This is a genomic window from Streptomyces sp. NPDC029138, from assembly GCF_055564375.1.
The window spans coordinates 1-55,223 of record NZ_JBVHWM010000066.1 but is presented as its reverse complement, the minus strand read 5'-3'; the positions used below and the strand labels follow the sequence as shown (position 1 = coordinate 55,223).

Annotated in this window: 54 protein-coding genes and 1 pseudogene; 35 read left to right on the top strand and 20 right to left on the bottom strand. The window is 73.4% G+C overall.

Annotation, left to right across the window (positions count from 1 at the left end; translation table 11 throughout):
- The first annotated feature begins 142 nt into the window (after positions 1–142).
- Entirely contained in the window at positions 143–724 is a 582-nt protein-coding gene (locus ACZ4WH_RS35415) for an adenylosuccinate lyase (RefSeq protein ID WP_468188577.1), read from the top strand.
- A 7-nt stretch (positions 725–731) separates the two neighbouring features.
- Here the strand turns inward: ACZ4WH_RS35415 and ACZ4WH_RS35410 are convergent, their stop codons facing one another.
- The 4 genes from ACZ4WH_RS35410 to ACZ4WH_RS35395 all read right to left on the bottom strand — a co-directional run bounded on the left by ACZ4WH_RS35410 (position 732) and on the right by ACZ4WH_RS35395 (position 4,553).
- The gene (locus ACZ4WH_RS35410) at positions 732–1,226 is read right to left on the bottom strand and encodes a GNAT family N-acetyltransferase (RefSeq protein ID WP_468188584.1); all 495 of its coding nucleotides are present in this window, start codon (positions 1,224–1,226) and stop codon (positions 732–734) included.
- A gap of 20 nt (positions 1,227–1,246) precedes the next feature.
- Positions 1,247–1,666 carry a RidA family protein gene (locus ACZ4WH_RS35405; protein ID WP_468188575.1) on the bottom strand — a complete coding sequence of 140 codons (420 nt, stop codon included), beginning with the start codon at positions 1,664–1,666 and terminating at the stop codon, positions 1,247–1,249.
- 134 nt (positions 1,667–1,800) lie between these two features.
- Positions 1,801–3,360, bottom strand: coding sequence for an alpha/beta hydrolase (locus tag ACZ4WH_RS35400; protein ID WP_468188573.1), 1,560 nt, complete (start codon positions 3,358–3,360; stop codon positions 1,801–1,803).
- Positions 3,361–3,509: 149 nt separating this feature from the next.
- The gene (locus ACZ4WH_RS35395; RefSeq protein ID WP_468188571.1) at positions 3,510–4,553 is read right to left on the bottom strand and encodes an Rv2578c family radical SAM protein; all 1,044 of its coding nucleotides are present in this window, start codon (positions 4,551–4,553) and stop codon (positions 3,510–3,512) included.
- Positions 4,554–4,687: 134 nt separating this feature from the next.
- Between ACZ4WH_RS35395 and ACZ4WH_RS35390 the strand changes: the two genes are divergently transcribed.
- The 9 genes from ACZ4WH_RS35390 to ACZ4WH_RS35350 all read left to right on the top strand — a co-directional run bounded on the left by ACZ4WH_RS35390 (position 4,688) and on the right by ACZ4WH_RS35350 (position 17,661).
- Positions 4,688–5,131, top strand: coding sequence for an SRPBCC family protein (locus tag ACZ4WH_RS35390; RefSeq protein WP_468188569.1), 444 nt, complete (start codon positions 4,688–4,690; stop codon positions 5,129–5,131).
- 147 nt (positions 5,132–5,278) lie between these two features.
- Positions 5,279–7,663: an MFS transporter gene (locus ACZ4WH_RS35385; RefSeq protein ID WP_468188567.1), complete on the top strand. Its 2,385-nt coding sequence runs from the start codon at positions 5,279–5,281 to the stop codon at positions 7,661–7,663.
- A gap of 142 nt (positions 7,664–7,805) precedes the next feature.
- Complete coding sequence (locus ACZ4WH_RS35380) at positions 7,806–10,256, top strand: ATP-binding SpoIIE family protein phosphatase (RefSeq protein ID WP_468188565.1); 2,451 nt, start codon at positions 7,806–7,808, stop codon at positions 10,254–10,256.
- 126 nt (positions 10,257–10,382) lie between these two features.
- On the top strand, positions 10,383–11,102 hold the full coding sequence (locus ACZ4WH_RS35375) for a class I SAM-dependent methyltransferase (protein WP_468188563.1): 720 nt from the start codon (positions 10,383–10,385) through the stop codon (positions 11,100–11,102).
- A 70-nt stretch (positions 11,103–11,172) separates the two neighbouring features.
- Positions 11,173–12,006 (top strand): M55 family metallopeptidase, encoded by an 834-nt coding sequence (locus ACZ4WH_RS35370; protein WP_468188561.1) that lies wholly within the window; start codon positions 11,173–11,175, stop codon positions 12,004–12,006.
- Positions 11,999–13,315, top strand: a complete 1,317-nt coding sequence (locus tag ACZ4WH_RS35365) for a M20/M25/M40 family metallo-hydrolase (RefSeq protein WP_468188559.1) — start codon at positions 11,999–12,001, stop codon at positions 13,313–13,315. The genes ACZ4WH_RS35370 and ACZ4WH_RS35365 overlap by 8 nt, the downstream gene beginning before the upstream one ends.
- 3 nt (positions 13,316–13,318) lie before the next feature.
- Positions 13,319–15,286, top strand: a complete 1,968-nt coding sequence (locus ACZ4WH_RS35360) for a S9 family peptidase (RefSeq protein WP_468188557.1) — start codon at positions 13,319–13,321, stop codon at positions 15,284–15,286.
- The gene (locus tag ACZ4WH_RS35355; protein WP_468188555.1) at positions 15,283–16,206 is read left to right on the top strand and encodes a S66 peptidase family protein; all 924 of its coding nucleotides are present in this window, start codon (positions 15,283–15,285) and stop codon (positions 16,204–16,206) included. The genes ACZ4WH_RS35360 and ACZ4WH_RS35355 overlap by 4 nt, the downstream gene beginning before the upstream one ends.
- 909 nt (positions 16,207–17,115) lie before the next feature.
- Positions 17,116–17,661 (top strand): GNAT family N-acetyltransferase, encoded by a 546-nt coding sequence (locus tag ACZ4WH_RS35350; protein ID WP_468188553.1) that lies wholly within the window; start codon positions 17,116–17,118, stop codon positions 17,659–17,661.
- A gap of 6 nt (positions 17,662–17,667) precedes the next feature.
- Here the strand turns inward: ACZ4WH_RS35350 and ACZ4WH_RS35345 are convergent, their stop codons facing one another.
- Positions 17,668–18,015 (bottom strand): VOC family protein, encoded by a 348-nt coding sequence (locus ACZ4WH_RS35345; protein WP_468188551.1) that lies wholly within the window; start codon positions 18,013–18,015, stop codon positions 17,668–17,670.
- 81 nt (positions 18,016–18,096) lie between these two features.
- Here ACZ4WH_RS35345 and ACZ4WH_RS35340 point away from each other — a divergent pair, with 81 nt between their 5' ends.
- Positions 18,097–18,513, top strand: coding sequence for a phage holin family protein (locus ACZ4WH_RS35340; RefSeq protein WP_468188549.1), 417 nt, complete (start codon positions 18,097–18,099; stop codon positions 18,511–18,513).
- Positions 18,514–18,558: 45 nt separating this feature from the next.
- Here ACZ4WH_RS35340 and ACZ4WH_RS35335 read toward each other — a convergent pair whose 3' ends face one another.
- Positions 18,559–19,515 carry an LLM class F420-dependent oxidoreductase gene (locus ACZ4WH_RS35335; RefSeq protein WP_468188547.1) on the bottom strand — a complete coding sequence of 319 codons (957 nt, stop codon included), beginning with the start codon at positions 19,513–19,515 and terminating at the stop codon, positions 18,559–18,561.
- Between the two features lie 267 nt (positions 19,516–19,782).
- Here ACZ4WH_RS35335 and ACZ4WH_RS35330 point away from each other — a divergent pair, with 267 nt between their 5' ends.
- The 13 genes from ACZ4WH_RS35330 to ACZ4WH_RS35270 all read left to right on the top strand — a co-directional run bounded on the left by ACZ4WH_RS35330 (position 19,783) and on the right by ACZ4WH_RS35270 (position 29,720).
- Positions 19,783–21,462, top strand: coding sequence for an NAD(P)/FAD-dependent oxidoreductase (locus tag ACZ4WH_RS35330; RefSeq protein WP_468188545.1), 1,680 nt, complete (start codon positions 19,783–19,785; stop codon positions 21,460–21,462).
- A 53-nt stretch (positions 21,463–21,515) separates the two neighbouring features.
- Entirely contained in the window at positions 21,516–23,363 is a 1,848-nt protein-coding gene (locus ACZ4WH_RS35325; protein WP_468188543.1) for a transketolase, read from the top strand.
- The gene (ligD, locus tag ACZ4WH_RS35320; protein ID WP_468188541.1) at positions 23,360–24,295 is read left to right on the top strand and encodes a non-homologous end-joining DNA ligase; all 936 of its coding nucleotides are present in this window, start codon (positions 23,360–23,362) and stop codon (positions 24,293–24,295) included. The genes ACZ4WH_RS35325 and ligD overlap by 4 nt, the downstream gene beginning before the upstream one ends.
- A gap of 45 nt (positions 24,296–24,340) precedes the next feature.
- Entirely contained in the window at positions 24,341–24,718 is a 378-nt protein-coding gene (locus ACZ4WH_RS35315; protein WP_468188539.1) for a gas vesicle protein GvpO, read from the top strand.
- A 79-nt stretch (positions 24,719–24,797) separates the two neighbouring features.
- On the top strand, positions 24,798–25,217 hold the full coding sequence (locus ACZ4WH_RS35310) for a gas vesicle structural protein GvpA (protein WP_468188537.1): 420 nt from the start codon (positions 24,798–24,800) through the stop codon (positions 25,215–25,217).
- A complete protein-coding gene (locus ACZ4WH_RS35305) occupies positions 25,214–25,984 on the top strand; it encodes a GvpL/GvpF family gas vesicle protein (RefSeq protein WP_468188535.1) in 771 nt (256 codons plus the stop codon). The genes ACZ4WH_RS35310 and ACZ4WH_RS35305 overlap by 4 nt, the downstream gene beginning before the upstream one ends.
- Positions 25,985–26,021: 37 nt before the next feature.
- Complete coding sequence (locus tag ACZ4WH_RS35300) at positions 26,022–26,279, top strand: gas vesicle protein GvpG (RefSeq protein WP_468188533.1); 258 nt, start codon at positions 26,022–26,024, stop codon at positions 26,277–26,279.
- Positions 26,280–26,281: 2 nt separating this feature from the next.
- A complete protein-coding gene (locus ACZ4WH_RS35295) occupies positions 26,282–26,953 on the top strand; it encodes a DNA primase (RefSeq protein ID WP_468188531.1) in 672 nt (223 codons plus the stop codon).
- Positions 26,950–28,062 (top strand): SRPBCC family protein, encoded by a 1,113-nt coding sequence (locus ACZ4WH_RS35290; protein ID WP_468188529.1) that lies wholly within the window; start codon positions 26,950–26,952, stop codon positions 28,060–28,062. The genes ACZ4WH_RS35295 and ACZ4WH_RS35290 overlap by 4 nt, the downstream gene beginning before the upstream one ends.
- Positions 28,059–28,394, top strand: a complete 336-nt coding sequence (locus tag ACZ4WH_RS35285; protein ID WP_468188527.1) for a gas vesicle protein — start codon at positions 28,059–28,061, stop codon at positions 28,392–28,394. The genes ACZ4WH_RS35290 and ACZ4WH_RS35285 overlap by 4 nt, the downstream gene beginning before the upstream one ends.
- Positions 28,391–29,242 (top strand): GvpL/GvpF family gas vesicle protein, encoded by an 852-nt coding sequence (locus ACZ4WH_RS35280; protein ID WP_468188525.1) that lies wholly within the window; start codon positions 28,391–28,393, stop codon positions 29,240–29,242. The genes ACZ4WH_RS35285 and ACZ4WH_RS35280 overlap by 4 nt, the downstream gene beginning before the upstream one ends.
- Positions 29,239–29,427, top strand: a complete 189-nt coding sequence (locus tag ACZ4WH_RS35275) for a gas vesicle protein (protein ID WP_468188523.1) — start codon at positions 29,239–29,241, stop codon at positions 29,425–29,427. The genes ACZ4WH_RS35280 and ACZ4WH_RS35275 overlap by 4 nt, the downstream gene beginning before the upstream one ends.
- Positions 29,424–29,720, top strand: coding sequence for a gas vesicle protein K (locus tag ACZ4WH_RS35270; RefSeq protein WP_365706918.1), 297 nt, complete (start codon positions 29,424–29,426; stop codon positions 29,718–29,720). Before ACZ4WH_RS35275 ends, ACZ4WH_RS35270 begins: the two co-directional genes overlap by 4 nt.
- A gap of 13 nt (positions 29,721–29,733) precedes the next feature.
- On the opposite strand, the gene ACZ4WH_RS35265 is transcribed toward ACZ4WH_RS35270, so the two are convergent.
- The 3 genes from ACZ4WH_RS35265 to ACZ4WH_RS35255 form a co-directional block, all read right to left on the bottom strand.
- The gene (locus ACZ4WH_RS35265; protein ID WP_468188521.1) at positions 29,734–29,904 is read right to left on the bottom strand and encodes a hydrophobic protein; all 171 of its coding nucleotides are present in this window, start codon (positions 29,902–29,904) and stop codon (positions 29,734–29,736) included.
- A gap of 42 nt (positions 29,905–29,946) precedes the next feature.
- On the bottom strand, positions 29,947–30,768 hold the full coding sequence (locus ACZ4WH_RS35260) for a class I SAM-dependent methyltransferase (protein ID WP_468188519.1): 822 nt from the start codon (positions 30,766–30,768) through the stop codon (positions 29,947–29,949).
- 143 nt (positions 30,769–30,911) lie between these two features.
- On the bottom strand, positions 30,912–32,408 hold the full coding sequence (locus ACZ4WH_RS35255; protein WP_468188517.1) for a phosphatase PAP2 family protein: 1,497 nt from the start codon (positions 32,406–32,408) through the stop codon (positions 30,912–30,914).
- A 76-nt stretch (positions 32,409–32,484) separates the two neighbouring features.
- Between ACZ4WH_RS35255 and ACZ4WH_RS35250 the strand changes: the two genes are divergently transcribed.
- Positions 32,485–33,141 carry a histidine phosphatase family protein gene (locus ACZ4WH_RS35250; RefSeq protein WP_468188515.1) on the top strand — a complete coding sequence of 219 codons (657 nt, stop codon included), beginning with the start codon at positions 32,485–32,487 and terminating at the stop codon, positions 33,139–33,141.
- An 88-nt stretch (positions 33,142–33,229) separates the two neighbouring features.
- Entirely contained in the window at positions 33,230–34,849 is a 1,620-nt protein-coding gene (locus ACZ4WH_RS35245; RefSeq protein ID WP_468188513.1) for an ATP-binding cassette domain-containing protein, read from the top strand.
- Positions 34,850–34,897: 48 nt separating this feature from the next.
- On the opposite strand, the gene ACZ4WH_RS35240 is transcribed toward ACZ4WH_RS35245, so the two are convergent.
- Positions 34,898–36,016: a baeRF2 domain-containing protein gene (locus ACZ4WH_RS35240; RefSeq protein ID WP_468188511.1), complete on the bottom strand. Its 1,119-nt coding sequence runs from the start codon at positions 36,014–36,016 to the stop codon at positions 34,898–34,900.
- Positions 36,017–36,073: 57 nt separating this feature from the next.
- Here ACZ4WH_RS35240 and ACZ4WH_RS35235 point away from each other — a divergent pair, with 57 nt between their 5' ends.
- Positions 36,074–36,361, top strand: coding sequence for a DUF6158 family protein (locus tag ACZ4WH_RS35235; RefSeq protein WP_103813381.1), 288 nt, complete (start codon positions 36,074–36,076; stop codon positions 36,359–36,361).
- Positions 36,362–36,480: 119 nt separating this feature from the next.
- On the opposite strand, the gene ACZ4WH_RS35230 is transcribed toward ACZ4WH_RS35235, so the two are convergent.
- From ACZ4WH_RS35230 to ACZ4WH_RS35215, 4 genes are all read right to left on the bottom strand, one after another.
- Positions 36,481–37,023: a type 1 glutamine amidotransferase domain-containing protein gene (locus ACZ4WH_RS35230; protein WP_468188509.1), complete on the bottom strand. Its 543-nt coding sequence runs from the start codon at positions 37,021–37,023 to the stop codon at positions 36,481–36,483.
- A gap of 5 nt (positions 37,024–37,028) precedes the next feature.
- Positions 37,029–37,682, bottom strand: a complete 654-nt coding sequence (locus ACZ4WH_RS35225) for a diguanylate cyclase (protein WP_468188507.1) — start codon at positions 37,680–37,682, stop codon at positions 37,029–37,031.
- Entirely contained in the window at positions 37,679–38,056 is a 378-nt protein-coding gene (locus ACZ4WH_RS35220) for a DUF2795 domain-containing protein (RefSeq protein WP_468188505.1), read from the bottom strand. The genes ACZ4WH_RS35225 and ACZ4WH_RS35220 overlap by 4 nt, the downstream gene beginning before the upstream one ends.
- Positions 38,057–38,143: 87 nt before the next feature.
- Complete coding sequence (locus ACZ4WH_RS35215; protein ID WP_468188504.1) at positions 38,144–39,940, bottom strand: thiamine pyrophosphate-requiring protein; 1,797 nt, start codon at positions 39,938–39,940, stop codon at positions 38,144–38,146.
- 390 nt (positions 39,941–40,330) lie between these two features.
- On the opposite strand from ACZ4WH_RS35215, the gene ACZ4WH_RS35210 reads away from it, so the two are divergent.
- From ACZ4WH_RS35210 to ACZ4WH_RS35200, 3 genes are all read left to right on the top strand, one after another.
- Complete coding sequence (locus ACZ4WH_RS35210) at positions 40,331–41,620, top strand: hypothetical protein (protein ID WP_468188502.1); 1,290 nt, start codon at positions 40,331–40,333, stop codon at positions 41,618–41,620.
- A 296-nt stretch (positions 41,621–41,916) separates the two neighbouring features.
- On the top strand, positions 41,917–43,176 hold the full coding sequence (locus ACZ4WH_RS35205; protein ID WP_468188500.1) for an aminotransferase class I/II-fold pyridoxal phosphate-dependent enzyme: 1,260 nt from the start codon (positions 41,917–41,919) through the stop codon (positions 43,174–43,176).
- Positions 43,173–44,234 carry an MBL fold metallo-hydrolase gene (locus ACZ4WH_RS35200; RefSeq protein WP_468188498.1) on the top strand — a complete coding sequence of 354 codons (1,062 nt, stop codon included), beginning with the start codon at positions 43,173–43,175 and terminating at the stop codon, positions 44,232–44,234. Before ACZ4WH_RS35205 ends, ACZ4WH_RS35200 begins: the two co-directional genes overlap by 4 nt.
- Positions 44,235–44,302: 68 nt before the next feature.
- Here ACZ4WH_RS35200 and ACZ4WH_RS35195 read toward each other — a convergent pair whose 3' ends face one another.
- Positions 44,303–44,923, bottom strand: coding sequence for a DedA family protein (locus ACZ4WH_RS35195; RefSeq protein WP_468188496.1), 621 nt, complete (start codon positions 44,921–44,923; stop codon positions 44,303–44,305).
- Positions 44,920–45,693 carry an MBL fold metallo-hydrolase gene (locus tag ACZ4WH_RS35190; protein WP_468188582.1) on the bottom strand — a complete coding sequence of 258 codons (774 nt, stop codon included), beginning with the start codon at positions 45,691–45,693 and terminating at the stop codon, positions 44,920–44,922. The genes ACZ4WH_RS35195 and ACZ4WH_RS35190 overlap by 4 nt, the downstream gene beginning before the upstream one ends.
- Positions 45,694–45,777: 84 nt before the next feature.
- On the opposite strand from ACZ4WH_RS35190, the gene ACZ4WH_RS35185 reads away from it, so the two are divergent.
- The 3 genes from ACZ4WH_RS35185 to ACZ4WH_RS35175 all read left to right on the top strand — a co-directional run bounded on the left by ACZ4WH_RS35185 (position 45,778) and on the right by ACZ4WH_RS35175 (position 49,068).
- Positions 45,778–46,209, top strand: coding sequence for a hypothetical protein (locus ACZ4WH_RS35185; protein WP_189305696.1), 432 nt, complete (start codon positions 45,778–45,780; stop codon positions 46,207–46,209).
- Between the two features lie 154 nt (positions 46,210–46,363).
- Complete coding sequence (locus ACZ4WH_RS35180) at positions 46,364–48,427, top strand: phage holin family protein (protein WP_468188494.1); 2,064 nt, start codon at positions 46,364–46,366, stop codon at positions 48,425–48,427.
- 215 nt (positions 48,428–48,642) lie between these two features.
- Positions 48,643–49,068, top strand: a complete 426-nt coding sequence (locus ACZ4WH_RS35175) for an OsmC family protein (protein ID WP_468188492.1) — start codon at positions 48,643–48,645, stop codon at positions 49,066–49,068.
- A gap of 85 nt (positions 49,069–49,153) precedes the next feature.
- On the opposite strand, the gene narJ is transcribed toward ACZ4WH_RS35175, so the two are convergent.
- The 3 genes from narJ to ACZ4WH_RS35160 all read right to left on the bottom strand — a co-directional run bounded on the left by narJ (position 49,154) and on the right by ACZ4WH_RS35160 (position 51,795).
- Positions 49,154–49,648, bottom strand: coding sequence for a nitrate reductase molybdenum cofactor assembly chaperone (gene narJ, locus ACZ4WH_RS35170; protein ID WP_468188490.1), 495 nt, complete (start codon positions 49,646–49,648; stop codon positions 49,154–49,156).
- A gap of 353 nt (positions 49,649–50,001) precedes the next feature.
- The gene (locus ACZ4WH_RS35165; RefSeq protein ID WP_468188488.1) at positions 50,002–50,865 is read right to left on the bottom strand and encodes a helix-turn-helix domain-containing protein; all 864 of its coding nucleotides are present in this window, start codon (positions 50,863–50,865) and stop codon (positions 50,002–50,004) included.
- A gap of 102 nt (positions 50,866–50,967) precedes the next feature.
- A complete protein-coding gene (locus ACZ4WH_RS35160) occupies positions 50,968–51,795 on the bottom strand; it encodes a helix-turn-helix domain-containing protein (RefSeq protein ID WP_468188486.1) in 828 nt (275 codons plus the stop codon).
- 144 nt (positions 51,796–51,939) lie between these two features.
- Here ACZ4WH_RS35160 and ACZ4WH_RS35155 point away from each other — a divergent pair, with 144 nt between their 5' ends.
- The gene (locus ACZ4WH_RS35155) at positions 51,940–52,245 is read left to right on the top strand and encodes a 4a-hydroxytetrahydrobiopterin dehydratase (protein ID WP_208035455.1); all 306 of its coding nucleotides are present in this window, start codon (positions 51,940–51,942) and stop codon (positions 52,243–52,245) included.
- Between the two features lie 5 nt (positions 52,246–52,250).
- A complete protein-coding gene (locus ACZ4WH_RS35150) occupies positions 52,251–53,015 on the top strand; it encodes a class I SAM-dependent methyltransferase (RefSeq protein ID WP_468188484.1) in 765 nt (254 codons plus the stop codon).
- A gap of 229 nt (positions 53,016–53,244) precedes the next feature.
- On the opposite strand, the pseudogene ACZ4WH_RS35145 reads toward ACZ4WH_RS35150, so the two are convergent.
- A pseudogene (locus ACZ4WH_RS35145) lies at positions 53,245–55,223 on the bottom strand (cellulose binding domain-containing protein); the annotation flags it as partial.

Genomic DNA, 55,223 nt, shown 5'->3' with positions numbered 1-55,223 from the left:
AAACCGTCGCCAGCGGAAATGCGAGAGGGTTACTCGCTCGTATGAGCTTAACCGGCGGGTAACGAGCGCGCCAGTCCCCGACGGGAAACCGACTTTGTGATGTACCTCCCTCGGCCGCCGCGACCCGCCTACGCTGGACCTCGTGGACGAAGAGTTGCGATCGCTCACGGAGCGCTTACGGCATGAGTCGGGCGGCTCGGCGGCGTTCGAGCACCTGCTGGCCACCGGGGACCACGACGAACTGGCGGAGGTGCTCACCGCGCCCGGACAGCCGTTGTGGGCCAGGGAGCTGGCCGCGTTCCGCCTCGGCCGGGCCGGCGACCGGCGCGCCTTCGAGTCCCTGGTGCTGCTGCTCAACCACCGTGACCCGCCGCGCTGCGCCTCCGCCGCGCACGCCCTCGCCCGGCTCGGCGACCCGCGCACGGCCCGGGCCGCCGCCGCCCTCGCCACCAACGAACTCCGCGTCGCCTACGCCCTGCACCCGGTACGGCTCCTGGTCGCGCTGCGCGCCCCGGAGTCCGTGCCCGCGCTGATCACCACGCTGGAGCGGCGGCTGCGCCCGCACGATCCCTACCGGCGGGTGGCCCTTGCCTGCGTGGAGGGGCTGGGCGCGCTCGGCGACGCCCGTGCCCGGCGGGTCCTCACCGAGGCCCTCGCGCACCCCGCGCTGGCCGAGGCCGCGGTGCACGCGCTGGCGCGGATTCCGGAGCAGCAGCCGAGCTGACGCCCGGTCAGCCGCCCAGCGGTTTCACGTACCGCACCTCGGGCACCGGCACGCCGTCCACCTCGAAGGGCTCCTCGGCCCCGTCGGGGCGGAACCCGGCGCGCTCGTAGAAGCGGCGGGCGGGCGCGTTCTCCCTGAGGACCCACAGGAGCATGCGCGGGTACGCCGGGCACCGCGCGACCGACGCGGCGAGCAGTGCCTGTCCGATGCCGCCGCCGAGCCGGTCCGGGTCGACGTAGATCGCGTACAGCTCGGCGTCGCCGGTGCGCGTCCCGCCGTCCCGGTACGGTCCGTGCGCCGCCCATCCGACCACCCTGCCGTCCCGTTCGGCGACCAGGTTCACCACGGAGCCGTCGCCCCGCGTGAACCAGGTCCTCCGCCGCTCGGCGTCCGCGCCGACGCTGAGCCCGTCGAGGTACGGCTGGGGCATGAGTCCCCGGTAGGCGTGCTGCCAGCCGCGGATCCGTATCTCGGAGACGCGGTCGCAGTCGGCGAGGGTCATCTCCCGGATCGTCAGGGGACTCACGCGGCCACCACCGCGAGGGCCTCGACCTCCAGCAGGAACTCCGGCGACACCAGCCCTGCCACCCGCACCGCCGAGGACGCGGGCAGGCGGTCGTCGGGTATGTGGGCGGCGCGGGCCGCGCGGATCGCCGGCATGTGGGCCATGTCCGTGACGAAGTACGTCAGCTTCACCACGTCCCCGAAACCGGCCCCCGCCGCGGCCAGGCAGCGCCGCAGGTTCGCGAACACCTGCCGGGCCTGGGCCGCCGGATCGCCCGCCCCGACCAACTCGCCGTCCTTGTCGAGGGGAAGCTGGCCGGAGACCGCGACGAGACGGCCGGTCGCGGTCACCACATGGGTGTACTGGGCGGCGGGGAACACCCCGGCCGGGGCGGGGATACGGGTCGGTCCACGACCGGCCCGGGACGGTTCGCTCATGCCCCCATGATGGACCACCCCACTGACAACGCCCCTGACGCGCCGGAGGCGTTGCTCTGCGCGGCGCGTGGGTCACCGGCGAAGGCCCGGCCTCCGACCGGCCGCCCCGAACTGCCCGGCGCCTGATCCGTCTCCTACCGCCGGAAGCCCAGCAGCTCGTGCAGGGTCGAGCCACGGGGCGTCGGCGACGCCGACTTCGCCTTCAGCGGCTTCGGGCCGGGTGACTTCGGGCAGACCGCGTCCACCGCCCCCCGGCCGCGCGGCACCCTGCCGTCGCCCAGATACGCGGCCAGATGCTTGTCCAGGCACGTGTTGCCGCTGAGCGTGACACCGTGGTTGCCGCCGCCCTCCTCGACCACCAGGCTGGAGCGGGCCAGCAGCCGGTGGGCCGTGGCACCGCCGGAGTAGGGGGTCGCCGCGTCGTCCGTCGCCTGGAAGAGCAGCGCCGGCGGCAGCGTGCCGTTGGCGATGTCCACCGGCCGCCGCGGGGCCGTCGGCCAGAACGCGCAGGGCGCGTTGTACCAGGCGTTGCTCCAGGCCATCACGGGCGCCTTCGCGTACACGTCCCAGGCGTCCGCGCGCCACCGGTTCCAGCCGCTCGGCCAGGACGCGTCCCGGCACTGCACCGCCGCGTAGACGCTGTAGCCGTTGTCTCCGGCGGCGTCCACGGCCCCGAAGTTCTGGTACGCCTCCACCAGCGGCCCGGTGTTCCCGCGGTGGACCCAGGCCGCGAACGCCTCGGCGAGGTAGGGCCAGTAGCCGTCGTAGTAGGCGCCCGGAACGAAGGTGTCCTCCAGTTCGGCGGCGCCGACCCGGCCCCCGGCGGGCTTCTTCGCCAGGGCCGCCCGCATCGCGTACCAGCGGGCCTCGATCTTCGCGGGGTCCTTGCCCAGCCGGTACCTGGCGTCGTACTTGGCGATCCAGGCCATCAGCGCCCGGTGGCGGTCGTTGAAGGCGTAGTCCTGGCCGAGGTTGTCCTCGTACCAGACCCCCGTCGGGTCGACGATCGAGTCCAGCACCAGGCGGTGCACCCGCCGGGGATACAGCTTCGCGTAGACCGCGCCCAGGTAGGTGCCGTAGGAGTAGCCGAAGTAGCTGATCTTCCGGGCGCCGAGGGCCCGGCGGACGGATTCCAGGTCCCGGGCCGTGCTCACGGTGTCCAGGTACGGCAGGAGGTCGCCGTACTTCCGGCCGCAGGCCGCGGCGAAGGACCTGGCACGGGCGAGGCCCGCGCGCTCCAGCGCGGGCGTGGCCGGCACGGAGTCGGGGCGCACCGGCCTGAAGTGGCCGGGCACGCAGTTCAGGGCGGGCTCGCTGCGGCCGACCCCCCGCGGGTCGAAGCCGATGACGTCGTACCGGGCCGCCACGCTCTTCGGCAGCGACGAGGCGACGAACCCCGCGAGCGCCAGGCCGCTGCCGCCGGGGCCGCCGGGGTTGACCAGCAGCGGGCCCTGGGAGGCCCGCGCGGTGTGCGGGACGCGGGACAGCGCGATGGTGATCTGCCGGCCCGACGGGTCGGCGTGGTTCAGCGGCACCTTCAGGGACGCGCACTGGAGCCTGGGGAAGTCGGTGATGCCGCACTTCTTCCAGTTGAGCTGCGCCGGCCGGGCGGCCTGCGCGGGTACGGCGGTGACCGAGCCCGCCAGCACGGTGGCGGCCGCGGCTGCGCACAGCACGGCTGCGCGTGTTCTCATACGGGTCCTCCCGGGACGGAGGTCTTCGGCGAACCGCGAGGCTCACGGTTCTCGCCGGATCGTCCCGGAGCCGGGGCCCTGAAGAACCCGTTGCGGCGATACTTGACCCGATTGGGCCGTGGGATGCCCTCCAACGCCCCCGGGCGTGCTCACATGAGGCTGAGCTGGACCGGCTCGGGCCCGGTGGGGTCCGGTGCCGGCTCGGCCGGGCGGACGCGGCGGGCCAGCCCCGCGCGCGCGGGCCCGATGCCGTACTCCTGCGCCAGCTCGTGCACCTGACGGGTGATCCGGCGCTGGTACCACTTGGGCGCGTAGGCGCCCTCCGCGTACAGCCGCTCGTACCGCGGCACCAGGTGCGGGTGGTGCTCCCCGAGCCAGGCCATGAACCACTCCCGGGCGCCGGGGCGCAGATGCAGCGCCAGGGGGGTGACGGAGGTGGCCCCGGCCGCCGCGATGGCCCGTACCGTGGCCCGCAGTTGGGCCGGGTGGTCGCTCAGGAACGGGATCACCGGCGCCATCAGCACCCCGCAGCCGATCCCGTGCTCCCCGAAGGAGCGGACGACGTCCAGCCGGCGCTCGGGCGCGGGCGTGCCCGGCTCCACCGTGCTCCACAGCTCGGTGTCCAGGAAGCCGACGGAGACCGAGACGCCCACGTCCGTCACCTCCGCCGCCCGCACCAGCAGATCCAGGTCGCGCAGGATCAGGGTGCCCTTGGTGAGGATCGAGAACGGGTTCGCGTGATCGGTGAGGGCGGAGATGATGCCCGGCATCAGCCGGTAGCGGCCCTCGGCGCGCTGGTAGCAGTCGACGTTGGTGCCCATGGCCACGTGGTCGCCCTGCCAGCGGCGCGAGCCCAGCTGGCGGCGCAGCACCTCGGGGGCGTTCACCTTGACCACGATCTGGGTGTCGAAGCCGATGCCGGTGTCCAGGTCCAGGTAGCTGTGCGTCTTGCGGGCGAAACAGTAGACGCACGCGTGCGTGCAGCCCCGGTAGGGGTTGACGGTCCACTCGAACGGCATGCGCGAGGCGCCCGGCACCCGGTTCAGCACCGAGCGCGCCCGGACCTCGTGGAAGGTGATCCCTCGGAACTCGGGCGTGTCGAACGTCCGGGTGGTCACGGCGTCCGCGCCGAACAGGGCGGCGTCGGCGGCCCGGCCGTGTTCGCTCTCGTCTGTGAGGTTGTCCCAGCGCATGACGCCTCCTCGCTCGCACTGCCCACACAATAGAACACTTGTTCCCATGATCGTGCGAACCTCGATTTGGGCGGCCGGGCGCCGGAGTGGTTGGCTTGCCCCAACCCCGAGGAACCAGGTCGTGGAGGAACGCAATGGCGCAGGTCGAGGCCACTACGGAGCGGGTCGTCGCGGCGGACGCGGAGAAGGTGTTCGACGCCCTCGCCGACTACCGCGGCACGCGGCAGAAGCTGCTGCCCGAGCAGTTCAGCGAGTACGAGCTGCGCGAGGGCGGCGACGGCGAGGGCACCCTCGTCCACTGGAAGCTCCAGGCCACCAGCAAGCGGGTGCGCGACTGCCTGCTGGAGGTCAGCGAGCCCACCGACGGCGAGCTGGTCGAGAAGGACCGCAACTCCTCCATGGTCACCACCTGGCGTGTCACCCCCGCCGGTGAGGGGAGGTCGCGCGTGGTCGTCACCACCACCTGGCAGGGCGCCGGCGGCATCGGCGGCTTCTTCGAGAAGACCTTCGCGCCCAAGGGCCTCGGCCGGATCTACGACGCCCTGCTCGCCAGGCTCGCCGCCGAGGTCGAGAAGTAAGTCCCAGGGACCCGAGGGGCGTTGGCCCCTTCACCGGTTCGAGTGGAATCACATCTCGACCGGGTCGGCGCCGTAACTCGTCGCACTTGCTCGGAGTTGTCGCATCGCGCGGCAATTGTGTGGCAGGTGTGACGAGGGGAGCGCTACGTGAGCGGGATCACTCTGGAGCGGACGGAAACGGTCGCCGCGCCACCTGACCTCCCCGTCCCGGCACCCGCCCAGGCCGTCGGACCGAGCCCCCGCCGGGTCCGGTTGGTGTTCTTCGGGCTGATGCTTGCGCTGCTGCTGGCCGCCCTCGACCAGATGATCGTCGCCACCGCCCTGCCGAAGATCGTCGGCGAACTGCACGGCCTGGACAAGATGTCCTGGGCGATCACCTCCTACCTGCTCACCTCCACCATCGGCCTGCCGATCTACGGCAAACTCGGCGACCTGCTCGGCCGCAAGGGCGTCTTCCAGTTCGCCATCGCCGTCTTCGTCCTCGGCTCCGCCCTCGCCGGCCGGGCCGGGACCATGGACCAGCTGATCGCCTTCCGCGCGGTCCAGGGCGTCGGCGCCGGCGGGCTCATGATCGGTGTGCAGGCGATCATCGCCGACATCGTGCCGCCCCGGGAACGCGGCCGGTACATGGGCCTGATCGGCGCCGTCTTCGGCCTCGCCTCCGTGGCCGGACCGCTGCTCGGCGGCTACTTCACCGACCACCTCTCCTGGCGCTGGTGCTTCTACGTCAACGTCCCCTTCGGCCTGGTCACCCTGGCCGTCGTCGCCGTCGTCCTCGAACTCCCCAAGACCCGCACCCGCGCCCGGCTCGACGTCCTCGGCGCCCTCCTGCTCGCCGCCGCCTCCACCTGCCTGGTCCTCCTCACCAGCTGGGGCGGCACCGAGTACGCCTGGGGCTCCCGGCAGATCCTCGGCCTCGGCGCCGGCGCCCTCGTCGCGACCGTCCTCTTCCTCGTCGCCGAGCGCTTCGCCGCCGAACCCCTCATGCCGCTGCGGCTGTTCCGCGACTCCGTGTTCACCCTCAGCGGCCTGGTCGGCCTGGTGATCGGCGTCGCCCTGTTCGGCGCCGCCAGCTATCTGCCCACCTTCCTCCAGATGGTCGACGGCGCCAGCGCCACCGAGTCCGGGCTCCTGATGCTGCCCATGATGGCCGGGATCGTCGGCGCCTCCGTCATCGGCGGACAGCTCATCAGCCACACCGGCCGCTACAAGATCTACCCCGTGCTCGGCAGCGCCGTCGCCGCCGTCGGCATGTGGCTGCTGTCCCGGCTGGAGACCGACACACCCCGGCTGCACTACAGCGTCTGGATGGCCGTCCTCGGCGCCGGGATCGGCCTGGTCATGCCCGTCCTCGTCCTCGCCGTGCAGAACTCCGTCCGCCCCGCCGACCTCGGCAGCGCCACCAGCGCCAACAACTACTTCCGGCAGATCGGCGGCAGCGTCGGCGCCGCCGTCTTCGGCACCCTCTTCGCCGACCGGCTCACCTCCTCGCTGCACAAGGAGCTGCCCCCGCGCGCGGGCACCGGACTGCCCGCCGCCGACTCGATCACCCCGCAGCTCGTCCACGCGCTGCCCCCGGCCCTGCGCGACGCCTACATCCGCGCCTATGCCGACGCGATGCCCCGGATCTTCCTCTATCTGGTCCCGGTGCTCGCGCTCGGCCTGGTCATCGCCTTCTTCCTCAAGGAGAAACCACTGGTGTCCCACCACACCGCCGAAACGGAGCCGCAGACCGTGACCGCCTCGATCCCCGGTGCCCGGGCGCCCTACGCCGCCGGGGTCCCCGTCTGCGGCACCGTGCAGCACCCCGACGGCACCGTCGTGCCCCGCGCGGCCCTCACCCTCATCGACGTCGCCGGACAGCAGATCGGGCGGGGTGCCAGCGGCGACGACGGGCGGTACGCGCTCAGCACGCCCGGCTCCGGGGCGTACGTGCTGATCGCCGCCGCCGGCGGGCACCAGCCGCAGGCCGTCTCCGTCACCGTCGGCGAACGCCCCGTCGAACTCGACGTCGTCCTCGGCGGCGCCGGACGCCTCGCGGGCAGCGTGCTCACCGCCGACGGCAGCCCCGTCCGGGACGCCACCGTCACCCTCACCAACGTGCACGGCGAGGTCGTCGCGAGCACCCGCAGCGGGCGCGAGGGCGGCTACGTCATCACCGAGCTGGTCGCCGGCGAGTACACCCTCGCCGCCAGCGCCCCCGCCTTCCGGCCCGCCGCGCTCCCGGTCACCGTGCAGGCCTCCCGGGAGACCCGGCAGGACGTCGAACTCGCGGGCGGCGCCGTGCTGAGGGGCACCGTCCGGGCGAGCGGCGGACGGCCCGTGGAGGACGCGCGCGTGACCCTGCTCGACGCCGCCGGGAACGTCGTCGACACCCTCACCACCGGACCCGACGGAACGTTCCGGTTCGTCGATCTCTCCTCCGGCGAGTACACCGTCATCGCCGCAGGTTACCCGCCGGTCGCCACGGTGTTGCAGGTCGCGGGGGGTGGCCGGACGGAACGGGATCTTCAACTCGGCCACGAGGACTGAGCGGGGCGCGCGCTCGCGCGCCGGCGCGATCCGGTGAAACCAATTCCAGGATTGCCACACATCGCGACCGGCCGTCGCCGTACCGTAGTGGCGGGCGGCACAGATCGTTTGCGGACAGCCGTGGGGAGAGGGGGCCTGGGCCATGGACCGTGGCAGCGAGCGGGACACAGCTCCCGGGCGCGGCATCGGCGACACCGCCGCGGGCCGGATCCCGTTGGCCGTGGTCGTCGTCGACCGGACCGGGCTGGTGTCCCACTGGAGCACCGGCGCGCGGCGCCTGTTCGGCCTGAGCCGCGAGGACGCCGTCGGACAGCCCGCGGCCGACCTGCTGCCCGTCTCCGGCGCCCTGCCGGAGGACCTTCAGGACGGGGTGATGCCGGACGCGTACGAGACGTACGACGGACCCGGCCCCGACCTGGAGACCTCGCTCGGCGGGCACACCGGCTACGCCACGGCCGGCCGCGCCCGCCTCTGCCCGCCCCCGCAGACGCCCGACGGCGAGCGGCTCGACGTGCTGTGGTGGGCCTACCCGCTGGTCGGCCCGGACCCCGCCCGGCTGCTCGTGCTCGCCGCCGACGCCACCCGGCTGCGCGACGAACGCGGCTACGACGACGAGACCGTCGAACGCGTCGCGCCCGGCTTCGCCCGCCACACCGAACTCCCCGCCTCCGAGGAACTCGAACGGCGGCTGCCCGAGATCCTGCCCAACATGGGCCCGGGGCTCAGCGCCCGCATCGTCGCCCAGGTCCTCGAACTCGGCTACCCGGTCCTGGAGTTCAGCCAGTCCGACCGGGTGCCCGTGACTCCGTACTGGGGCGTGCCCCGCCGCCCCGGACGCGCCCGCGCCGAAGCCGTCGTACCGCAGCAGCGGGTCGCTTCCGTGGTCCCGTCCGGCGCCGAACAGGACCTGGAGTACGCAGCCGTCCGCGAGCGGCTGGAGTTCCTCAACGAGGTCAGCTCCGGCATCGGCTCCTCCCTGGACCTCGGCGAGACGATCCGCGAGGTCACCAGCGCCGCCGTGCCCCGGTTCGCGGACTTCGCCGGCACCCATCTGCGGGCCGCGGTGCTGGCCGGCGAGGGCTTCCCGGACGGCCCGCCGGACGCCAGCACCGTGATGTTCCGCGTCTGGGTGGAGCACAACGACGAACCGGGCCGCTGGGACGACACCGTGCCCGTCGGCGAGGCCTTCGCCTTCCCCGAGCACACCCCGTTCTACCAGTGCATGGTGACCGGCGAGCCGGTGCTCGTCCCGAGGGTCACCGAGGAGCTGTCCGAGCGCATCTCCGGCGAGTTCGAGAAGCGCGACCTGCGGCCCCTCATCGGCGGCCGGTCCCTGCTGATCGTGCCGCTGAAGGCGCGCAACGTCGTCCTCGGCTTCATGGTGCTGATGCGCCGCCCCGACCGACCGCAGTTCGACGACATGGACCGCACCACCGGCGCCGAACTCGCCGCCCGCGCGGGCCTCGTGCTCGACAACGCCCGCATGTACACCTACCAGGAGAACGTCGCCGACACCCTCCAGGACAGCATGCTGCCGCAGGTCACCCCGAGGATGGCCGGTTGCGACATCGCCACCCGCTATCTGCCCGGCACCCGGCTCGGCCGGATCGGCGGCGACTGGTTCGACACCATCAAACTGCCCGGCTCCCGCACCGCGCTGGTGGTCGGCGACGTCATGGGCCACGGCCTGAACTCGGCCGCGATGATGGGCCAGTTGCGCACCGCCGTCCAGACCATGGCCGCGATGGAGACCCCGCCCGCCCAACTGCTGCGCAACCTGGACGACCTGGCCCGCAGGCTCGGCGACACCTACCTCGCCACCTGCCTGTACGCCGTGTACGACCCGATCCGCGGTGAGCTGACCCTGGCCAACGCCGGTCACATCCCGCCCGTGCTGGTCCGCGCCGAGGACGGCAGGAGCGAACTCCTCGAGCTGCCCACCGGAGCCCCGATCGGCGTCGGCGGCGTCCCCTTCGAGGTCACACGGGTCAAGGTCGCGCCCGGCGACCGGCTGGTGCTGTGCACCGACGGCCTGGTCGAGGTGCGGGGCTCCGACATCGGCGAGGGCCTCGCCGCGCTCTGCGAGTCCGCCGCCCACCCCGCGGCCTCCATGGACGACGCCTGCGACACCATCATCCGCGCCCTGAACACGCGCGGCGGACGCAAGGACGACGTCGCCCTGCTCATGGCCCGCCTCAACGGCATCCCCGACGAGCACGTCGCCGAGTGGCGGCTCGACGCCGACCCGCGCGAGGTGGCCCGGGCCCGCCGCCTGGTCCGCGAGCAGCTCCTGGACTGGGGCCTGCCGCAGGCCGTGGAGACGGCCGAACTGCTGGTCAGCGAGGTCGTCACCAACGCCGTCCGGCACGCGGAGAGCGACCGGATCGGGCTGCGGGTGGTCCGCACGGACGCGCTGCTGTTCGAGGTCACCGACGACGAGCCCGCCCTGCCCGCCATGCTGAGCGCCGGCCCCCACGACGAGTCCGGTCGCGGGCTGCGCGTGGTCAGCCGACTGGCCCGGGAGTGGGGCGCCAGCGCCACCGGGCACCGCAAGACCGTCTGGTTCGAGCAGGCCGTCACCACCGGCCACTGACGCGGGCCCGCGCGTCGCCCGGAGCGACCGGGGCCCGTACATCTCGTGAAGGTGGCCGCCCGCCCCTTGCCCCACTCCCGCTTCCCGCGATATTCCGATCACGGAACCGACCCGTGGGGAGATCGTATGAACGTCTCGGAGAACTACCGCAACGCGTGGGAGAGTTACTGGCGCGAGACCTCCGACGCCCGGGGCGAGGCGATCTGGGACGCCGACCCCTCCCTGAGCGCCGCACCGCACAGCGACCTGCTCCTGCCCCACGCCGACACCGGCCGGACGATCGTCGACCTCGGCTGCGGCAACGGCACCCAGACCCGCTATCTGGCCACCCGCTTCGGCCACGCCGTCGGCGTCGACCTCTCGCACGCCGCCGTCGAGCACGCCCGCCGCGCCGCGAACGGCGACCCCGTCGAGTTCCAGCAGCTCGACCTCACCGACACCGACGCCGTCCGCGCCCTGCACCAGCGGCTCGGCGACAGCCATGTCTACATGCGGGCCGTCATCCACCAGAGCGAACCGGCCGCGCGCCCCGCCGTGGCCGCCGCCGTCGCCGAACTCATCGGCACGGAAGGCCGCGCCTTCGTGGTCGAACTGACCTCCGGCTCCCGCGACGTCCTCCAGCGGGCGGCGTCCGAGCCGGGCGGCCCGGGGCCCAAGCTCCAGCGCGTCTTCCACCACGGCCTCAAGCCCGCCGACGCCCCCGACGAGGAGATCCCACGGCTGCTTGTCAAGGCCGGTCTCACCGTCCTGGCCGACGGCGAGACGACACTGCCGCAGACCGAGCACCTCGCGGACGGCACCCGCATCGACCTGCCGGCCCGCTGGTTCGTCCTCGCCAGGGCCTGACCGGACCCGAGGCCGCTTCCTCGGGCGAGGTCGTAGCCTGTCCGCCGCTCGACGCGTAACGTGACGCAGCATGAAGATCCTCATCAGTGCCGACATGGAGGGTGCCACGGGCGTCACCTGGCCCGCCGACGTGCTGCCGGGGACGCCGCAGTGGGAGCGGTGCCGGTCGATGTTCACCTCGGACGTGAACGCCGCCGTGGAGGGCTTCTTCGACGGCGGCGCCGACCAGGTGCTCGTCAACGAGGCCCACTGGACCATGCGCAACCTCCTCCTGGAGCGGCTCGACGAGCGGGTCGAGATGCTCACCGGCCGGCACAAGGCGCTGTCCATGGTGGAGGGCGTCCAGCACGGTGACGTCGACGGCATCGCGTTCGTCGGCTACCACGCGGGCGCCGGCATGGAGGGCGTCCTCGCCCACACCTACCTGGCCAACCAGATCACCGGGGTGTGGCTGAACGACGTCCGCGCCAGCGAGGGTCTGCTCAACGCGCGCGTCGTCGCCGAGTACGGGGTACCGGTCGTCCTCGTCACCGGTGACGACGTGGCCTGCGAGGACGCCCTCGGCTACGCGCCCGAGGCACTGAAGGTCGCCGTCAAGGACCATGTGTCGCGGTACGCGGCCGTGTGCCGGACCCCGACCCGGACCGCCGCCGACATCCGCGCGGCGGCCAAGGAGGCCGCGCGGCTGGCGGTTCGTCACGCACCGGCGGAGGCCGGGCCGTTCACGGTCGCCGTCGAGTTCGACGCCGAGCATCTCGCGATGGCCGCGACCGTCGTGCCCGGCGTGGCGCGTACCGGGGAGCGGAAGGTGGCCTACACCAGCGCCACCATGTACGAGGGGATCAGGACGTTCAAGGCGGTCACCACGATCGTCTCTGCCGCCGTGGAGGAGCAGTATGGCTGACCAGCAGGCCGACGAACTGGCCCTGGCCGAGGTCGTGGAGTTCACCTCCGGCCTGATCCGCATCGACACCACCAACCGGGGCGGCGGGGACTGCCGGGAGCGGCCCGCCGCCGAGTACGCGGCCGAACGACTGGCCGGGGCGGGCCTGGACCCGCTGCTGCTGGAGCGCACCCCGGGCCGCACCAACGTGGTGGCCCGGATCGAGGGCACCGACCCGTCCGCCGACGCTCTGCTGGTGCACGGCCATCTCGACGTGGTGCCGGCCGAGGCCGCCGACTGGACCGTGCACCCGTTCTCCGGCGAGGTCCGGGACGGCGTGGTGTGGGGGCGGGGCGCCGTCGACATGAAGAACATGGACGCGATGATCCTCGCCGTGGTGCGGTCCTGGGCCCGGCAGGGCGTACGGCCCCGACGCGACCTGGTCCTCGCGTTCACCGCCGACGAGGAGGCCAGCGCGGAGGACGGCTCCGGGTTCCTCGCCGACCGGCATCCCGAACTCTTCGAGGGCTGCACCGAGGGCATCAGCGAGTCGGGCGCCTTCACCTTCCACGACGGGGCCGGGCGGGAGATCTACCCGATCGCCGCGGGGGAGCGGGGCACCGGCTGGCTGAAGCTCACCGCGCGCGGCCGGGCCGGGCACGGTTCCAAGGTGAACGACGAGAACGCGGTGACCCGGCTCGCCGCCGCCGTCACCCGCATCGGCGAGCACGAGTGGCCGCTCCGGCTCACGCCCACCGTACGGGCCGCCCTCACCGAACTCGCCGCGCTGTACGGCATCGACGCCGACTTCACCGACGTGGACCGGCTGCTGGAGAAGCTCGGCCCGGTCGCCAAGCTGGTCGAGTCGACCGTCCGCAACAGCGCCAACCCGACCATGCTGAACGCGGGTTACAAGCTCAACGTCATTCCCGGCGAGGCGGTCGCCCATGTGGACGGGCGCTATCTGGCTGGTGCCGAGGAGGAGTTCACCGCCACGCTGGACGAGCTGACGGGACCGGACGTCCAGTGGGAGTTCGCCCATCGCGAAGTGGCCCTCCAGGCACCGGTGGACGCGCCGGTGTTCGCCAGGATGCGGGCCGCCGTCGAGGAGTTCGCACCCGGCGGGCAAGTGGTGCCGTACTGCATGTCGGGCGGCACGGACGCCAAGCAGTTCTCCCGGCTCGGCATCACCGGCTACGGCTTCGCCCCGCTGAAACTGCCCGTGGACCTCGACTACCAGGCGCTGTTCCACGGCGTGGACGAGCGGGTGCCCGTGGAGGCGCTGCACTTCGGGGTCCGGGTCCTGGACCGGTTCCTGCGGACGGCCTAGAGGATGGGGGAGCGGATGCGGAGCGCGCCGTACGGATCGTGGCCCTCGCCGATCGACGCGGCCCTCGCCGCCGCGCACGACGGGCGGCCGGACTGGGTGGACTTCGTCGGGGACGAGGTCTGGTGGACCGAGCCCCGGCCGGCCGAGGGCGGCCGGCGGGCGCTGGTGCGGCGGCGCACCGACGGGGCCGAGGAGTCGGTGCTGCCCGCGCCGTGGAACGTGCGCAGCCGGGTCATCGAGTACGGCGGCCGGCCCTGGACCGGGGTCGTCCACGACGGCCGGCCGCTGATCGTCTTCGTGCACTTCGCCGACCAGCGGCTGTACCGGTACGAACCCGGCGGCGAGCCCGCCCCGCTCACCCCGGTCTCCCCGGTGGGCGGCGGACTGCGCTGGGCGGAGCCCCGGGTGGACCTCGCCCGCGGTGAGGTGTGGTGCGTGCTGGAGGAGTCCACCGGGGACGGCCCCGACGACATACGGCGGCTGTCGGCCGCCGTACCGCTGGACGGTTCGGCGGCCGACGACCGCGCCGCCGTCCGCGAGCTGATCGAGCCCCGGCACCGGTTCGTCACCGGTGCCCGGCTCTCCCCCGACGGCCGGCGGGCCGCCTGGCTGGCCTGGGACCATCCACGGATGCCGTGGGACGGGACGGAGCTGCTGGTCGCCGACGTGACGGAGGACGGCCTGCTGAAGGACGCGCGTACCGTCGCCGGCGGCCCGGACGAGGCCGTCGCCCAGGTCGAGTGGTCGGCGGACGGCGGCCTGCTGTACGCGAGCGACCGCAGCGGCTGGTGGAACCTCTACCGCGACGGCACTCCCGTGTGCCCGCGCGAGGAGGAGTTCGGCGGGCCGCTGTGGCAGCTCGGGCTGCGCTGGTTCGCGCCGCTGGACAACGGTCTCCTGGCGGTCCTCCACGGACGCGGGCCGACCGCGCTCGGGATACTGGACCCGGAGTCCGGGGAGATCGTGGACGCCGTCGGACCGTGGACGGAGTGCGCCGCCACCCTCGCCACCCATGGCGCACGCGTCGTCACGGTCGCCGCCGGCCCGCGCAGCGCCTACGAAGTGGTCGAGCTGGACACCGCCACCGGCCGCGCCCGCGTGATCGGCTCCCGGCACCAGGACCCCGTCGACCCGGCCTACTACCCGGAGCCGCACATCCGCACCTTCCCCGGCCCCGACGGCCGCGAGGTGCACGCCCACGTCCACCCGCCGCACCACCCCGCCCGCACCGCGCCCGACGGCGAGCTGCCGCCGTACGTCATCTGGGCGCACGGCGGCCCCACCAGCCGGGTGCCGCTCGTCCTGGACCTGGCGATCGCCTACTTCACCTCGCGGGGCATCGGGGTCGCCGAGGTGAACTACGGCGGCTCCACCGGATACGGCCGGGCCTACCGGGAGCGGCTGCGCGAGCAGTGGGGCGTGGTCGACGTCGAGGACTGCGCGGCCGTCGCCCGCGCCCTCGCCGACGAGGGCACCGCCGACCCCGCCCGGCTGGCTATCCGGGGCGGCAGCGCGGGCGGCTGGACCACCGCCGCGTCCCTGACCACGACCGACGTCTACGCCTGCGGCACCATCATCTACCCCGTGCTCGACCTCGCCACCTGGGGCCCCGGCGAGACCCACGACTTCGAGTCCCGCTACCTGGAGTCGCTGATCGGCCCGCTCGCCGAGGTGCCCGACCGGTACGCCGAACGCTCCCCGACCGCGCACGCCGACCGGCTCACCGTGCCCTTCCTGCTGCTCCAGGGCCTGGACGACGTCATCTGCCCGCCCGCCCAGTGCGAACGCTTCCTCACCCGGATCACGGGCCGGAACGTGCCGCACGCCTACCTCACCTTCGCGGACGAGGGGCACGGGTTCCGGCGGGCCGACACCATGGTCCGCGCCCTGGAGGCCGAACTGTCCCTGTACGCCCAGGTGTTCGGGTTCGACCCGACCCCGCCGGTGCCGAAGGTGGAGCTGACCCCGTGAAGGAACTTCTGCGGCCGCGCCGGCTGGCCCCGGGCGCGCGGGTAGCCGTCGTCGCCACCAGCGGGCCGGTGCCCGAGGAACGGCTCCAGGCGGGCCTCGACGTGCTGCGCGGCTGGGACCTCGACCCGGTCGTCGGGCCCCATGTCCTGGACCGGCACCCCGAGTTCGGCTACCTGGCCGGCACGGACGCCGACCGCGCCGCCGACCTCCAGAACGCCTGGTGCGACCCCTCCGTGGACGCCGTGCTGTGCGCCCGCGGCGGCTACGGCGCGCAGCGCGTGATCGACCTGCTCGACTGGGACGCGCTGCGGGCGGCCGGGCCCAAGGTCTTCGTCGGTTTCAGCGACCTCACCGTCCTGCACGAGGCCTTCGCGACCCGCCTGGGCCTCGCCACGCTGTACGGGCCGATGGCGGCCGGCGTCGACTTCATCAAGAACGCGCGGGCCCAGGAGCATCTGCGGGCCACGCTGTTCGCCCCCGAGACGGTCCGCACCATCGCCTCCGGCGGTACGGCCCTCGTCCCCGGCCGGGCCCGGGGCGTCACCCTCGGCGGCTGCCTCTGCCTGCTCGCCGCCGAACTCGGCACCCCGCACGCCCGGCCCTCCGCGCACGGCGGGCTGCTCTGCCTGGAGGACGTGGGCGAGGAGACGTACCGGCTGGACCGGTACCTCACCCAGCTGCTGCGCTCCGGCTGGCTGGAGGGGGTGCGCGGGGTGCTGCTCGGCTCCTGGGAGGGCTGCGCGGACTACGCCGAGCTGCGGCTCCTGCTGGCCGACCGACTCGGCGGGCTCGGGGTCCCGGTCGCGGAGAACGTCGGATTCGGCCACGGCGAAGGGGCGTTGACGATCCCGCTCGGAGTCAAGGCCACGCTGGACACGGAGACGGCCACACTGACGCTGGACGAGCCGGCGCTGCGCTGACGCGGGGGCCGGCCGGGTGGGCCGGTGTCGGGCTGTCGCGGGGGCCGGCCGGGTGGGCCGGTGTCGGGCTGTCGCGGGGACCGGCTGGGTGGGCCGGCGCTGCGCTGACGCGGGGACCGGCCGGGTGGGCCGGTGTTGCGCGGTCGCGGAGGCCGGCCGGGTGGGCCGGTGTTGCGCGGTCGCGGGGACCGGCTGGGTGGGCCGGTGTTGCGCTGTCGCGGAGGCCGGCCGGGTGGGCCGGTGTCGGGCTGACGCGGAGGCCGGCCGGGTGGGCCGGTGTTGCGCGGTCGCGGGGACCGGCTGGGTGGGCCGGCGCTGCGCTGACGCGGGGACCGGCTGGATGGGCCGGTGTCGCGCTGTCGCGGAGGCCGGCCGGGTGGGCCGGTGTCGGGCTGACGCGGGGACCGGTCGGACGTGCCTGCGCTGCGCTGACGCAGGGACCGCGGCCGGATGGGCCGGTGTCGCGGGGACCGCTGGACGGGCCGGTGTCGCGCTGTCGCGGAGGCCGGCCGGGTGGGCCGGTGTCGCGCTGTCGCGGGGACCGGCCGGACGAGCCTGCGCTGCGCTGACGCAGGGACCGCGGCCGGATGGGCCAGTGTCGCGGGGACCGGCTGGATGGGCCGGTGTCGCGGGGACCGCTGGACGGACCGATGCCCCGCTGACGCGGAGGCCGGCCGGATGGGCCGGTGTCGCGCTGTCGCGGAGGCCAGCCGGGTGGGCCGGTGTCGCGGGGACCGCTGGACGGACCGGTGTCGCGCTGTCGCGGAGGCCGGCCGGGTGGGCCGGTGTTGCGCTGTCGCGGGGACCGGCCGGGTGGGCCGGTGTCGCGGGGAACGCTGGACGGGCCGGTGTCGCGCTGTCGCGGAGGCCGGGCGGGCCGGCGCTGTGCTGACGCCGTAGGCTGGCGGGATGCCGCACCCGCCGTCCCGCCCCCTCGCCGAGGGCCCGCGTGTCGCCGTCCGCCCCTTCACCCTCGCCGACGGCCCCGAGTTCACCGCACGGGCCCGGGAGAGCAAGGACCTGCACCGGCCCTGGCTGTTCCCGCCGGACACCGACGAGGCGTACGCCGACTACGCCGGCCGGCTCATCGAGGACCCGGCCCGGGCCGGCTTCCTGGTGTGCGAGAAGGACAGCGGGGCCATCGCCGGCTTCATCAACATCAACAACATCGCGCGGGGCGGCTTCCAGTGCGGCGCCCTCGGCTACGGCGCCTTCGCGCACGCGGCCGGGCGGGGCCTGATGCGCGAAGGGCTGGAGCTGGTGATCGGGTACGCGTTCGGGCCGCTCGGCCTGCACCGGCTGGAGATCAACGTCCAGCCGGGCAACGCGGCCTCCATCGCCCTCGCCCGGGGCGCCGGGTTCCGCCTGGAGGGCTTCTCGCCGAACATGATCTACGTCGACGGAGCCTGGCGCGATCACGAACGCTGGGCCCTCACCACCGAGATGCGCGGCTGAGCGGGTTCAGCCCCGCTGGTCCACGTACTCGAAGACCGACCCGTCCGGGTGCACCGCCAGCAGGTTCCGGCCCGCCGGCGTCGGCACCGGCCCCGCGACGATCCTGGCGCCCAGCTCGGTCAGCAGCCGGTGGGCCTCGTCCACGTCCTTCACGGCGATCGTCGCCGTCACCTTGCGCAGGATCTCCAGCTCCGACTCGGGGCCGCTCATCAGCAGGAACGAACCGACCGCGGCGACCTCGACGCCGCCGCGCCGGAAGCGCAGGGCCGTGCCGCCCGCCAGGCGCTCGTAGAAGGGGATCGCGGCTTCGAGGTCGTCGACGCAGATGCGCAGCGAGGCGCCCAGAATCTCCATGCGTCCGAGCCTAGTTGGGGCCACCGGGCGCGCGCAGGCCCCCTGGCGTTACCCGCTGTGCCCGGCGGGTACCCGCAGGGTATGGACCGTTTGGATCACCTGGAACATCTGGACAAGCACCTCGTCGAGGAGCTGGCACAGGTGGCACGCGAGACGGTACGCGAGGAACTGCGCGAGCAGTCCCGCAAGCAACGCCGCACCGCCCTGCTGTACGCCGCGTCGGGTGCCGCCGCTCTGTACGCGGGCGGCGCGGTGGCCCTCGCCGTGGGCCTGGCCCTGGCGATCGGCCTGCCCGGCTGGGCCGCGGCGCTGATCACCGCGGCGCTCCTGGGAGCGGTGGCCTACTGCCTGCGCGGCGCCGCCCACTCCGGGCACGGACCCCACGCCCCGCACCGCGTGGTCGGCGGCACCCCGCCGGCCGCCCCGCCGAGCGGCCTGGGCATGCCGTACCCCCCGATGCCGGAGACACCCCCGGACACACCCCATCACAGGGCCTGACCAGAAGGGGTCACAAGGGGTGGGGCCGCCGGTCCCACCCCGGCCTCACCCGGCGAGCTGCGGCAGCACCTTCGTCCGGTAGAAGTCGAAGAAGCCTCGCTGATCCGGCCCGATCTGGTTCACGTACACCCGGTCGAACCCGGCGTCGGCGAACGCCTTCAACGCCGAGACATGCTCGTCCACGTCGTCCCCGCACACCGACTTCTCCCGCACCATGTCCTCGGTGACCAACTCGTGCAGCTGCTCGAAGTGCCGGGGCGAGGGCAGTACCTGCCCCATCTCGCCGGGCAGCAGCTCGTTGTACCAGAGCCGGTGGACCGTACGGACGCACTCGTCGCGGTCGGGGCCGTAACAGACCTTCGTGCCGCCGCTGACCAGCTTGGCCCCGCCGCCGCCCTTGCGGAACTGGGTGACCATCTCCTCCTCCGGCATCATCGTGATGTAGCCGTCGCCCACGCGGGCGGCCAGCGAGGTCGCCTTCGGGCCGAAGCCGGAGATGTCGATCGGGACGGGCTCCTCGGGGACGGTGTAGAGGCGGGCGTTCTCCACGGTGTAGTGCGTGCCGTGGTGGTTGACCTCCTCGCCGGTGAACAGCCGGCGCATCACCTGGATCGCCTCCTCCAGCATCTCCAGGCGCACGTGCAGCGGCGGCCAGGGGTCGCCGAGGATGTGTTCGTTCAGCGCCTCGCCGGTGCCGAGGCCGAGCCGGAAGCGGCCGTCCGTCATCACCGAGCTGGTCGCCGCGGCCTGCGCCACGACGGCCGGGTGCATCCGCACGGTCGGGCAGGTCACCGCGGTCTCGATGGGCATCGACACCGCCTCCGACAGCGCGCCGATCACCGACCACACGAACGCGCTCTGTCCCTGCGCGTCGTTCCACGGGTGGTAGTGGTCGGAGATCCACAGCGCCTGGAAACCGGCCTGCTCGGCCATCCGGGCCTGTTCGACGAGGGCTGCGGGGTCGTGTTCCTCGCTCGCCAGGAAATAGCCGTACTCGGGCATGGGGGGAACCTCCGCGCGGGCGAAGCTGGTGGGTGATCCGGACCCGGCCCGGGTAACCGGGGCCGACAGCGCGAAACGCCGGTACGGCGGGGTGCGGTGGAGTGTCGGCGGGGTACGGCGGTGTGCGGCGCGGTGGCGTGTCGGCGTGTGCGGCGCGGTGGCGTTCGGGTGCTCCGACCGGCGTCCGGGTGACCCGCCCGGCGTTTGGGTGCCCCGGCCCCGGTTACGCGGAAGACCTCGGACGAGCCACACCGCCGGAGGCGCACCGTGAGCCGACCTCGCGTCGTGATCGTCGGCGCCGGTTTCGCCGGGTACCGGGCCGCGCGCACCCTGGCCCGGCTGACCCGGAACCGGGCCGACATCACTTTGCTGAACCCGACCGACTACTTCCTGTACCTGCCGCTGCTGCCGCAGGTCGCCGCCGGGGTCCTGGAGGCCCGTCGGGTCACCGTCTCGCTGCCCGGCACGCTGCGCGGGGTGCGCCTGGTGCTCGGCGAGGCGGACGGCGTCGACCTCGACGCGCGTACCGTGCACTACTCCGACCCCGAGGGCGGCGCGGGCACCCTCGGCTACGAACGGCTGGTGCTGGCCGTCGGCAGCGTCAACAAGCTGCTGCCGATCCCCGGTGTCGCCGAGCACGCGCACGGTTTCCGCGGGCTGCCCGAGGCGCTGTACCTGCGCGACCACGTGACCCGGCAGGTGGAACTCGCGGCCGCCGAGGAGGACCGGAAGAGCTGCGCCGCCAGGTGCACCTTCGTGGTGGTCGGCGCCGGCTACACCGGCACCGAGGTGGCCGCCCATCTCCAGATGCTCACCGACCGCCTGGTCCGCCGGCACCCGCTGCCCGGCGGGCTGCGTCCCCGCTGGCTCCTGCTGGACGTGGCGCCGCGCGTGCTGCCGGAGATGGACGAGCGGCTGTCCCGTACGGCCGACCGGGTGCTGCGGGCGCGGGGCGTCGACGTGCGGATGGGCACGTCGGTGAAGGAGGCCACCCGGGACGGGGTGGTGCTCACCGACGGGGAGTTCGTCGCGTCCCGGACCCTGGTGTGGTGCGTGGGCGTACGGCCGGATCCGCTGGTGGAGGCCGTCCGGCAGCCGATGGAGCGCGGCCGGCTGATCGTGGACCCGTATCTGCGAGTGCCGGGCCGGAGCGACGTGTTCGCCTGCGGGGACGCGGCCGCCGTGCCCGACCTGGAGCGTCCCGGGCAGTTCACGCCCATGACCGCCCAGCACGCCTGGCGGCAGGGCCGGGTGGCCGGGGAGAACGTGGCCGGCTCGCTCGGCCTCGGCCGGCGGCGGCGCCCGTACCGCCACCGGGACCTGGGCTTCGCCGTCGACCTCGGCGGGGTCCGGGCCGCCGCCAACCCGTTCGGCGTCCCGCTGTCCGGTCCCGTGGCCGGCGCCGTCACCCGCGGCTATCACCTGGCCGCGCTGCCCGGCAACCGCGTCCGGGTCGCCGCCGACTGGCTGCTGGACGCGGTACTCCCGCGCCAGGGCGTCCAGTTGGGGCTGGTACGGGCCTGGTCGGTCCCGCTGGACACGGCGTCACCGGAACTGGCGCGGGTGCCGGGCGGCCCGGAGCGGCCCGCCGCACAGGCAGGAGACGAGCTCATGACGCACAAGCCGATGCCCGAGGAACCGTCGAGGCGAGATCCGGGCGGCGAGCCCGCCAGGAACCAGCCGGGTGGCGAACCCGCGAAGAACCAGCCCGGCGGCGAGTCCGCGAAGAACCAGCCGGGCGGCGAGCCCGCCAGGAACCAGCCCGGCGGCGAGCCCGCGAAGAACCAGCCCGGCGGCGAGCCCGCGAGGCAGCGGCCCGGTGGTGAACCCGCCGAGAACAGGCCCGGCGGCGAGTCCGCCGACGCCGGTCCGGAGCATCCGGCGCCCGGCCCCGTCAAGCGCACGGACCCCGCCGATCCCGCGGACCGCCCGAACGCACCCGACTGACCGCGACGGCGCGCCACCGAGCGCGACCGAGCGCAAGGAGACCGAGGAGACTCATGAACACCGACGAACTCGCCGAACTGGGCCAGCAGTTGCGCGTGGACAGCGTGCGGGCGTCCGCCGCCGCGGGATCCGGGCACCCCACGTCCTCGATGTCCGCCGCCGATCTGCTGGCCGTCCTGCTCGCGAACCACATGCGCTACGACTTCGAGCGCCCCGAGCACCCCGCGAACGACCGCTTCGTGCTGTCCAAGGGGCACGCCTCGCCGCTGCTGTACGCCGCGTACAAGGCGGTCGGCGCGATCGAGGACGGCGAGCTGGTCACCTTCCGCAAGCTCGGCAGCCGGCTGGAGGGCCATCCGACGCCCCGGCGGCTGCCGTGGGTGGAGACGGCCACGGGCTCGCTCGGCCAGGGCCTGCCGGTCGGGGTCGGCATCGCGCTCGCCGGGAAACGGCTGGACCGTACCGGCTACCGCGTGTGGGTGCTGTGCGGTGACAGCGAGCTGGCGGAGGGCTCGGTGTGGGAGGCCGCCGAACACGCCGGCTACGAGAACCTGGACAACCTCGTCGCCGTCGTGGACGTCAACCGGCTCGGCCAGCGCGGCCCCACCCGGCACGGCCATGACCTGCACGCCTACGCCCGCCGCTTCCAGGCCTTCGACTGGCACACCATCGAGATCGACGGCCATGACGTCGACGCGATCGACCGGGCCTACGGGGAGGCGCTGTCCACCACCGGGCAGCCCACCGTGATCCTCGCCCGCACCCTGAAGGGCAAGGGCGTGGCCGCCGTCGAGGACCGTGAGGGCCTGCACGGCAAGCCGCTGCCCGAGGCCGAGGAGTCCATCGCCGAACTCGGCGGGCCGCGCTCGCTGCACGTCCGCGTGTCCGAGCCGCAGGCCGCCGCCGCGCTGCGGTCGCTCACCACCGAGGTGCTCCAGCTGCCGCGTTACGAGCAGGGTGACGAGGCCGCGACGAGGGACGCCTTCGGCAAGGCCCTCGCCGCGCTCGGCACCGCCCGCGGCGACGTCGTCGCCCTGGACGGCGAGGTCGGCGACTCCACCCGCACCGAGGAGTTCGGCAAGGCGCACCCCGACCGGTTCTTCGAGTGCTACATCGCCGAGCAGCAGCTCGTCGCCACGGCCGTCGGCATGGCCACGCGCGGCTGGGTGCCGTACGCGTCCACGTTCGCCGCGTTCCTCACCCGCGCCCACGACTTCGTGCGCATGGCCTCCATCAGCGGCTCCGGGATCAACCTGGTCGGCTCGCACGCGGGGGTCGCGATCGGGCAGGACGGGCCCTCCCAGATGGGCCTGGAGGACCTGGCGACGTTCCGGTCCGTGTACGGCTCGACGGTGCTGTACCCGTGCGACGCCAACCAGACCGCCCGGCTGGTCGCGACCATGGCCGGCCTGGACGGCATCCGCTATCTGCGCACCTCCCGCGGCAAGACGCCGGTGATCTACGGCCCCGAAGAGGAGTTCCCGGTGGGCGGCAGCAAGACGCTGCGCGCCGACGAGGAGGACCGGCTGACCGTCGTGGCCGCCGGGGTGACCGTGCCCGAGGCGCTGGCCGCCGCCGACCGGCTCGCCGCGGAAGGCATCCGGGTCCGCGTGATCGACCTGTACTCGGTCAAGCCCGTCGACGCCGAGACCCTGCACCGGGCCGCCGAGGAGACCGGCTGCCTGCTCACGGTGGAGGACCACCACCCGGAGGGCGGCCTCGGCGACGCCGTCGCGGAGGCGTTCGGCGACGGCCGTCCGGTGCCCCGCCTGGTCCGGCTCGCGGTGCGCACCATGCCGGGCTCGGCCGCGCCCGACGAGCAGATGCACGCGGCCGGCATCGACGCCCTGGGCATCGCGGCGGCGGCCAGGCTGCTGGTCGAGGAGGCGGTCGTGCGATGAGCCGCGACGACGCGCGCACCCTGCGCGCGGGCCGTCGCACGGTTCAGATCAAGCGGCCGGGGAAGGCGCTCTTCCCCGGCGGCGGGGGCGCGAAGGAGTACACCAAGGGCGACCTCGCCGACTACTACCGGTCCGTCGCGCCGTACCTGCTGCCGCACCTGCGGGGCCGTCCGTTGATGCTGGAACGGTATCCGGACGGCCTCGACGGCCAGCGGTTCATGCAGAAGAACACCCCGGAGCACTATCCGGAGTGGATCACCCGGGCCGAGGTCGCCAAGGAGGGCGGCACGGTCACGCACGTGGTCTGCGACGACACCGCGACCCTCCTCTACCTCGCCGACCAGGCCTGCGTCACCTTGCACCGCTGGCTCTCGCGCACCGACCGGGCCGCCGGCCTCGACCACCCCGACCGGCTGGTCTTCGACCTCGATCCCCCCGGGGACGACTTCGGCGCCGTCCGCGCGGCCGCCGCCTGGCTGCGCGAGCTGCTCGACGAACTCGGCCTGCCCGCCGCCCCGATGACCACGGGCTCGCGCGGACTGCACCTCGTCGTCCCGCTCGACGGCCGCCAGGACTTCGACGCCGTACGCGAGTTCGCCCACGACGTCGCCGAATTCGCCGCGGCACAGCACCCGGACCGGCTCACCACCGCCGCCCGCAAACAGGACCGCGGCGACCGCCTCTACCTCGACGTGCAGCGCAACGCCTACGCCCAGACCGCCGTCGCGCCCTTCTCGGTCCGCGCCCGCCCCGGCGCCCCGGTGGCCGTGCCCCTCACCTGGGAGCAGCTGGACGATCCCGGGCTCGACGCCCGCCGCTGGACCCTCGCCGACGCCGTCGACCAGGCCCGCACCGACCCGTGGGCCGGTCTGCCGGCCCGCGGGCGCTCCCTTGGCCCGGCCCGGCGCCGCCTCGCGGACATGCGCTCCTGAAGGTTTGGCCAAGGAAGGAAGGGCCACCCGCAGGAAGAGGTGGCCATGTCGAACACACACAGCACATCCCAGTCACAGAGTTCACAGAAATCCCAGAACTCGCACAATGCCGAGCAGGCGCACGACACCGAACAGAACGAGACGGAAGACCGGCGACCGACCCCCATGGAGGTGCTGCGCCAGGCGCGCGGCCAGCTCGCCGAACTGACAGGACTCGTCCCGGAGGCCGTGTCCTCCTTCGAGCAGACCGAGGACGGCTGGTCGCTGGAGGTCGAGGTGATGGAACTCGCCCGGGTCCCGGACACCATGAGCCTGATGGCGAGCTACCAGGTCGACCTGGACTCCGAGGGACAGCTCACCGGCTACCGGCGCGTTCGCCGATACGAGCGCGGGCGGGCCGACACACGTCGCCCCGGCGGCTAGACCGCCCGCCCGCGTTCCGCGGCCACGCACCCCGCGTGGCCCCGACCACCCACCATTCTCACGAGGAGGAGCGGCCGGCATGACCGTTGTCCCGGCACAGCAGTCCGGCGGCGGAGGCGGCACCAGCGGCCTCTACGACGTCCTGGAGCTGGTTCTCGACCGGGGACTCGTCATCGACGCGTTCGTACGGGTCTCCCTGGTCGGCATCGAAATCCTGAAGATCGACGTCCGGGTCGTCGTGGCCAGCGTCGACACCTATCTTCGCTTCGCCGAGGCGTGCAACCGCCTCGACCTGGAGGCAGGGCCCCACAAGGCGCCCGGGCTGCCCGATCTCGTCGGCGAGATCACCGAGAGCGGAGCCCGCGGCAAGTCCAAGGGCGCGCTGTCCGGTGCCGCGCAGACCATATCCGACGCGTTCAAGCAGGCCCGGGAGGAAGGCGAGGCCGAGCCCCAGCGTCCCCGTAAGACCGCGGCCCGCCGGAAGGAGGAACAGGAGTGAGCACGTACGTCTACGGCATCACCGCGCGCTCGCACCCGGCACTCCCCGAGGGGATGACCGGCGTCGGCGAACCGCCCCGGCCCGTCCGGATCCTCACGGCGGGAGAACTCGCCGCCGTCGTCAGCGACGCCCCTGAGGGCCTGCGGCCCAAGCGCCGCGACCTGCTCGCGCACCAGAACGTGCTCGCCGAGGCGGGCGCGGGCGGCTGTGTGCTGCCCATGCGCTTCGGCAGCGTCTCCCCCGACGACGACACCGTCACGTCGGTGCTGACCGAGCGGGCGGAGCACTATCTGGAGCGGCTGCGCGAGCTGGAGGGCAAGGTCGAGTACAACGTCAAGGCCACCCACATCGAGGAGGCCGTCCTGCACCGCGTGATGGCCGAGAACGCGGAGATCCGCGCCCTCGCCGAGGCCAACCGGCGGGCGGGCGGCGGCGGCTACGACGACCGGATCCGCCTCGGCGAGATGGTCGCCGGTGCCGTCAAGGCCAAGGAGGCCGAGGACGCCGCCGAGGTGCAGCGCCTGCTCCAGCCGTGCGCCGCAGCGGTCAGCGTGGGCCCGGAGTCCACCGGCTGGCTGCTCAACGTCTCGTTCCTGGTGTCCCGGGAGGCGGCCGAGGACTTCCTGGCCGCGGCCGACCGGGTGCGCGGGAGCCACGCCCATCTCGAACTGCGGGTCAACGGCCCGCTGCCGCCGTACAGCTTCGTCGAACCCGGCCCGGCCGCGCCCGCGGGCGCCACGGCCGACGCCGGCGCCGGAGCGTCGTAGCGGCCGCGGCCGCGGCCCGGACGGAAGGAGGAGATCCGTGGGACTGATCTCGGAGGTGCTGCTGCTGCCCTTCGCACCGGTGCGCGGCAGCGCGTGGGCGATTCGGCAGGTGGTCCGGGAGGCGGAGCGGATCTACTACGACCCGGCCACCGTCCGGGCCGAGCTGGCCCGCCTCGAAGAGCAATTGCAGGGTGGCGAGATCACCGAGGAGGAGTTCGACCGGCGCGAGGACGAACTGCTCGACCGGCTGGAGATCGCCCTGCATCACGGCGACACGACAGGCAATGGGACGTGACCATGAATCGAACGGCACTGGGCCTCGCCGTAGGGGCCGGATACCTGCTCGGACGGACGAAGAAGCTGAAGATGGCACTCGCGGTCGGGTCCTTGGCCGCCGGGAAGAAGATGAACCTCAGCCCGCGCGCGCTCGCGGACCAGCTGAACCGGCAGCTGCTGGACAACCCGCAGTTCAAGGAGATCGGCGACCAGCTCCGCCAGGACCTGCGGGGGGTCGGCAAGGCCGCCACCGGCGCGATGGTCGAGCGGCAGATGAACTCGCTCGCCGACCGGCTGCACGGCCGTACGACGCAGGTGCGCGACGAGCTGTCCGGAGTCCTGCCGACCGGCTCCGACGAGAAGCGGGACGAGGACGAGGGCGAGGACGAGGAGCAGGAGGAGAAGGGCGAGAAGCGGGACGAGAGGAGGGGCGGGCGAAAACGGCCCGGGGGGGAGGCCCGGGGTGACGCGGACGAGGCGCCCCGGAAGAAGACGGCGGGCAAGAAGGCGGGGCAGAAGGCCCCGGCGAACAAGGCTTCCGGCGGGACGGCAGCCGACAGGGCCCCGGCCAAGAAGGCGGCGGCCAAGAAGACGAGCGCGGCCCGCGACACGGCCGCGAGGAGGACCGCCGCGGTCGGCGGCGCCGCTCGGAGCGCCGTCTCCCGGCAGTCGAAGGGCGGCGATGACCGATGACCGACACCCTCGGAAGAGTGACCTCGAAGGCCGGCAAGGCCACGGGCGCGGCGGCCCCGCTGGCCGGCCTCGCGCACAGCGAGGCAGCCGACCGGCTGAAGGAAGAGGCCCAGGAGTACCTGAACGCGCAGGCCCGGCGGATGCTGGTCGGGCTCGGCCGCAAGCTCGGCCAGACCACCGGCAAGCTGAACGACATCGCCGAGGGCAGGAGCCCGGGCTTCGCCAAACTGGCGCTGGAGGGCGGGCGCAAGCTCGCCGAGGGCAAGGGACCGGTGCGCTCCGCGCTGGAACTGGGCGCCTCCCGCGCCAAGGACAAGGTGCTGGACACCGTGCGCAGCCTCGGCGGCAGCAAGGGCAAGAAGGGCGGCGCGGGCAAGAAGCCCACCGTCATCATGGAGTCCGTAGACGTCGGCGTACCGCTGCGCACCGCCTACGACCAGTGGACCCAGTACCAGTCCTTCTCCACCTTCGCCAAGGGCGTCAAGAGCGCGAACCGCGCCGACGACACCCAGTCCGACTGGACGGCGAAGGTCTTCTGGTCCACCCGCAGCTGGAAGGCGAAGACGACCGAGCAGATACCCGACTACCGCATCCAGTGGACGTCGGAGGGCGCCAAGGGCACCACCAAGGGCGTGGTCTCCTTCCACCGCCTTGAGGAGAACCTCACCCGGGTCCTGCTGGTCATGGAGTACTACCCGACCGGCCTCTTCGAGAAGACCGGCAACATCTGGCGCGCCCAGGGCCGCCGGGCCAGGCTGGACCTGAAGAACTTCGCCCGCTTCATCACCCTCAAGGGAGAGGCGGAGGACAGCTGGCGCGGCGAGATCCGCGACGGCGAGGTGGTCCGCAGCCACGAGGACGCCGTCGAGGAGGAGGAGAAGCCCCGGGCAGAGGAAGAGGAAGAAGAGCAGGGAGAGGAAGAAGAAGAGCAGGGAGAGGAACAGGAGCCCTACGAGGACGAGTACGAGGACGAGGAAGGCGCCGAGGAACAGGAAGGCGAGGCCGAGGAGCCCGAAGAGGAGGAGGAAGGCGAGGGCGAGGAAGGCGAGTACGAGGGCGAGTACGAGGAAGAAGAGCCTGAGCACGCCGAGCGTGGGAGCCGTCGATGACGACACCCGGCCGCTTTCCCGAGCCCTATGGCCAGGGCTCGGGGGCGAACCTCGCCGACATCCTGGAGCGCGTACTCGACAAGGGTGTCGTCATCGCGGGGGACATCAGGATCAACCTGCTCGACATCGAACTGCTCACCGTCAAGCTGCGCCTCATCGTCGCCTCCGTCGACAAGGCCAAGGAAATGGGCATCGACTGGTGGGAGAGCGACCCGGCCCTCTCCTCCCGGGCCCGCCGGGACGAGCTGACCCGGGAGAACGCCGAGCTGCGAGAACGGCTCGCCCGGCTGGAGGAACTGGAGCCGGGCCGCGCCCCGAGGGAGGCGCCATGACGACCGGACTGCGGTACGTGTACGCCGTCTGCCGCCCCTTCGGTACGCCCCTCCAGGCCGAGCTGAGGGGCGTCGGCGGCGCTCCGCCGGCGCTGCTGCACCACCATGGGCTGGTCGTGGTGGTCAGTACGGTCCCGGAGGCCGACTTCTGCGAGGAAGCGCTGAAGGCGCACCTGGAGGACCTGGACTGGCTGTCCGCGACCGCCCGCGCCCACCAGGGCGTGGTCGACGCGCTCACCACGGTCACCACCCCGCTGCCGCTCCGGCTCGCGACCGTCTTCCGCGACGACAGCGCCGTCCGCATGATGATCGAGGCCCGCGAGGAGGACTTCCGGCGCCTGCTCGACCGGCTGCACGGCCGGGTGGAGTGGGGCGTGAAGGTGTATCTGGAGCCCGAGCCCGCCGAAGCCGAACCCGAGCCCGCCGCCGCGGCGCGGCCGGCCAGCGGGCGGGACTATCTGCGCCGCCGGCGCGAGCACAGCCACGCGCAGGAGCAGAAGTGGCAGCGGGCCGAGCGGTTCGCCCGCTCCCTGCACGAGCGCCTCGCCGAGCGCGCCGAGGATTTCCGGATGCATCCCCCGCAGAATTCCGCGCTCTCCGGCACACCGGGACGGAATGTACTCAATGCGGCCTATCTGGTGCCCCGGGCGCATTCCGAGGAATTCGTGGAACTGGTCGACCGGACCAAGGACGAGGCGTCCGGAATCCGGGTGGAACTCACCGGCCCATGGGCCGCTTACTCCTTTTCCGGACAGGAATCGGGGACGGCATCGGAAACGCAATCGGGTGCGGAATCGGGTCGGGGACCGGGTGAGGAATCGCGAGCGGAATCGGGGGAGGGGCGGTGACCGTAGTCGAACGCCGCGAGATCGCGCTGGTCGACCTCCTGGACCGGCTGCTGGCCGGCGGAGTCGTCATCACCGGCGACATCACCTTGCGCATCGCGGACGTCGATCTCGTCCGCATCGACCTGAACGCGCTGATCAGTTCCGTGAACCAGCAGGTCCCGTCGCCCTTCGAGGAGCTCCGATGACCGCGCGGCAGCGCCGCAACCGGCTCGACCTGGAACCCGACACCGTCGAACGCGACTTGGTGAAGCTCGTGCTGACGGTGGTGGAGCTGCTGCGCCAGCTCATGGAGCGGCAGGCCGTGCGCCGCTTCGACACCGGTGAGCTGACCGAGGAGCAGGAGGAGCGGATCGGGCTCACCCTGATGCTCCTGGAGGAGCGGATGGCCGAGCTGCGGGACCGGTACGGACTGCGGCCCGAGGACCTCAATCTGGACCTCGGGCCGCTCGGACCGCTGCTTCCGCGCGATGGGAACTAGCGCGGCGGATTGCTCACCACCTGTACCAGCGGCCCCTGCCGCCGGCCGTGGTCGTGCCGCGCACGAGGAATCCCAGCAGCCAGACGACGAGCACTGCCAGGGCAATCCACCACAGTACCTTCAACGCGAATCCGGCACCGAACAGAATCAGTGCCAGAAGCAGGACCAGCAGGATGGGAACCATAATGTGAACCTCCTGCGGTCCATGTTTCCTGAAATTCGCGAATCAGGCTTCTTTCCGGCACAGAACTTCCCCGTGCAGAACCGCGAACCAGCCGTCCTCCCGCCGGCCCCAGTCCCGCCAGGCCTCCGACACCGCCCGCAGCCGCTCCGCCGTCGCGTGACCGCCCCGGGTGGCCCGGTCGGCATAGTCGGAGGCGAGGGTGCGGTCCGCCCACAGGCCGCTCCACCAGGCCCGCTCCTCGGGCGTGGCGAACGTCCAGGTGCTGGAGCCGGCGGTGACGTCCCGCAGGCCCGCGGCCCGCGCCCACGCCGTCAGCCGGCGTCCGGCGTCGGGTTCACCGCCGTTGGCCCGGGCGACCCGCTCGTACAGGTCCAGCCAGTCGTCCAGGCCGGGCACCGCCGGATACCAGGTCATCGCCGCGTAGTCCGCGTCCCGTACGGCGATGAACCCGCCCGGCTTCGTCACCCGGCGCATCTCGCGCAGCGCCCGCACGGGGTCGCCGACGTGCTGGAGCACCTGGTGGGCGTGGACCACGCAGAAGGTGTCGTCCGGGTAGTCCAGGGCGTGGACGTCGGCCACCGCGAAGTCGACGTTCGTCAGACCGCGGCCCGCGGCGGTGGCGCGGGCCTGTTCCAGGACGCCGGGTGCCCGGTCGACGCCGGTGACCCGGCCGTCGGGGACCAGTTCCGCCAGGTCGGCGGTGATGGTCCCGGGCCCGCAGCCGATGTCCAGGATCTTCATGTGGGGCTTCAGCACGCCGAGCAGATAGGCCGCGGAGTTGGCGGCGGTCCGCCAGGTGTGCGAACGCAGCACCGACTCGTGGTGCCCGTGCGTGTAGACGGCGGTCTCCTGCGCCTTCGGCATGGCGGAACCCCTTCACCCCTCGGAGACGGACCGGCCGGACCGGTCCGCCGGTACGGCCCAACCGTACGCGGCATGCCGAATGATGAGACCGGAGTTTCAGAATGTGGACCGACGGAGGTCGGTGGTCGCTCTCCGGTCTGCCGTCAACGTGTCGTCGGGAGGGGGCGGTAGACCGTCAGGGCCTCCGGAAGCTTCTCCAGCGTCATCTCGCCCGACACCGTCGTCACCTCACCGTCGTACGCCAGGGGGGTGCCCGGGGCGATACCGGTCAGCCGGAGCCGGTTCACCTGGACCGCCGCGTGCCCGGGCGACCGGGTCAGCGGACCCGCGACCGCCGCCGTGAGCAGCCGCAGCGCGGGCTTGCGGCTGCCGTGCACCACCCGCACGTCCAGCAGGCCGTCCGCCAGATCGTTACGGCGGCCCGGCGTGAGGCCCATGCGGCGGTAGACGCCGTTGCCGACGAACAGCAGCCACAGGGGCCGCCGCTCACCGCCCACCTCCACCTCCAGCGGATGCCGGTCGGCGCGCAGCACGCGCAGCGCGCCGAGCACCCCGGCCGGCCAGGCGCCGATCCGGTACGACCAGCTGTCCCGCGCGCGCACCAGCTCCGGGTACACGCCGAGGCTCAGCGTGTTGAGGAACAGGCCCTGCGTGTCCCGGGTGGTGAACCGGACCGCGTCCACCCGGACCGCCTCGCCGTGCCGGATCGCCCGGGCCAGCTGACGTTCGTCCTCCACGCCCAGGTCGTAGGCGAAGTGGTTGAGGGTGCCGCCGGGCAGCACCGCGAGCGGCAGACCGTGCCGCAGCGCGGCCACGGCCGCCGCGTTCACCGTGCCGTCGCCACCACACACCCCGAGCACCCGGGCCCGGGCCGCCGCCTTGTCCAGCTCGTCCCCGACCTCCTCCGGCGCGCACTCGACGATCTCCGCCCTCGGCAGCGCGTCGTGCAGGGCCCGCGCCCGGTCCGCCGTCCCCGAAGCCCGGTTGGCGACCACCACGAGGCCGTCGCCCTCGGGCAGCGCGGGAACCGCGGCGCGCGGGCGGGCGGGCCGCCGCATCTGGGAGCGGGCCGGCACCAGGTGCCGTACCAGGAAGGCGGCCCCCGCGCCGAGCGCCGCCCCGGCCAGGACGTCGCTCGGGAAGTGCACCCCCGTGTACACCCGGGACATCGCCACCGAGAACGCCACCGGTGCCACCGCCGCGCCCCACGCCGGGGACTCCAGGGCGACGCCGGTCGCGAAGGCGGCGGCGGACGCGGAGTGGCCGGACGGGAAGGAGGTGGTGATCGGCTGGCGCTTCAGCTGCCGCACCAGGGGCACCGGGTCCAGCACCGGCCGGGCCCGGCGTACCGAGCGCTTGCCTAGCGTGTTGATCGTGAGTGAGGCCAGGCCGAGCGAGACCAGACCCCGCGCCGCCGCCCGGCGGGCCCGGGGCGTGCGGCTCGCGGCCATCGCGGCGGCCGTCGCGAACCACAGCACACCGTGGTTCGCACTGTGGCTCAGGCGGGGCAGGACGCGCTCGGCGCCGGGCCAGTGCCAGGCGGCGGCGGCCTCGAACAGGCGGCCGTCCAGGTGGAGCAGTGTGCGCAGCGGGGCGCGGGCGGCGGTCGCGGGGGCAGTGAGGTCCACGTCTGGGCTCATGGGGTGCGGTTACCCTGAAGTGCCCGTTTCTTGTCCCCGTGCGCCGGCCGCCGCCCGGCGCGAGAGGAGAACCCGGATGCGCCTGCTCCTCGTCCGCCACGGCCAGACCCCGTCCAACCTGAACCACCTGCTGGACACCGCCGTGCCCGGCCCGGGGCTGACACCGCTCGGCGAGGCGCAGGCCGCCGCGCTGCCCGAGGCGCTCGCCGGCGAGGACATCGAGGCGCTCTACGCGTCCACGCTCATCCGCACCCAGCTGACGGCCGCCCCGCTGGCCGCCGCCCGCGGGCTGGAGGTCGTCGTCCGCGACGGCATCCGCGAGCTGTCCGCCGGTGACCTGGAAATGCTGCCGGGCCACACCCCGGAGGGCGAGCGGTATCTGCGCACGGTGTTCGCGTGGGCGGCCGGGGACACGGCCCTGCGCATGCCCGGCGGGGAGAGCGGTGAGGAGGCCCTGGCCCGGTACGACGCGGTGGTCGCCGAGGCCGCCGCGACCGGTGCCCGGTCCGTCGCCATGGTCAGCCACGGCGCCGCGATCCGCGTGTGGACCGCCGCCCGCGCCGACAACGTCGACGTCACCTTCGCCGCGGCCCACCCCCTGGAGAACACCGGCGTGATCATCCTGGAGGGCTCCCCGACGGACGGCTGGAAGGCCCTGTCCTGGGAGGGTTCCACGGTCGAACCGGCGGGCGAGGGCGGCCCGGCGGGGGAGGCGCTGGGGACGGCGGGGTAGCCGACAGGGGCAGCGGAGCCAGGGCGCCGTGCGGTGCCGGGGATAAGCGTTTGCCCTGGGCGTGGGCCGGCTCGGAGAATGCCTGACCATGGGACATCTGGAAGCCGCGCACCTGGAGTACTACCTCCCCGACGGGAGGGCGCTGCTCGGCGATGTGTCCTTCCGGGTCGGTGAAGGGGCCGTCGTGGCCCTGGTCGGCCCGAACGGCGCCGGCAAGACCACCTTGCTGCGGCTGATCTCCGGGGAGCTGAAACCGCACGGCGGCACGGTCACCGTCGGCGGCGGGCTCGGCGTGATGCGCCAGTTCGTCGGCTCCGTACGGGACGAGACGACCGTACGCGACCTGCTCGTCTCCGTCGCCCCGCCCCGCATCCGCGAGGCGGCGAAGGCGGTCGACGAGGCGGAGCACGCCATCATGACCGTCGACGACGAGGCGGCCCAGTTGCGGTACGCGCAGGCCCTCTCCGACTGGGCCGAGGTGCGCGGCTACGAGGCCGAGACCCTGTGGGACATGTGCACCACCGCCGCGCTCGGCGTGCCGTACGAGCGCGCCCAGTGGCGGCAGGTGCGCACCCTCTCCGGCGGTGAGCAGAAGCGGCTCGTGCTGGAGGCGCTGCTGCGCGGCACCGACGAGGTGCTGCTGCTGGACGAGCCGGACAACTACCTCGACGTGCCCGGCAAGCGGTGGCTGGAGGAACAGCTCAAGGAGACCCGTAAGACGGTCCTGTTCGTCTCCCACGACCGCGAACTCCTCGCCCGCGCCCCCGAGAAGATCGTCTCCGTCGAACCGGGGCCGGCCGGTGCCGACGCCTGGGTGCACGGTGGCGGCTTCGCCACCTACCACGAGGCCCGCCGCGAACGCTTCGCCCGCTTCGAGGAGTTGCGCCGCCGCTGGGACGAGAAGCACGCCCAGCTGAAGAAGCTCGTCCTGACGCTCCGCCAGGCCGCCGCCGTCAGCCACGAGATGGCCTCCCGCTACCAGGCGGCGCAGACCCGTCTGCGCAAGTTCGAGGAGGCCGGCCCGCCGCCGGAGCCGCCCCGCGAGCAGGACATCACCATGCGGCTGAAGGGCGGCCGTACCGGCGTACGAGCCGTCACCTGCGTGGGACTCGAGCTGACCGGCCTGATGAAGCCGTTCGACCTCGAGGTCTTCTACGGCGAACGGGTCGCCGTCCTCGGCTCCAACGGCTCAGGCAAGTCGCACTTCCTCAGGCTGCTCGCCGGCGAGGACGTCGCCCACACGGGGCAGTGGAAGCTGGGCGCCCGGGTGGTGCCCGGCCACTTCGCCCAGACCCATGCCCACCCCGAACTCCAGGGCCGCGCCCTCCTCGACATCCTCTGGAAGGAGCACGCCCAGGACCGGGGCGCCGCGATGTCCCGGCTGCGCCGCTACGAACTCACCCAGCAGGCCGAACAGAGTTTCGACCGGCTCTCCGGCGGCCAGCAGGCGCGCTTCCAGATCCTGCTGCTGGAGCTGGCCGGCGCCACCGCGCTGCTCCTGGACGAGCCCACCGACAACCTCGACCTGGAGTCGGCCGAGGCCCTCCAGGAGGGGCTGGAGGCCTTCCAGGGCACGGTCCTCGCGGTCACCCACGACCGCTGGTTCGCCCGCTCCTTCGACCGCTTCCTGGTCTTCGGCTCCGACGGCCGGGTCCGCGAGACACCGGAACCGGTGTGGGACGAACGGCGGGTGGAGCGGGCCCGGTAGCGCGAACCCGTCCACCGCGCCGCTCGGCCGGCCCGCCGACCGCCGCCGTCACTTCCAGCGCAGCAGCGCGCCCATGCCGCCCGCCGCGACCTCGTCGCCGGCCTCCTCCAGCACCGGCGTCAGCGAGAGGACCGGCGCGTCCGTCACCACGGCCGCCCGCACCAACGCGTCATCGGCGCGGGCCGGCCAGGCGTGCTGCTCGCCGATGCTCTTCAGCTCCGTACGGCGGACCGCCAACTGGTCCGGGTCCTCGCCGATCCACACCTCGCGGTGCGTGTCCGGCGCGTCCGGGCGGATCAGCAGCTCGGCCAGCCGGTGCTCGCGCGCCGCCTCGATCAGCTGCGGCACACCCTCGATCGCCGCGGCCCGCCGCTCCTCGTCGGGCGTCCGGGCGGCCCGGTACCGGTCCACCTCGGCCAGGACGCGCTCCCGCACGTGCCGGGCCCGGATGTCCTCCACCTCCTGCGGCAGCAGCCTGCTGCCGATGCCGTGCGCGGCCTCCACCGCCCGGTCCCGCAGCTGCTGGGGCAGCTGCTCGTGCACCGACCGGCACTCGCGCTCCTCCCCGCACAGGACCAGCAGGTCCGCCCCGGTCTCGGCCTGGCAGGCCGCGAGCGCCTCGGCCATCTCCCGCGCGTTGTACTCCCAGGTGTTCTCCACCTTCAGCTGGAAGTGCCGCTCGGACCAGTCGGACGCCTTCGCCCGGTGCATCGGCCACTGCCGGCTGCCCGTGACATGCCCGGCCTCCTCCTGGAGCACCGCACTGCGCAGCTCGAAGTCGGCACCGGTGCGGTCGATGTACGCCACCAGCGACACCGGGTCCTCCCCGGCCAGGTCCAGCAGCGGCGTGACGTGCGGCAGCGTGCCCCAGTGCACCAGACCGTGCGGCGGTGCCTGGGTCAGCGGCACCTGGAGCACCACCTCGCCGTTCCGGGCGAAGACGGCCCGCCCGTAGGGCTCCGTGCTGTGCCGCAGCGCGTCCACGGCGTCGTACACCGCCCGGCAGGTGGCCTCGTCGGCGCCCTGCTCACGCAGCTGCCGGGCCACCGCCTCCGCCGTCAGATGCCGCCGGTGCTGCATGTCCTCGTCGTGCTGGGACAGGTCGACGTATGCGGAGGCCCAGGACCCCGGATGTTCGTACAGTGGACTCAGGAACGCGAGCTCCATGGATTCCTCCCGGAAATCGCTCGGGGGCAGTGCATGCCAGGCGGGTACCCGAAGCCCATGAACGAACACGACGAGCGGGGCACCACCATGACCGGAGTCGACCCCAGCCGGCTGGACGACCAACAGCTCATGAAGGAGCTGGAGACGATCCACCGCACGCGCCACGACACTCTCCTGTACGGCTCGAACGACGCACTGCGGGCCCACAACGAGCGCATGGCGCAGCTGGAGGGCGAGTATCTGCGCCGCAACCCCCGCCGCCTGGTGAGCGCGGCCCGCACCCGCGAGGGCGCCCGTGAGCGCGGCTGCGGCGAGGCGGCGACTCCGGGCACGACCGGCACCTGACGCCACCCACGGAAAAGGACACCCTCTCACGACGAGAAGGCGCCCACCTCACGACGAGAGGGCGCCCACCCGAAATGGGCCGGCCCTTGACGGGCCGGCCCCTCACCTCCCGGGTCCGGTCAGCCGGCCTCGCCGGCGAACACGTGCAGGAACGCGTCGCAGAACGCCTTCAGGTCGTCCGGCTTGCGGCTGGTCACCAGCTGGTTGGAGCCGTGGTCGCAGATCTTCACCTGCTCGTCCACCCAGGTGCCGCCGGCGTTCTGGATGTCCGTGCGCAGACTCGGCCAGGAGGTCAGCACCCGGCCGCGTACGACGTCCGCCTCCACCAGCGTCCACGGCGCGTGGCAGATCGCGGCGACCGGACGGCCCTGCTCGAAGAAGTCCTTCACGAACGCGACGGCCTTCTCGTCCATCCGCAGGAAGTCCGGGTTGGCCACCCCGCCCGGCAGGACCAGTCCACCGAACGACCCGGCCGACGACTCACCCACCACCTCGTCGACGGGAAACGTGTCCGCCTTGTCCAGATGGTTGAACGCCTGGATCTTCCCGGACTGGGTCGACACCAGCACCGGCTCGTGCCCGGCACCGGAGGCCGCCTGCCACGGCTCGGTCAGCTCGACCTGCTCGACGCCCTCGGGTGCCACCAGAAACGCGATACGCATGATCCTCAGCTTCCTTTCACTCTCCGCAGCGTGGCCCGGTGGGCCCGGGCCCGGCGCTTCCTCGCCCGGGCCGCCCGCCGGCAGCGCACCAGCTCCTCGCCGTACGGCAGCAGCACGCACACGCCGATCGCGAGGCCGATGCCCGCCAGATAGCCGGGCGACAGCGGGCGCCGGCGCGGCACCAGACGCCAGGCGTCCGGATCGCCGCGCCCGCCGCGCAGCAGCGACCGCACCTGATCGGCGTGCAGGCACATCAGCGAGGTCAGCCCGCCGAACGGCAGCGACTCCAGAAAACTGTGGATGTGCTGCTCGACCGGCTTGACCTCACGGTCGCTGTGGACGGCGGTCCGCACGTCCCACAGCGCCGTCGCCTCGTGCACCGCCGCCGCGCCCAGCTGCACGGACAGCAGCAGCGGATTGACCTCGTAGCGCAGGGTGAGCGCGATGGGCAGACCCACCTCGGCCATCATCAACGAATGGATCAGGGACTCCTTCGTCCCCGCCGTGTCCTCGATCCGGGTCCGCCGGTGCATCGCCCAGTCGGCGAGCCCCGGCACGAACCAGCCGGGCAGCAGCCCGTACAGCAGAAACCGCGTGGTGGCGTCCCCCACGTCGACCGTGGTGCCGCGCGCGATGTCGGCCGCCTGGTCCTGACTCATGCGCCGCCCACCACGGCCTCGGCCAGCTGCTGCGCGTTCTCGTACCGGCCGCCGTGCGGCAGCGCGGCCACCGCGTCGACCAGCCCGCCGGGCGCGTTGCCCCGGCGCAGCGCCCGGGCCAGCTCGCCCGGCTTCGCGGGGAAGGCGTGCCGGCTCAGGTGCCGGGCCAGCTCCAGCCGGGTCCGCTCCAGCGACGCCGGAGACCCCAGACCGCCCACCGGTCCGCTCCACACCTCCGGATCGTCGTCTGCGGCCGGCTCCGGGTCGTGCCACTCCTCGACGCGCGTGGGATGGCCGGACCGGAGCAGACCCTTCAGTTCGTGTTTCATCTCGTCGTCCCGGTGGACGCTCAGCCGGTCACTGCCTCGCTGCATGTCTCCCTCCAGAGGGTCGAAGGTCCGCACCGCGTACCCGGTACCGCACGTCCGACACGGATGCGTGCCGCCCGGCCACCGCTCGGGCTACTGCTTCGTCCGGCCCGGCAGGAACTCCTGCATCTTCGCCTTCAGCCCGTGCTTGACCACCGAGCCCCGGTCGGCGTCGCCCTTGAGGATCGACGCGGCCGTGGCCTCCATCTGCTCCCAGGTGGCGTGCGGCGGGATCGGCGGTACGGCGGGGTCGGTGAGGAACTCGACCACCGCCGGCCCGTCGGCCTCCAGGGCGGCCCGCCAGCCCGCCTCCACGTCCTCCGGCTTCTCCACCCGGATGCCGGTCAGACCGAGCGTCCGGGCGAACGCCGCGTACTGCACATCCGGGATCGCCTGCGACGGCAGGAACGACGGGGCGCCCTCCATGGCCCGCATCTCCCACGTCACCTGGTTCAGGTCCTGGTTGTTCCACACGGCCACGACAAGCCGCGGATCCGACCAGCGGTCCCGGTACTTCGCCGCCGTGATCATCTCCGCCAGGCCGTTCATCTGCATCGCCCCGTCCCCGACCAGCGCGAACACCGGCCGGTCCGGATGCGCGAACTTCGCCCCGATCGCGTAGGGCACCCCCGGGCCCATCGTCGCCAGCGTCCCGGACAGCGAACCGCGCATGCCCGGCCGCATCGTGATGTGCCGCGCGTACCAGTTGGCGACCGAACCGGAGTCCGAGGTGAGGATCGCGTTGTCCGGCAGCAGCGGATCGAGCGCCCGGGCCACGTACTCCGGGTTGATCGGGTCGGCCGACAGCCCGGCCCGCCGCTCCATCGTCTCGTGCCAGCGCTTCACGTTCGCGCACACCGTGTCGTACCACTCGCGCCCGCGCCCCTCCGCCTTCAGCAGCGGGATCAGCCGCCGCAGCGTGGCCTGGGCGTCACCGACCAGGTTCACCTCGTACGGATAGCGCATGCCGATCATGTGCGGGTCGATGTCGATCTGCACCCCGCGCGCCTTGCCGAAGTCCGGCATGAACTGCGTGTACGGGAACGACGAGCCGATCGTCAGCAGCGTGTCGCAGTCCCGCATCAGCTCGTACGACGGCCGGCTGCCCAGCAGCCCGATCGGCCCGGTGACGTACGGCAGCTCGTCGCTCAGCACGTCCTTGCCGAGCAGCGCCTTCGCCACCCCCGCGCCGAGCAGCTCGGCGACCTCCCGGACCTCCGCGACCGCACTCGCGGCGCCCTGACCGATCAGGATCGCCACCTTGTCGCCCGCGTTCAGCACGTCCGCCGCCCGGCGCAGCGCCTCGTCCGTCGGGGTCGCCGTGTAGTCACTCATCCCCAGGCTGGACGGCACCATCTTGAACTCGTGCGTGGGCGGCGAGTAGTCCAGCTCCTGCACATCACCCGGGATGATCAGCGCGGTCGGGCAGCGCCGGGCGTACGCCGTCCGGATCGCCCGGTCCAGCACGTTGGGCAGCTGCTCCGGCACCGTCACCGTCTCCACGAACTCCGAGGCGACGTCCTTGTACAGCGTGTGCAGGTCGACCTCCTGCTGGTACGAACCGCCCATCGCCGTCCGGTTGGTCTGGCCGACGATCGCCAGCACCGGCACATGGTCCAGCTTCGCGTCGTACAGGCCGTTGAGCAGATGGATGGCGCCCGGCCCCGACGTCGCCGCGCACACCCCGATCCGGCCGCTGAACTTCGCGTACCCGACCGCCTCGAAGGCGGACATCTCCTCGTGCCGGGACTGGATGAACCGCGGTTGGTCCTCGGCGCGGCCCCAGGCGGCGAGCAGCCCGTTGATGCCGTCACCCGGATAGCCGAAAACCTGTTCCACCCCCCACGCGCGCAGGCGCTCGAGGATGTGGTCCGAGACCTTGGTGCTCATGGAGAGACCTCCCGGTGCAGTGCGAAGCGGACGATCCGGTCAGCGCATACCGAGTCACCTGCGCGGGGGGCGGAAAACCTCGTGAGGCCGCGCGCGTCCGGGCTCTCGGCGCCTCCTGGGTGCCGTCGGCCGCACTGTCACCCGCCTGGCCCCGCCTGTCCCGCGAATGGGCTCCGGCCGCGCGCGGTGCGGCCACCCGCGGGCTGTCATGGCAGCGAGGGCACGACCCGTGCCCCTCCGTACCCGGGCACCGCACGGTGTCGCCTTCGCGCACGGTGTCGCCGACGCCCTGTACGACGACCACACCGCGCGCGACCGGTACGCCGGTGTACGCCGCACCGCGTACCGGCGCCCGGCCGTCCCGCCGCCGTCCGCCGAGGAGCCCCTCCCATGCGCCGCACCGCCCGCGCCCTGTCCGCCGCCCTCGCCGCCGGTGCCGTGCTCGCCCTCACCGGCCCCGCCTCCGCCTCCGGCATCCTGACCGCCCACACGTCCTGCGACCCCGCCGGCGGACCGGCGCCGATCACCCTCGCCGCCCCGTCCTTCCCGGACGGCACCGCGCACCTCGACCGGGTCACCGCCCACTCCGCCACCGGCGGCAAGAGCGAGAGCGGCCCCTTGGGCGTAGGCCCTGGCGCCGTCGGCGGCAAGAGCGAGAGCGGCCCCTCGGGCGTCGGCCCTGGCACCGCTGGCGACAGGACCGAGAGCGACTTCTTGGGCGCCAGCTCTGGCACCGCCGGTGACAAGACCGAGAGCGGCCCCCTGGGCACCGGCCCCGGCTCCGCCCGGAGCGCCGTCGGTCCCTGTCCGTCCGCCTCCGGGGCCCCGGGTGCGCCCTTGACCGGCGGCCACCCCGTCACCCGGAGCGGCGAGGCCCCCACGGCGCCGGCCACCGCCTGCGCGGACGGCAAGCCGTGCGGCCAGGACAGCCGGCAGAACGCCGGGCGGGAGGGCACCGGGGGCGTCCCCGGACGGGACGTCGTCGGGGACCTGGGCGCCGGGACCGGGCTGGGCGCCGGGCGGGACGGCGTCGGGCAGGACGGTCCAGGGCAGGGCGGTCTCGCGCAGGACGATCTCGAGCAGGACGGTGCCGGGTGGGTCGGTGCGGGGGAGGTGGGGCCCGGTCAGGTGACCGGACCGGACGGTGCCGGCCAGGACGGTGCCGGGACGGGAGCCGGGCGGGACGGGGTCGGCCAGGACAGCGGTGGACGGCAAAACACCGGGAAGGACTCCGCCGGGCAGGACAGCACAGGCAAGGACTCGGCGGGCAAGGACTCCGCCGGGCGGGACAGCACAGGCAAGGATTCGACCGGGCGGGACAGCTCGGGCAAGGACTCCGCCGGGCGGGACAGTGCCGGGCAGGACGGTTCCGGGCGGGAGTGCGCGGGGGCGGGAGCCGGCGCCGGGGCGGGTTCATGCGGCCATGAAGACCACGGGTGCGCCGAGTCCCGGGAGGCGACCTGTTCGGACGGCCGGACCTGCCGCGAGTCCCACGGCTCCGACGATTGCGCGTCGGCCGGCGTCCAGCACGGCGTGGACGCGGGACAGGGCGGCACCTTCAACGACTCGGTCCCGGCCCTGGCCGCCGGTGCAGCCTTCATCGCCGCCGCGTGCGCGGGCGCCGTCTACCGGCTGTGCGGCCACCGGCGGTTCTGGCGAGGCGGACCCGCGGGGATGTGATCCGGGCAACTCCCGGCGCCGCCCATGGAGGGCCGTCCGGCGGGTACACACCTTCCCGAGGGCACCGCCGAGGGTCCCACCGACAACCGCCCGCCGCACAACCGGCCCCGGGACACGACACCGGCCCGGGACACGACACCGACACGGACGACGACCACGACACGGACGGCGAGACAGACACCGGACCACAGAGGTCCACGACTCACAGAGCACACGCGGACGGCACAGCAGCCCACGAGGACGGCACGGCCCGGAGCGGGCGGCACGACGGCACCACGGACTGCGCGGAGGCGGACATGCGGCGGACGGACCCCGGAGAAGGCCACGGCCCCGTCCGCTACGGCCCGCCGCTCCCCGGCGACGGCCTGCCCGTGCTCCCCGAACTCTCCGCCGTACTCGCCGCCGCCGCGAACCGCGCCGACGCCCAGCCCGTCGGCGGCAGCCCCGCCCTGCTGGAGGCGGCCTGCGGCTACTGGACCCGGCGCGGCCTGCCCTGCGCCCCCGACCAGGTGGCCGCCGGACCCGGCGCCCCCGCCCTGCTGCTCGCCCTGACCGCCGCGCTCGCCGGCGACGGCGCGGACGTCCTCGTGCCCCGGCCCTGCCCCGCCTGGTGGGCCCCGTACGCCCGCATCCTCGGCCGGCCCGCCTTCCATGTGCCGACCCCGGCCGAGGGCGGCGGCGTACCCGACCCGTACGCCCTGCTGGAGACCGTCCGCCGGGTCCGCGCCGAGGGCGGTGACCCCCGGCTGCTGGTGCTGTCCGTCGCCGACGACCCCACCGCGACTGTCACGCCGCCCGAACTGCTGCACGAGACCGTCGAGGCCGCCACCGCCGAGGGCCTGCACCTGGTCAGCGACGAGACCTGGCGGGACACCCTGCACGCCCCGCACGACACCGTCCTGCTCAGCCCCGCCGAGATGTGGCCCGACCAGGTCACCGTCGTCACCGACCTTGCCGGCTCCCTGCTGCCGCCCGGCTGGCCCGCAGCCGTCGCCCGCTTCCCGGCCACCGACAGCGGACGGCATCTCCACGCGCGCGTGCTCGACATCCTCACCGCGCTCGGCGCCCGCCTCCCGACACCGGTCGCGGCGGCCGCCGGCTACGCCCTCGACGAACCCCCGCCCGTCATCGAACGCCGCGAGGCCACCGTACGGCTGCACGCGCGCGTGGCCGCCGCCGCGCACGCCGCCGTCGTCGCCGCCGGCGCACTCGCCCTGCCCCCGCAGGCCGGCCGCCACCTGTACGTCGATCTCGGCCCGCTGCGCGAACCGCTCGCCGCCCAAGGCGTCGGCGACGCACAGGAACTGGAGGACCTCCTCACCGCACGGCTCGGCATGCCCGCGCCCGGCGGCCACCGCTTCGGCGACGACCTCGGAGCGCTGCGCGTCCGGCTCTCCACCGGGCCCCTGCTGGGCGCGACGGACGAGGAACGCACGGAATGCCTCACGTCACCCGAACCGTTGGAACTGCCACACGTGCAAGGCGCGTTGATCTCCTTGAGGTCGGCCTTCGACGATCTCCGCGACGACGCTCAGCGATGGGAGCCTCCTCGATGACGCAGCAGACGCATGAGCCCGGCCCGGCCACGACGACGACCACGGCAGCCGACGAACCCGGCACGCCGACCCCCCTCGCGCCCCCTTTCCCGCCGTTGGCCGAGCCCCGCCCGCTCGGCGAACACCGCGTCTGGCCACGCACGTTCCACGACCGGCTCACCGCCCCGCTGCCCGGCCTGAAGGCCCTGGCCCGCTTCGCCCGCGAAGGCGCCGTGCGCCCCGGTCCCGAAGGCCTCGCCGACATCCCCCGCCTGCCCTACGCACCGGCCCCGCTGCCCCGCGTCGACACCCGCACCCTCGCCGTCACCTGGGCGGGACACGCCAGCTGGATCGTCCGTATCGGCGGCCTGACCGTCCTCACCGACCCCGTCTGGTCCCGCCGCATCCTCGGCACCCCGGCCCGCATCACCCCCGTGGGCGTGCCCTGGGAGGACCTGCCCCGCGTCGACGCCGTCGTCATCAGCCACAACCACTACGACCACCTGGACGCCCCGACCCTGCGCCTGCTCCCGCGCGACACCCCGGTGTTCGCGCCCGCCGGCCTCGGCCGCTGGTTCCGCCGCCGCCGGTTCACCCGCGTCACCGAACTCGACTGGTGGGAGGGCGCCGAACTGTCCGGGGTCCGCTTCGACTTCGTCCCCGCCCACCACTGGTCCAAGCGCACCCTCACCGACACCTGCCACAGCCTGTGGGGCGGCTGGGTCCTCACCGACGCCGACGGACAGCGCCTCTACTTCGCCGGCGACACCGGTTACGGCCACTGGTTCTCCCGTATCGGCCGCCGCTACCCCGGCATCGACCTCGCCCTGATGCCCATCGGCGCCTACGACCCCCGCTGGTGGCTCAGCGACGTCCACTGCGACCCGGAGGAAGCGGTCCGGGCCACCCTCGACCTGGGCGCCCGCCGCATGGCCCCCATGCACTGGGCCACCTTCATCCTCTCGGCGGAACCGGTCCTGGAACCGCTCACGCGAGTGCGCACGGCCTGGGAGAAGGCGGGGCTGGAGCGCGAGGACCTGTGGGATCTGCCGGTGGGAGCTTCAAGAGTGCTGGACTGAAGCGCCCTACCAGGGGCGCGGGGAACGGCGCGAGCAGCCCCCACGCACCCGCACCCCGCGACGAGACCTCATCCGGCAGCCCGAACCCGCCGCCACACACCGGGCACCACGCTGATGACGACGGTCAGCACCACCGCCACCACGACCCCCTCCCACGGTTCGGCGAACAACGAACCCCCCAAGATCCCGATCACCTGATACGTGGCTGCCCAGGCCAGACACGCGGCCACGTTCCCCCGGGCGAACCGCCTGAGCGGCCACTCCGCCATCAGACAAGCCAGCATCACCGGTATTCGCCCGGCCGGCACCAGCCGGGACAGCACCAGCACCGCCACCCCGTGCTCGGTCAGCTTCTCCCGTGCCTGCGCGAGCCGTTCCTCCGGGGCCCGTGACCGGATCGCCTCCAGCCACCGCGACCCGTTCTTCGACCGCATCCCGCGCCGCCCCAGCCAGTACAGCGCCGCGTCCCCCAGGAACGCGGCCAGCGACGCCGTCACGAACACCAGCGCCAGCGAGAACGGCGCCGTCTGATGGAACGCCACCACCGCCGCCGAACTCACCAGCGCGCCCGTCGGCACCACCGGCACCAGCGCCCCGATCAGCACCAGCAGGAACAACGACGGATAGCCCACCACTTGCTGCGTGGACTCGGGCGTCACGGCCCGCGACGCGTCCGCGAGCCACGTCACCGCGCGACCTCCAGCCGCACGCTCTCCCCGTGCCCCAGCTTGTGCACCGCCACCCGCGGCGCGGCCACCGCCGCCAGCCGCACGAACTCGTCGCCCGGCGCGTGGAACTCGTGCGGGCGCACCGCGTCCATGCCGACCGGCCAGTACGTCCCGTAGTGCACCGGCACCGCCACCCGCGGGGCCAGTAGGGCCAGTGCCCGCGCCGCGCGTCCCGCGTCCAGATGTCCCTCCCCGAGATACGGCCCCCAGCCGCCCACCGGCAGCAGCGCCACGTCCACCGGCCCGACCCGCTCGGCCATGTCGTCGAACAGCCCGGTGTCCCCGGCGAAGTAGGTCCGCGCCTCGCCCTCGATGACGTAGCCCAGCGCGGGTGAGCGGCGTGGGCCCACCGGCAGCCGCCGCCCGTCGTGCAGCGCCGGCACGACACGCACCAGCAGGTCGCCGATCCGTACCTCGTCCCCGGGCACCACCTCGGTGATCCGCAGCTGTCGCAGCCGGCGCAAACCGGGTACCGCCCGTGGTGCGCCCCGGGGCACGAGCAGGCGCGTGCCCGGGTCGAGGCAGGCCAGCGACGGCAGGTGCAGATGGTCGGCGTGCAGATGGGAGACCAGCGCCACGTCGGCGCGACGGGCCTCGGCGGGCGGCACGGCACCCCGGCGGCGCCGCAGATGCGCCAGCCGGCGGGCGAACAGAGGGTCGGTCAGCAGGCGTACGTTCGCATCCTCCAGCGCACAGGTGGCGTGACCCCACCAGGTGATCTCCACCGGCACCTTCTTCGCCCCCTTCACGCGACTCCCCGAAGCCTACGGGCAGGAGTAGGGTCGGCGGCGAAACCCGGAGGTGAGGGGGACGCCATGGGACAGCTGCGGGGTGCCTTCGGGGCGCTCACGACCGTGCGGGTCACCGCCATCGCCAGCCTGACACCCCTGGAGGAGCTGGAGGCCGACCCCTTCCTGGTGGACTCGCGCAGCCAGCACGCGATGTGCGCCCGCTGGGCCGCCGAGCGCGGCTATGTGGTCGCCCGGGAACTTCTCGTCGGCGGACTGCGTTTCGACCACTGCGCGCTCTGGGACGGGGTGCGGCCCGGGGTGGACGTGTTCGTCGCGCCCAGCCTCCGGGTGCTGCGCCGGGCCCTGTCGTCGGTGGAGGAGTTCACCGCCGAGTGCGCGCGCCGGGGCGTGCGTGTGGAGACGGTGGGGCGGGCCGAGCCGGCGTACGACGCGCAGATGAAGGCACGGGTGCACCGGCGGCTGTCGATGCCGACGGCCGGCTACGACGGACGGTGACCCCGTCCCTGTCCCCGTTCCGCTCCCGGTGGCCCGCCCGGACGCGCGGCGGCCGTGTGACAAGGTGGAGCCGGGCTCGATCGGGGCCGGCGAAGCGAGAGGAGGCCCCCCGGCCGCAGGGTGGGGGAGGGCCGGGACGTGAGGTGTACGGGGCGTGCGCGGGGTGCGGTGGCGACGGATCGCCAGTCAGGTCGGGCGGAGCGTCGCCGTTTGGGCCGTCTCCACGGTCACCATGCTGGTCCTCGCCGCGATCCTGCCCGACTTCCAGCTCCAGTCCGCCGACGGTGACAGCGTCACCCGTATCGCCGTCGCCGCCGTCTGCGGTGCCGGCGCCTTCGGCATCCTCTCGGCCGTGGTCTGGCCGCTCCTGGTCCGCCTGTTGCTGCTCGTCCCGGCCCTCGTCCTCGGCCTGCTGGTCTTCTTCCTCAACGGTTCCCTGCTGCTGCTCGCCCTGCGCGTCAATCCGTCCGGGCGCGGCGAGGCCGCCCCCGAGACCGCCGTCATCGTGGCCGCCGTGATGTCCGCCGTCGCCTCCGCCACCGGCGCGGCCCTCGCCGTACGCGACGACGAGACCTACCGGCGCCGTCTGCACCGCCTCGCCACCCGCAGCCGCCGGGCCCGTCCGCCCTGCCCCACCGCGCCCGGACTGCTGTGTGTGCAGCTCGACGGCGTCGGCCATGACGTCCTGGTCGACGCGGTGCGCAAGGGGCTGATGCCGACGGTGGGCCGCTGGCTGTCCGGCGGCGACGGCCGCCTCACCCCCTGGCGCACCGACTGGTCCAGCCAGACCGGCGCCAGTCAGCTCGGCATCCTGCACGGCAGTACGTTCGACGTGCCGGCGTTCCGCTGGTACGAGAAGGACCGGGGTGAGGTGATGGTCTGCAACCGGCCGACGAGCGCCGCCGAGTTGCAGCGCCGAGCCATCCTGCACACCGGCGACGGCGGACTGCTCACCGTCGACGGCGCCAGCCGGGGCAACCTGTTCAGCGGCGGCGCCGGCGAACAGGCCCTCGTCCTGTCGATCGCCGCCCGCCGCCGCAGCCCGGCGAACCGTTCCCGCGCCGGCTACTTCGCCTACTTCTGCGATCCGGCGAACGCCGTCCGCACCGCCCTGTCGTTCGTCGCCGAGGTGGCCCGCGAGATCGGCCAGTCCACCCGCGCCCGGCTGCGGGGGCAGCGCCCGCGCGTCGGCCGGGGCGGCCTCTACCCGTTCGTCCGCGCCTTCGCCACCGTCGTCGAACGGGACGTCGTCGTCGCCGCGGTCATGGGCGACATGCTCGCGGGCCGCACCGCCGTCTACGCCGACCTCGTCGCCTATGACGAGGTCGCCCACCACTCCGGACCGTGCAGCCGGGACGCCGAGAAGGTCCTGCAACGCCTCGACCGGTCCCTCGCCCTTCTCCAACGCGTCGCCGAACACGCCCCGCGCCCCTACCGGATCGTCGTCCTCTCCGACCACGGGCAGAGTCCCGGCGAAACGTTCCGCGCCCGGTACGGCCTGACCCTCGGCGACCTGGTCCGGGCCGGCTGCGGACTGCCCGTCCCGCGCCGGGCCGGGCGCACCCGCAGCGGCGCCGAGGCCCGCGCCGCCGTCCGCGCCGCCCTGCGCCGGCCGGTGGAGGAGAAGGACGAGCACCACCGCCCCTCCCGCCGGTCCGAGCCGATCGTGCTGGCCTCCGGCAACCTCGGCCTCATCTCCTTCCCGGACGTCCCGCACCGCATGACCAAGGAAGAGATCGACGCCCGCCACCCCGCCCTGCTCACCACCCTCGCCAACCACCCCGGCATCGGCTTCCTGCTGGTGCGCAGCGAGGAGCACGGCGGCGTCGTCCTCGGCGCCTACGGTGCCGAGATCCCGCTGGCCGAGCTGGACGACGAGCCCGGCCCGCTGGCCGGCTTCGGCCCCGGCGCCGCCGACGCCGTCCGCCGCACCCACTCCTTCCCGCACACCGCCGACATCATGGTGAACTCCGCACACGACCCCGCCGACGGCGAAGTCCTCGCCTTCGAGGAACAGATCGGCTCCCACGGCGGGCTCGGCGGCGCCCAGTCCCACCCGTTCCTGCTCTCCCCGCGCGAGCTGTCCCCACCGGCCGAGGACGGGGAGGAGCTGACCGGCGCCGAGCACATCCACCGCGTGCTCCGCCGCTGGCTGAGCGAGCTGGACGGGCCCCAGGTGCCGCTCACCCCGGAGGTGGAGGAGGAGCGGGCCGCCTGAGATCCGGCTGCGCCCGCACCGCCGTACATCCCCACTGTTCGAGTCGCCGTGCCGGCGTCCCCGAACTCCTCCTCGGGCTCGCCACCGTCCGGCCCGTCTTCGTCACCTGCCGTTCACGCCGCGTGGGCCGGTCTTCGGAGTGCGATGAGCCCGGATGTGATCGGATAGGGACATCCGGGAACCCCGGAACCGCGACACTCGCGAAAGGAAGCATCGTGGCAACGACGCGCACCGCGCACACCGTCTGGGAAGGCAACCTGCTCGAAGGCAACGGCATCGTCACCTTCGACTCCTCCGGCATCGGCCAGCAGCCGGTCACGTGGGCCTCGCGCGCCCAGGACGCGAACGGCAAGACCAGCCCCGAGGAGCTGATCGCCGCCGCCCACTCCAGCTGCTTCTCCACGGCCCTCTCGCACGCGCTGGCCGGCGCCGGCACCCCGCCCACCCGGCTGGAGACCAACGCCGACGTCACCTTCCAGCCCGGCGAGGGCATCACCGGCATCCACCTCACCGTGCGTGGCGAGGTGCCGGGCGTGGACGCGGACGGCTTCCGTTCCGCCGCCGAGGACGCCAAGAAGAACTGCCCGGTCAGCCAGGCCCTGACCGGTACGACAATCACGCTGACGGCCGAGCTGGCCTGACGCCCGTACCGCCCCGGATGCCGCGCCTCCGCCCAGGGGGCGCGGCAGCGCTCTTGAGTGTGCGCTCAGTTGCCGGGCGGAACGGTCATGGGCTTTCCCCGGTGTGTGCGGTCGGCAGGGTGGCGCACACCGCGTCCAGGACGCCCGCGTACGGTGTGCCGTAGTCGGTCAGCCGGATACGCAGCTGCTCCAGGCCGTCGCGGTACTCGTCCAGCAGGCCGGTGTCGCCGGTCCGCGCGGTGAACTCCAGCACCGCCGGCAGGAAGTCCGGCAGCTCCTCGCCGCTGAATTCCAGTCCGTACCGGCGGTAGACGTCCTGGAAGCGGACCAGGGACACCCCGCGCCGCCGGATGTCGCCGTCGTGCCACCAGGTCAGGTACAGGCTGTGCCGGTTCCTGAGGTCGAAGACCCGCACGTAGTGGGCGGCCAGTTCCCGCTGCGGGGTGACGGCCGCGTGGTCGGTGAACGCCCGCAGCTGCGGCGCGGCCTCGCGCAGTAGCGGCAGCCGGGCGATCAGGTCGTCGTCCGGGTAGGTCAGGCACAGGGCGGCCGCCTGGTAGAGCACCGCGTCCGAGGGCATCAGGCCTCCTTCGCGTCGTCGGACGTCCGCCGCCTGCGCGGCGGCGGGAAGTTCTCCGCGCACACCAGCGCAAGGCCTCCCCGGCCGCAGGCCGCGGGCGTTCGGCTCCTCGCCGAGGTTCATCACCGTCGCGATCCCGGCCATCGGGCGCGTCGGTAAGGGCAGGGCGGCATGCGGTGGGAGACGATCGCGCGGGCCACGACCACACCGTCGCGGCCCACGGCCTCCACCGGGCTTCCTGGGCCGTATCCGCGTGTCGGTCACGTGCGCTCCCTGGGTTCACCCCATGGTCCGAACCTAGGGGCGGCCCCGGGAACGCACCTGTTCGCAGACCCGTACGGGTCACGCCGGGCTCAGAGGCTCTCGCGGTGCTCCCGCAGCAGCTTCAGCGTGCGCTGGGCGGAGGCGGCCCGGGCCGTCATGTGGTCCAGCACCTCCAGATGCGCGCCCACCTCCTGGCGTGAGTCCAGATAGAGGGCGCCGGTCAGGTACTCGGTGAACACCATGTCCGGCAGCTCCGGCTCGGCGAACCGGAACAGCGTGAACGGCGCGTACGTCCCCGGATGGGGGCCCGCCGCGAACTCGGCGATCTGGAGGGTCACCCGGTCCCGCGCGGCGTACTCCAGGAGCCGGTCCAGCTGGTCCCGCAGCACCTCGGGCCGCACGCTCACCGGGCGCCTGAGCACCGTCTCGTCCATGATCACCCACAGGTGGGGCGGGTCGTCGCGCTCCAGCAGCCGCTGCCGCTCCATGCGCAGTGACACATGCCGCTCGACCGTCTCCGGCGAGGTCTGCCCGATCGTCCCCGCCTCCAGCACCGCGCGCGCGTACTCCTCGGTCTGGAGCAGACCGGGCACGAAGTGCGGCTCGTAGGAGCGGATGATCCGGGCGGCGCCCTCCAGGCTGACGTACAGGCTGAACCAGTCCGGCAGCACGTCGTGGAACCGCTGCCACCAGCCCGGCTGGTTGGCCTCCTCGGCCAGCCGCACGAACGCGTCGGCCTCCTCCTCGGGCACCCCGTAGGTGGTGACCAGCACCTGCACATAGGGGATCTTCAGCGCGACCTCGGCCATCTCCATCCGCCGTACGGTCGCCGACGCCACCCGCAGGACCCGGGCGGCCTCCTCACGGCTGAGCCCCGCCGCCTCCCGCAGCTCCTGCAACCGTTTGCCCAGCACCACCTGGCCCACGGTGGGCGCAGCCCGCCGCTCACTCACCGCCACGCCCTCCCCTGCGCACCGATCCACGCGGGGAGCAGTCTTGCACGTGTTGCCGTCTCGCACACGTGCCCGAGGTCACGAACCGTCCCGGATTCCGGTTCAACCCGCCAGGGTGTGCAGGTACTTGGCGGTCGCCGGGTCCGCCGGCAGGAACGTCTCGATGGCGAGTTCGGCGACCGTGACGTCCATCGGCGTGTTGAACGTGGAGATCGAGGACACGAACGACAGGGTCCGGCCGGCGTGCTCGATGCGCAGGGGCAGCGCGAAGTACGGCACCGGCTCGGCCGGTTCGCCGCCGGACGGCTCCTCGGGCACCGGGTAGGCCGCCACTTCCTCGTACAGGGCGCGGAGCCGGTCCGAGCGGTGCAGGGCGATCTCCCGCTCCATCTGGGCCAGCAGATGCCCGCGCCACTCGCGCAGATTCCGGATGCGCGGCGCCAGCCCCTCCGGGTGCAGGGTCAGCCGCATCGCGTTCGGCGCCGGGGCCATCAGCTTCTCCGGTACGCCCTCCAGCAGCAGGGCGATGCCCCGGTTCGCGGCGACGACCGTGTACCCGGCGTCGACCACCAGCGCGGGGTAGGGCTCGTAGCCCCGGATGAGCCGCTCCATGCCGTCGCGCAGCGCGTCCAGCGCCGGGTCGTCCAGCGGGGTCTCCGGGTAGCGCGGGGCGTAACCGGCCGCCAGCAGCAGGGCGTTGCGCTCCCGCACCGGCACGTCCAGCTGTTCGGCGAGCCGCAGCACCATCTCCTCGCTGGGCCGGGACCGGCCGGTCTCGACGAAGCTGATGTGCCGCGCGGAGGAGTCGGCGCGCAGCGCCAGGTCCAGCTGCGAGATCCGCCGCCGCTCCCGCCAGGCGCGCAACAGCGGGCCGACGCCCTTGCCGGTGACGTCGACGGAGGCGGTGGGGACCGACGCGGGGAGAGGCATGCCGCCGACCCTAGTCGAGCGGGCGCGGGGGAACGAGCGGGTCGTGCGCGGGCCGCGTCGGTCCGCCGAGCGCGGCGCCGGCGTGGCAGGCTGAACTCGTCACCGCCACGCCCCGCGGGGCACGCAGCGAAGGGAGTCCCGGCCATGGCCGTCGAACCGCTGTCGCAGAAGGAGATCGAGGACCGGCTGGCCGAGCTGCCCGGCTGGTCGGTGGACGGCGACCGCCTCACCCGCTCCTACCGGCTCGGCTCCCACTTCGCGGCGGCGGCGCTGGTCGTGCACATCGCCGGCATCCAGGACGAGCTGGACCACCACTCCGACCTCACCCTCGGGTACAACACCGTCTCCCTCAGCGTGAACACCCACAGCGCGGGCGGCGCCGTCACCGGGAAGGACTTCGCTCTCGCCCGCAGGGTGGAGGACATCGCCCCAGGTCACGGGGCACACTGAGCGATGTGCTCGACTACGACAAGGAAGCCGACGGTTACGACACCTCGCGCGGCGGCGAGGCTCGCGCACACGAGGCCGCACAGGCCGTCCTCCGTCTGATACCCGAGGGGCCGGGCCGTCTCCTCGAGGTCGCCTGCGGCACCGGGATCGTCACCCGGCGGCTCGCCGCCGCGCGCCCCGGGCTGCGGGTGACCGGCGCGGACCTCAGCCCCGCCATGGTCCGCAGGGCGTCGGCCCGGCTGCCCGGCGCGATCGTACGGGCCGACAGCCGCCGGCTCCCCTTCCCGGACGGCGCCTTCGACGCGGTCACCACCATCTGGCTGCTGCATCTGCTGGACGGCCCCGGGGACGTGGGCGCGGTCGTCGGAGAGTGCGCCCGCGTGCTGCGCCCCGGCGGGGTGTACGTCACCACCGTCGACAAGGCCGCCGCGCATGACGTCGGCAGCGACATCGATTCCGTCCTCGCCGCCCGCCCGCGCCGCCCCGCCGCCGACGCCGCGGGAACCGTCGCCGCCCACGCCACCCGGCACGGACTCGGACCCGCCGGACACGGCTCCTTCCGCGGCACCGGACAGGGCCGCAGCCCCCGCACCACCATCGCCGACCTGCGCCGCGGCTGGTTCACCCTGTTGCCGCCCGGCGAGCCGCGCACCGAGGAGTTCGCCGCCCGCCTGGCCGAACTCCCCGACCAGGACCGCCCGCGCCCCGACCCGCGCTTCAGCGTACGAGCCTTCCGCAAACCGGCGTCGCCTCTCCCCGGGGCCCGGTGATTCGAGCGCGCATCCCGTCCGTCTCAGCGCGACGAGCATCCTCCGAGGTGCGGCACGGCGGCGGCACCCGCGCGGCCCCGGCACGGCAGGACGGGAAGGGCGTCACCCGCTTCTCGCGGATCCGGATTGCGCGGTGCGCGGCTGCCGGCCGCTTCCCCGCGTCTGAGACGCGTCCTTCCCGTCATTACCAGGACACCACGGGAACCGCCGCTCCACCAGTGCCGACGGGTCAGCCGGTCGCGCAGGCCCGGCCGCCCAGGGTGAACGCCGCCGGTCTCGTGTTCGTGCCCGACCAGCTCCCCGTGAAGCCGAAGGCGACCGACGAGCCCGCCGTCACGGTGCCGTTCCAGGTCACGTTCTTCGCGGTCACCGCCGGACCCGACTGGGTGAAGTCGGCGTTCCACAGTTGCGTGATCTTCTGGCCGTCCGGGAAGGCCCAGCCGAGGGACCAGCCGTTCCAGGCCGTCGAGCCGGTGTTGGTCAGTCGTACGTCCGCCTGGAAGCCGTCCGCCCACTGGTTGGTGATCTTGTAGGTCACCGTGCAGGCGCCGGCCGGCGGCGGAGTCGTACCGCCACCGCTCCCGCCGCCACCGCCGCCGCTCGGGTCGGAGGTGTCGCCGTAGACGACGCCCCGGCCGTTGGTCGCGATGTACACCCGGCCGTACACCCTCGGGTCGCCGGTGATCGCCGCGCCCGTCCAGCCCCACTGGTGGGCGTCGTCGTTGACGCGGGTCCAGTTCGCGCCCTTGTCCGTGGAGCGGAAGATGCCGCGTACTCCGCCGATCTTCGCGCTGGTGTAGAGCGTCTGGTACGAGGCTCCCGTCGCGGCCTTGCCGAAGCCGATCGTGTCGGCCTGCTCGACGTTCGGCAGCTTGGTGAAGCTCGTGCCGCCGTCCGTGGAGTGCCACAGGCCGTACGCGCCGTCCGTCGCCCCGCCCGCCAGCCAGATGTCGCCCTTCGTGCCGGGCAGCGCCTTGAAGCGCACGCTGTCCCCGCTGGGCAGGCCCGTCGCGGAGGAGGCGGTGAAGGTCGCGCCGCCGTCCGTACTGACGTAGAACTTCCCGGACTTGAAGCCGTAGAAGGTCTTCGGGTCGACGCGGTCCGACTCGACGAGCGCGCCGGCCGGGATGCCGCTCGACGCCGACCAGGACGTGCCGAAGCCCGTCGCGTACCGCACGCCCGTGCCGTCCGGGCTCCACACGAACCGGCCGCCGTCCGCCGCCGCGGCCACCGTGCCGCCGCCCGAGACACCCGAGGGATCGGTCCCCGCGAACCAGGTGGCGCCGTTGTCCGTGGAGAACGCGATGTGCGGGCCCGAGTCCAGGTTGCCCACCCGGACCACCGTGCCGGGGTTCGTCTCCGCGAAGTCCAGGCTCGTGGTCGTCGTGAAGGTGGGGGAGGTGAACATCATCGATGGCACCTTGGTGAGGTCCGTGTGCCGGAAGCCGCCGATGTCGCCGAGCGCGCTGAACAGCTGGGCGCCCCCGGAGGGCGGCGCCGCGAGGTCGTTGACCGCCGTCTCCTCCAGGCCCCGCACCATCGGCTTCACCGTGAACCGGCCGCCGCTGTCCCACTCGGCGAGATTCTCGGTGCCGTAGAGCGTGGCGCCCGTCCCGTACATCAGCCGGGAGGAGTCGAACGGGTCGATCTCCAGGGCCTCCGTCATCCAGCCCAGTTTCGGGGTCTGTTCGGGCGGGGAGGGGGCGGCGCCGAAGGTGAGCCAGGGCGAGGAGGACACGTCGATGGTGTACCGGTTCGAGCGGTCCGGATACGACGTGTAGTCCCAGGCCTTCGTCCAGGTGGCACCGCTGTCGGTGGAGCGGAAGAGCTGGGTGTCCGGCCACCAGGAGCTGTACGCGGTCGCCATGACGGTGGACGGGTGCCGGCGGTCGACCGTCAGCCCGCTGAAGCCGTAGGAGGTGTCCGCCTCGGCGACCGGGCTGATGTCCGTCCAGGTGCCGGTGGCCGTCGCGTACCGCCACAGCCGGCCCTTGCCGCCGTCGTACGGACCGCCCTTGTCGCTGTAGGCGAGGTACAGAAACCCGTTCTTCGTGTCCAGTACGCCCTTGTGCGCCAGGTATCCGGTCGGGTGGGCGGCCAGCCGCCCCCCAGTGGCGTCCGCGTCCCTCTAGCGGTCGAACACGTTGTCCTTTTCGGCGAACCCCAAGTAGACCATCTTCCTCTCACCCCCCGACATCCCCACCGACT

Bases quoted from the DNA above. Each gene is read 5' to 3' on its own strand.
- ACZ4WH_RS35410 (WP_468188584.1), bottom strand. From the start codon at position 1,226: ATGACCCTCGCCGACTGCGACCGCGTCTCCGAGATACGGATCCGCGGC.
- ACZ4WH_RS35405 (WP_468188575.1), bottom strand. From the start codon at position 1,666: ATGAGCGAACCGTCCCGGGCCGGTCGTGGACCGACCCGTATCCCCGCC.
- ACZ4WH_RS35400 (WP_468188573.1), bottom strand. From the start codon at position 3,360: ATGAGAACACGCGCAGCCGTGCTGTGCGCAGCCGCGGCCGCCACCGTG.
- ACZ4WH_RS35395 (WP_468188571.1), bottom strand. From the start codon at position 4,553: ATGCGCTGGGACAACCTCACAGACGAGAGCGAACACGGCCGGGCCGCC.
- ACZ4WH_RS35390 (WP_468188569.1), top strand. From the start codon at position 4,688: ATGGCGCAGGTCGAGGCCACTACGGAGCGGGTCGTCGCGGCGGACGCG.
- ACZ4WH_RS35380 (WP_468188565.1), top strand. From the start codon at position 7,806: ATGGACCGTGGCAGCGAGCGGGACACAGCTCCCGGGCGCGGCATCGGC.
- ACZ4WH_RS35375 (WP_468188563.1), top strand. From the start codon at position 10,383: ATGAACGTCTCGGAGAACTACCGCAACGCGTGGGAGAGTTACTGGCGC.
- ACZ4WH_RS35370 (WP_468188561.1), top strand. From the start codon at position 11,173: ATGAAGATCCTCATCAGTGCCGACATGGAGGGTGCCACGGGCGTCACC.
- ACZ4WH_RS35365 (WP_468188559.1), top strand. From the start codon at position 11,999: ATGGCTGACCAGCAGGCCGACGAACTGGCCCTGGCCGAGGTCGTGGAG.
- ACZ4WH_RS35360 (WP_468188557.1), top strand. From the start codon at position 13,319: ATGGGGGAGCGGATGCGGAGCGCGCCGTACGGATCGTGGCCCTCGCCG.
- ACZ4WH_RS35350 (WP_468188553.1), top strand. From the start codon at position 17,116: ATGCCGCACCCGCCGTCCCGCCCCCTCGCCGAGGGCCCGCGTGTCGCC.
- ACZ4WH_RS35345 (WP_468188551.1), bottom strand. From the start codon at position 18,015: ATGGAGATTCTGGGCGCCTCGCTGCGCATCTGCGTCGACGACCTCGAA.
- ACZ4WH_RS35340 (WP_468188549.1), top strand. From the start codon at position 18,097: ATGGACCGTTTGGATCACCTGGAACATCTGGACAAGCACCTCGTCGAG.
- ACZ4WH_RS35335 (WP_468188547.1), bottom strand. From the start codon at position 19,515: ATGCCCGAGTACGGCTATTTCCTGGCGAGCGAGGAACACGACCCCGCA.
- ACZ4WH_RS35325 (WP_468188543.1), top strand. From the start codon at position 21,516: ATGAACACCGACGAACTCGCCGAACTGGGCCAGCAGTTGCGCGTGGAC.
- ligD (WP_468188541.1), top strand. From the start codon at position 23,360: ATGAGCCGCGACGACGCGCGCACCCTGCGCGCGGGCCGTCGCACGGTT.
- ACZ4WH_RS35315 (WP_468188539.1), top strand. From the start codon at position 24,341: ATGTCGAACACACACAGCACATCCCAGTCACAGAGTTCACAGAAATCC.
- ACZ4WH_RS35310 (WP_468188537.1), top strand. From the start codon at position 24,798: ATGACCGTTGTCCCGGCACAGCAGTCCGGCGGCGGAGGCGGCACCAGC.
- ACZ4WH_RS35295 (WP_468188531.1), top strand. From the start codon at position 26,282: ATGAATCGAACGGCACTGGGCCTCGCCGTAGGGGCCGGATACCTGCTC.
- ACZ4WH_RS35290 (WP_468188529.1), top strand. From the start codon at position 26,950: ATGACCGACACCCTCGGAAGAGTGACCTCGAAGGCCGGCAAGGCCACG.
- ACZ4WH_RS35285 (WP_468188527.1), top strand. From the start codon at position 28,059: ATGACGACACCCGGCCGCTTTCCCGAGCCCTATGGCCAGGGCTCGGGG.
- ACZ4WH_RS35280 (WP_468188525.1), top strand. From the start codon at position 28,391: ATGACGACCGGACTGCGGTACGTGTACGCCGTCTGCCGCCCCTTCGGT.
- ACZ4WH_RS35270 (WP_365706918.1), top strand. From the start codon at position 29,424: ATGACCGCGCGGCAGCGCCGCAACCGGCTCGACCTGGAACCCGACACC.
- ACZ4WH_RS35265 (WP_468188521.1), bottom strand. From the start codon at position 29,904: ATGGTTCCCATCCTGCTGGTCCTGCTTCTGGCACTGATTCTGTTCGGT.
- ACZ4WH_RS35260 (WP_468188519.1), bottom strand. From the start codon at position 30,768: ATGCCGAAGGCGCAGGAGACCGCCGTCTACACGCACGGGCACCACGAG.
- ACZ4WH_RS35255 (WP_468188517.1), bottom strand. From the start codon at position 32,408: ATGAGCCCAGACGTGGACCTCACTGCCCCCGCGACCGCCGCCCGCGCC.
- ACZ4WH_RS35250 (WP_468188515.1), top strand. From the start codon at position 32,485: ATGCGCCTGCTCCTCGTCCGCCACGGCCAGACCCCGTCCAACCTGAAC.
- ACZ4WH_RS35245 (WP_468188513.1), top strand. From the start codon at position 33,230: ATGGGACATCTGGAAGCCGCGCACCTGGAGTACTACCTCCCCGACGGG.
- ACZ4WH_RS35240 (WP_468188511.1), bottom strand. From the start codon at position 36,016: ATGGAGCTCGCGTTCCTGAGTCCACTGTACGAACATCCGGGGTCCTGG.
- ACZ4WH_RS35235 (WP_103813381.1), top strand. From the start codon at position 36,074: ATGAACGAACACGACGAGCGGGGCACCACCATGACCGGAGTCGACCCC.
- ACZ4WH_RS35230 (WP_468188509.1), bottom strand. From the start codon at position 37,023: ATGCGTATCGCGTTTCTGGTGGCACCCGAGGGCGTCGAGCAGGTCGAG.
- ACZ4WH_RS35225 (WP_468188507.1), bottom strand. From the start codon at position 37,682: ATGAGTCAGGACCAGGCGGCCGACATCGCGCGCGGCACCACGGTCGAC.
- ACZ4WH_RS35220 (WP_468188505.1), bottom strand. From the start codon at position 38,056: ATGCAGCGAGGCAGTGACCGGCTGAGCGTCCACCGGGACGACGAGATG.
- ACZ4WH_RS35215 (WP_468188504.1), bottom strand. From the start codon at position 39,940: ATGAGCACCAAGGTCTCGGACCACATCCTCGAGCGCCTGCGCGCGTGG.
- ACZ4WH_RS35210 (WP_468188502.1), top strand. From the start codon at position 40,331: ATGCGCCGCACCGCCCGCGCCCTGTCCGCCGCCCTCGCCGCCGGTGCC.
- ACZ4WH_RS35205 (WP_468188500.1), top strand. From the start codon at position 41,917: ATGCGGCGGACGGACCCCGGAGAAGGCCACGGCCCCGTCCGCTACGGC.
- ACZ4WH_RS35200 (WP_468188498.1), top strand. From the start codon at position 43,173: ATGACGCAGCAGACGCATGAGCCCGGCCCGGCCACGACGACGACCACG.
- ACZ4WH_RS35185 (WP_189305696.1), top strand. From the start codon at position 45,778: ATGGGACAGCTGCGGGGTGCCTTCGGGGCGCTCACGACCGTGCGGGTC.
- narJ (WP_468188490.1), bottom strand. From the start codon at position 49,648: ATGCCCTCGGACGCGGTGCTCTACCAGGCGGCCGCCCTGTGCCTGACC.
- ACZ4WH_RS35160 (WP_468188486.1), bottom strand. From the start codon at position 51,795: ATGCCTCTCCCCGCGTCGGTCCCCACCGCCTCCGTCGACGTCACCGGC.
- ACZ4WH_RS35155 (WP_208035455.1), top strand. From the start codon at position 51,940: ATGGCCGTCGAACCGCTGTCGCAGAAGGAGATCGAGGACCGGCTGGCC.